49 protein-coding genes, 2 tRNA genes and 1 pseudogene (1 of these 52 running past the window's edge) are annotated in these 56819 nt (G+C 67.4%); 24 read left to right on the forward strand and 28 right to left on the reverse strand.

Translation table 11 applies throughout. The features are described from left to right. A pseudogene (locus AC07OD_RS27265) lies at positions 1-325 on the forward strand (methyl-accepting chemotaxis protein); the annotation flags it as partial. Between the two features lie 58 nt (positions 326-383). On the opposite strand, the gene AC07OD_RS27270 reads toward AC07OD_RS27265, so the two are convergent. Next, the gene (locus tag AC07OD_RS27270) at positions 384-1643 is read right to left on the reverse strand and encodes a GNAT family N-acetyltransferase (RefSeq protein ID WP_494598504.1); all 1260 of its coding nucleotides are present in this window, start codon (positions 1641-1643) and stop codon (positions 384-386) included. An 80-nt stretch (positions 1644-1723) separates the two neighbouring features. Here AC07OD_RS27270 and AC07OD_RS27275 point away from each other — a divergent pair, with 80 nt between their 5' ends. After that, positions 1724-3382 (forward strand): NAD+ synthase, encoded by a 1659-nt coding sequence (locus AC07OD_RS27275; RefSeq protein WP_494598505.1) that lies wholly within the window; start codon positions 1724-1726, stop codon positions 3380-3382. A 55-nt stretch (positions 3383-3437) separates the two neighbouring features. Next, positions 3438-3776, forward strand: a complete 339-nt coding sequence (locus AC07OD_RS27280) for a P-II family nitrogen regulator (RefSeq protein ID WP_218294490.1) — start codon at positions 3438-3440, stop codon at positions 3774-3776. Between the two features lie 178 nt (positions 3777-3954). Here the strand turns inward: AC07OD_RS27280 and AC07OD_RS27285 are convergent, their stop codons facing one another. Genes AC07OD_RS27285 through AC07OD_RS27310 form a run of 6 tightly spaced genes read right to left on the reverse strand, consistent with a single transcriptional unit; the run spans position 3955 to position 7550 of the window. Further along, positions 3955-4548: an LOG family protein gene (locus tag AC07OD_RS27285; protein WP_218294491.1), complete on the reverse strand. Its 594-nt coding sequence runs from the start codon at positions 4546-4548 to the stop codon at positions 3955-3957. Further along, positions 4541-4951 (reverse strand): diacylglycerol kinase, encoded by a 411-nt coding sequence (locus AC07OD_RS27290; protein WP_492245481.1) that lies wholly within the window; start codon positions 4949-4951, stop codon positions 4541-4543. Before AC07OD_RS27290 ends, AC07OD_RS27285 begins: the two co-directional genes overlap by 8 nt. 59 nt (positions 4952-5010) lie before the next feature. Beyond that, positions 5011-5562 carry an RDD family protein gene (locus tag AC07OD_RS27295; RefSeq protein WP_492245482.1) on the reverse strand — a complete coding sequence of 184 codons (552 nt, stop codon included), beginning with the start codon at positions 5560-5562 and terminating at the stop codon, positions 5011-5013. Between the two features lie 52 nt (positions 5563-5614). Further along, complete coding sequence (locus AC07OD_RS27300; RefSeq protein WP_494598506.1) at positions 5615-6505, reverse strand: DUF3106 domain-containing protein; 891 nt, start codon at positions 6503-6505, stop codon at positions 5615-5617. Positions 6506-6525: 20 nt separating this feature from the next. After that, entirely contained in the window at positions 6526-6984 is a 459-nt protein-coding gene (locus AC07OD_RS27305; RefSeq protein ID WP_218294495.1) for a DUF3619 family protein, read from the reverse strand. Further along, positions 6981-7550, reverse strand: a complete 570-nt coding sequence (locus AC07OD_RS27310) for an RNA polymerase sigma factor (protein WP_218294496.1) — start codon at positions 7548-7550, stop codon at positions 6981-6983. The genes AC07OD_RS27305 and AC07OD_RS27310 overlap by 4 nt, the downstream gene beginning before the upstream one ends. Positions 7551-7844: 294 nt before the next feature. Between AC07OD_RS27310 and AC07OD_RS27315 the strand changes: the two genes are divergently transcribed. The 6 genes from AC07OD_RS27315 (at position 7845) to pbpG (ending at position 15404) form a co-directional block, all read left to right on the forward strand. Further along, positions 7845-9638, forward strand: coding sequence for an acetolactate synthase 3 catalytic subunit (locus tag AC07OD_RS27315; protein WP_369642750.1), 1794 nt, complete (start codon positions 7845-7847; stop codon positions 9636-9638). Between the two features lie 143 nt (positions 9639-9781). Further along, positions 9782-10273: an acetolactate synthase small subunit gene (gene ilvN / locus AC07OD_RS27320; protein ID WP_015013659.1), complete on the forward strand. Its 492-nt coding sequence runs from the start codon at positions 9782-9784 to the stop codon at positions 10271-10273. A gap of 63 nt (positions 10274-10336) precedes the next feature. Next, complete coding sequence (gene ilvC, locus AC07OD_RS27325) at positions 10337-11353, forward strand: ketol-acid reductoisomerase (protein WP_494598507.1); 1017 nt, start codon at positions 10337-10339, stop codon at positions 11351-11353. A 273-nt stretch (positions 11354-11626) separates the two neighbouring features. Continuing rightward, on the forward strand, positions 11627-12460 hold the full coding sequence (pssA, locus tag AC07OD_RS27330; protein ID WP_218294500.1) for a CDP-diacylglycerol--serine O-phosphatidyltransferase: 834 nt from the start codon (positions 11627-11629) through the stop codon (positions 12458-12460). A gap of 209 nt (positions 12461-12669) precedes the next feature. Beyond that, positions 12670-14208, forward strand: a complete 1539-nt coding sequence (locus tag AC07OD_RS27335) for a 2-isopropylmalate synthase (RefSeq protein WP_218340965.1) — start codon at positions 12670-12672, stop codon at positions 14206-14208. A 116-nt stretch (positions 14209-14324) separates the two neighbouring features. Beyond that, positions 14325-15404 (forward strand): D-alanyl-D-alanine endopeptidase, encoded by a 1080-nt coding sequence (gene pbpG, locus AC07OD_RS27340; protein ID WP_218294502.1) that lies wholly within the window; start codon positions 14325-14327, stop codon positions 15402-15404. A gap of 154 nt (positions 15405-15558) precedes the next feature. On the opposite strand, the gene AC07OD_RS27345 is transcribed toward pbpG, so the two are convergent. The 6 genes from AC07OD_RS27345 to AC07OD_RS27370 all read right to left on the reverse strand — a co-directional run bounded on the left by AC07OD_RS27345 (position 15559) and on the right by AC07OD_RS27370 (position 18824). After that, a complete protein-coding gene (locus tag AC07OD_RS27345) occupies positions 15559-16389 on the reverse strand; it encodes an IclR family transcriptional regulator (RefSeq protein ID WP_218294503.1) in 831 nt (276 codons plus the stop codon). Positions 16390-16445: 56 nt separating this feature from the next. After that, complete coding sequence (locus AC07OD_RS27350; protein ID WP_369642749.1) at positions 16446-17192, reverse strand: arginyltransferase; 747 nt, start codon at positions 17190-17192, stop codon at positions 16446-16448. Then, entirely contained in the window at positions 17189-17944 is a 756-nt protein-coding gene (gene aat, locus AC07OD_RS27355; protein WP_494598508.1) for a leucyl/phenylalanyl-tRNA--protein transferase, read from the reverse strand. The genes AC07OD_RS27350 and aat overlap by 4 nt, the downstream gene beginning before the upstream one ends. 129 nt (positions 17945-18073) lie before the next feature. Next, a tRNA-Asn gene (locus tag AC07OD_RS27360) sits at positions 18074-18149 on the reverse strand. Positions 18150-18200: 51 nt separating this feature from the next. After that, positions 18201-18276, reverse strand: a tRNA-Asn gene (locus AC07OD_RS27365). Positions 18277-18401: 125 nt separating this feature from the next. Then, positions 18402-18824 carry a YbaN family protein gene (locus AC07OD_RS27370; RefSeq protein ID WP_494598509.1) on the reverse strand — a complete coding sequence of 141 codons (423 nt, stop codon included), beginning with the start codon at positions 18822-18824 and terminating at the stop codon, positions 18402-18404. A 101-nt stretch (positions 18825-18925) separates the two neighbouring features. Between AC07OD_RS27370 and def the strand changes: the two genes are divergently transcribed. Further along, positions 18926-19465, forward strand: a complete 540-nt coding sequence (def, locus tag AC07OD_RS27375; RefSeq protein WP_494598510.1) for a peptide deformylase — start codon at positions 18926-18928, stop codon at positions 19463-19465. 27 nt (positions 19466-19492) lie between these two features. Here the strand turns inward: def and AC07OD_RS27380 are convergent, their stop codons facing one another. The 3 genes from AC07OD_RS27380 to map all read right to left on the reverse strand — a co-directional run bounded on the left by AC07OD_RS27380 (position 19493) and on the right by map (position 23765). Continuing rightward, complete coding sequence (locus tag AC07OD_RS27380) at positions 19493-19930, reverse strand: universal stress protein (RefSeq protein WP_218294565.1); 438 nt, start codon at positions 19928-19930, stop codon at positions 19493-19495. 328 nt (positions 19931-20258) lie between these two features. Next, entirely contained in the window at positions 20259-22850 is a 2592-nt protein-coding gene (locus AC07OD_RS27385; protein ID WP_369642747.1) for a [protein-PII] uridylyltransferase, read from the reverse strand. A gap of 99 nt (positions 22851-22949) precedes the next feature. Next, positions 22950-23765 carry a type I methionyl aminopeptidase gene (gene map, locus AC07OD_RS27390; protein ID WP_218294567.1) on the reverse strand — a complete coding sequence of 272 codons (816 nt, stop codon included), beginning with the start codon at positions 23763-23765 and terminating at the stop codon, positions 22950-22952. A 159-nt stretch (positions 23766-23924) separates the two neighbouring features. Between map and purL the strand changes: the two genes are divergently transcribed. After that, entirely contained in the window at positions 23925-27932 is a 4008-nt protein-coding gene (purL, locus tag AC07OD_RS27395; protein ID WP_494598511.1) for a phosphoribosylformylglycinamidine synthase, read from the forward strand. Positions 27933-28136: 204 nt separating this feature from the next. Here purL and AC07OD_RS27400 read toward each other — a convergent pair whose 3' ends face one another. After that, entirely contained in the window at positions 28137-28826 is a 690-nt protein-coding gene (locus AC07OD_RS27400) for a class I SAM-dependent methyltransferase (RefSeq protein WP_218294569.1), read from the reverse strand. Between the two features lie 248 nt (positions 28827-29074). On the opposite strand from AC07OD_RS27400, the gene AC07OD_RS27405 reads away from it, so the two are divergent. Then, positions 29075-30064 (forward strand): DUF808 domain-containing protein, encoded by a 990-nt coding sequence (locus tag AC07OD_RS27405; protein WP_494598512.1) that lies wholly within the window; start codon positions 29075-29077, stop codon positions 30062-30064. A gap of 136 nt (positions 30065-30200) precedes the next feature. Beyond that, complete coding sequence (locus AC07OD_RS27410) at positions 30201-30791, forward strand: OmpW/AlkL family protein (protein ID WP_218294571.1); 591 nt, start codon at positions 30201-30203, stop codon at positions 30789-30791. Between the two features lie 102 nt (positions 30792-30893). On the opposite strand, the gene AC07OD_RS27415 is transcribed toward AC07OD_RS27410, so the two are convergent. Both AC07OD_RS27415 and AC07OD_RS27420 read right to left on the reverse strand, forming a co-directional pair. Continuing rightward, on the reverse strand, positions 30894-31526 hold the full coding sequence (locus tag AC07OD_RS27415; RefSeq protein ID WP_494598513.1) for a LysE family translocator: 633 nt from the start codon (positions 31524-31526) through the stop codon (positions 30894-30896). Continuing rightward, complete coding sequence (locus tag AC07OD_RS27420) at positions 31523-31771, reverse strand: DUF1272 domain-containing protein (RefSeq protein ID WP_218340971.1); 249 nt, start codon at positions 31769-31771, stop codon at positions 31523-31525. The genes AC07OD_RS27415 and AC07OD_RS27420 overlap by 4 nt, the downstream gene beginning before the upstream one ends. Before the next feature lie 328 nt (positions 31772-32099). Between AC07OD_RS27420 and egtD the strand changes: the two genes are divergently transcribed. Continuing rightward, on the forward strand, positions 32100-33020 hold the full coding sequence (gene egtD, locus AC07OD_RS27425; RefSeq protein ID WP_218340972.1) for an L-histidine N(alpha)-methyltransferase: 921 nt from the start codon (positions 32100-32102) through the stop codon (positions 33018-33020). Positions 33021-33028: 8 nt separating this feature from the next. Further along, on the forward strand, positions 33029-34264 hold the full coding sequence (gene egtB, locus AC07OD_RS27430) for an ergothioneine biosynthesis protein EgtB (RefSeq protein WP_494598514.1): 1236 nt from the start codon (positions 33029-33031) through the stop codon (positions 34262-34264). Positions 34265-34291: 27 nt separating this feature from the next. On the opposite strand, the gene AC07OD_RS27435 is transcribed toward egtB, so the two are convergent. The 4 genes from AC07OD_RS27435 to AC07OD_RS27450 form a co-directional block, all read right to left on the reverse strand. Then, positions 34292-34741 (reverse strand): energy transducer TonB, encoded by a 450-nt coding sequence (locus AC07OD_RS27435; protein ID WP_218294576.1) that lies wholly within the window; start codon positions 34739-34741, stop codon positions 34292-34294. An 85-nt stretch (positions 34742-34826) separates the two neighbouring features. After that, the gene (locus AC07OD_RS27440) at positions 34827-36110 is read right to left on the reverse strand and encodes an O-acetylhomoserine aminocarboxypropyltransferase/cysteine synthase family protein (RefSeq protein WP_494598515.1); all 1284 of its coding nucleotides are present in this window, start codon (positions 36108-36110) and stop codon (positions 34827-34829) included. A gap of 168 nt (positions 36111-36278) precedes the next feature. Further along, on the reverse strand, positions 36279-38972 hold the full coding sequence (locus AC07OD_RS27445) for a cation-translocating P-type ATPase (RefSeq protein ID WP_494598516.1): 2694 nt from the start codon (positions 38970-38972) through the stop codon (positions 36279-36281). Positions 38973-39027: 55 nt separating this feature from the next. Then, entirely contained in the window at positions 39028-41031 is a 2004-nt protein-coding gene (locus AC07OD_RS27450) for a peptidase U32 family protein (RefSeq protein ID WP_494598517.1), read from the reverse strand. Positions 41032-41237: 206 nt separating this feature from the next. Between AC07OD_RS27450 and AC07OD_RS27455 the strand changes: the two genes are divergently transcribed. The 5 genes from AC07OD_RS27455 to AC07OD_RS27475 all read left to right on the forward strand — a co-directional run bounded on the left by AC07OD_RS27455 (position 41238) and on the right by AC07OD_RS27475 (position 46240). Beyond that, positions 41238-41912, forward strand: coding sequence for a hypothetical protein (locus AC07OD_RS27455; protein WP_218294580.1), 675 nt, complete (start codon positions 41238-41240; stop codon positions 41910-41912). Between the two features lie 207 nt (positions 41913-42119). Next, the gene (locus AC07OD_RS27460; RefSeq protein ID WP_494598518.1) at positions 42120-43292 is read left to right on the forward strand and encodes a branched-chain amino acid ABC transporter substrate-binding protein; all 1173 of its coding nucleotides are present in this window, start codon (positions 42120-42122) and stop codon (positions 43290-43292) included. A gap of 161 nt (positions 43293-43453) precedes the next feature. Then, a complete protein-coding gene (locus AC07OD_RS27465) occupies positions 43454-43708 on the forward strand; it encodes a hypothetical protein (RefSeq protein WP_218294581.1) in 255 nt (84 codons plus the stop codon). A 59-nt stretch (positions 43709-43767) separates the two neighbouring features. Next, on the forward strand, positions 43768-45183 hold the full coding sequence (gene tadA, locus AC07OD_RS27470; RefSeq protein WP_494598519.1) for a tRNA adenosine(34) deaminase TadA: 1416 nt from the start codon (positions 43768-43770) through the stop codon (positions 45181-45183). A gap of 58 nt (positions 45184-45241) precedes the next feature. Further along, positions 45242-46240 carry an LD-carboxypeptidase gene (locus tag AC07OD_RS27475; protein ID WP_369642736.1) on the forward strand — a complete coding sequence of 333 codons (999 nt, stop codon included), beginning with the start codon at positions 45242-45244 and terminating at the stop codon, positions 46238-46240. A gap of 112 nt (positions 46241-46352) precedes the next feature. On the opposite strand, the gene AC07OD_RS27480 is transcribed toward AC07OD_RS27475, so the two are convergent. Next, a complete protein-coding gene (locus AC07OD_RS27480; RefSeq protein ID WP_369642735.1) occupies positions 46353-46721 on the reverse strand; it encodes a hypothetical protein in 369 nt (122 codons plus the stop codon). A gap of 347 nt (positions 46722-47068) precedes the next feature. Here AC07OD_RS27480 and AC07OD_RS27485 point away from each other — a divergent pair, with 347 nt between their 5' ends. From AC07OD_RS27485 to AC07OD_RS27495, 3 genes are all read left to right on the forward strand, one after another. Continuing rightward, positions 47069-47998: an adenylate/guanylate cyclase domain-containing protein gene (locus tag AC07OD_RS27485; protein WP_218294584.1), complete on the forward strand. Its 930-nt coding sequence runs from the start codon at positions 47069-47071 to the stop codon at positions 47996-47998. Positions 47999-48116: 118 nt separating this feature from the next. Then, positions 48117-50699 (forward strand): penicillin acylase family protein, encoded by a 2583-nt coding sequence (locus tag AC07OD_RS27490; protein ID WP_494598520.1) that lies wholly within the window; start codon positions 48117-48119, stop codon positions 50697-50699. Positions 50700-50722: 23 nt separating this feature from the next. Continuing rightward, complete coding sequence (locus tag AC07OD_RS27495; RefSeq protein WP_218340980.1) at positions 50723-51736, forward strand: asparaginase; 1014 nt, start codon at positions 50723-50725, stop codon at positions 51734-51736. A 76-nt stretch (positions 51737-51812) separates the two neighbouring features. Here the strand turns inward: AC07OD_RS27495 and AC07OD_RS27500 are convergent, their stop codons facing one another. Next, positions 51813-52454, reverse strand: a complete 642-nt coding sequence (locus AC07OD_RS27500) for a hypothetical protein (RefSeq protein WP_494598521.1) — start codon at positions 52452-52454, stop codon at positions 51813-51815. A 228-nt stretch (positions 52455-52682) separates the two neighbouring features. On the opposite strand from AC07OD_RS27500, the gene AC07OD_RS27505 reads away from it, so the two are divergent. After that, complete coding sequence (locus tag AC07OD_RS27505; protein ID WP_218340982.1) at positions 52683-53414, forward strand: hypothetical protein; 732 nt, start codon at positions 52683-52685, stop codon at positions 53412-53414. A 269-nt stretch (positions 53415-53683) separates the two neighbouring features. Here the strand turns inward: AC07OD_RS27505 and AC07OD_RS27510 are convergent, their stop codons facing one another. The 3 genes in view from AC07OD_RS27510 to AC07OD_RS27520 are tightly spaced (at most 33 nt apart) and all read right to left on the reverse strand, a layout consistent with a single transcriptional unit that may run on beyond the window. Then, positions 53684-54958 (reverse strand): acyl-CoA dehydrogenase family protein, encoded by a 1275-nt coding sequence (locus tag AC07OD_RS27510; RefSeq protein WP_218294589.1) that lies wholly within the window; start codon positions 54956-54958, stop codon positions 53684-53686. Positions 54959-54991: 33 nt separating this feature from the next. Next, the gene (locus AC07OD_RS27515; RefSeq protein WP_494598522.1) at positions 54992-56077 is read right to left on the reverse strand and encodes a phosphotransferase; all 1086 of its coding nucleotides are present in this window, start codon (positions 56075-56077) and stop codon (positions 54992-54994) included. Between the two features lie 23 nt (positions 56078-56100). Next, positions 56101-56819: the 3' portion of a Crp/Fnr family transcriptional regulator gene (locus AC07OD_RS27520; RefSeq protein WP_218294591.1), read on the reverse strand. 1 nt of this gene lie beyond the right edge of the window; the window shows 719 of its 720 coding nt (coding positions 2-720); the start codon is cut by the window's right edge — 2 of its three bases fall inside, at positions 56818-56819; the stop codon is at positions 56101-56103.

Here is a 56819-nt window from a genome sequence, read left to right on the forward strand (position 1 = left end):
CCAGGTGACGCAGCAGAACGCGGCCCTGGTGGAGGAAATGGCCGCGGCCGCCAGCAGCCTGAGCCAGCAGGCCCAGGCGCTGGTGGGCGCGGTGGCGGTGTTCAAGCTCTCGTCCGACCAGTCCCGGCCTGTGGCCGCCGCTGCCGCCGCCGCTGTCGCGGCACCGCCCCGGCCCGCCCTGCGGGCGGCGGGTGCCGCGATGCGCCCCGCCGGCGGCAAGGCGGCCCCCGCCGCGCGGCCACCTTCCATCGCCGCGGCCAGGCCGAAGGCCCCTGCACCGCAGCCCGTGGCGGCGGGCGCGGAGGATGACTGGGAGAGCTTCTGACAGGCGCCCGGGCTGGAAGGGGCCGGAAGGAGACGGGGCTGGGGCTGCGGCCTCTCCCTCAGCCCGTGCCGGCGCCGTGCGGAGCCAAGGCGGCCCTGGCCTCAGCCCCCGGCGGCGCCTGCCTGAACGGGCTGCGCTCCTGCAGTTCGTCCAGGTAGTGCTGGACGCCTTCGCTTTCGCGCGCCAGGAACCGCTCCACCGCTTCGGCGAAGGCCGGGTGCGCCAGCCAGTGGGCACTGGTGGCCTGCACCGGCAGCAGCGCGCGGGCCATCTTGTGCTCACCCTGGGCACCGCCTTCAAAGCGCCGCGCGCCGTGTTCGATGCACCACTGCAGGGGCTGGTAGTAGCAGGCCTCGAAATGCAGGCAGTCCACGCGCTCCAGCGCCCCCCAGTAGCGGCCATACGCCACGGGTTCATGGGCGTTTGGGCCGCTGGCGCTTGATGAATCCGCGCCGACAGCTATCAGACTGCTGGCAATGGGCCGCCCGTTGCGTTCGGCGATGAAAAGCAGCCAGGCGCCGGGCAGCTGCGCGGCCATGCGCGCGAAGAAGTCGCGCGTGAGGTAGGGCGGGTTGCCGTGCTCGAGGTAGGTGCGCTCGTAGCAGCGGTAGAAGAAATCCCAGTCCGCCTGCGGGATGTCCGTGCCGCGCGCCCACCGGAACGTAACGCCCGCATCGGCCACGCGGCGGCGTTCCTGGCGGATCTTCTTGCGTTTTTCCTGGGACAGGCTGGCGAGGAATTCCTCGAAGCTGCGGTAGCCGTCCCCGCCGCCGGGCGCGGGAGCCTGGTTCTTCCAGTGGAATTGCACGGTGTGCCGCAGCATCAGGTCGCGCCCCGCGCAGGTCCGCGCGTCGTCGTCGCTGGCAAACAGCACATGCACGGAAGAGACGTTTTCCTCCCCGCACCACTGGCACACGGCCTGCACCAGCAGCGCGCGCGCGGCCTCGTCGCGCGCCATCAGGCGCGTACCGGGCACGGGCGTGAAAGGCACGGCCACGACGGCCTTGGGGTAGTACGGCACGCCGTGCTGCTCATACGCGCTGGCCCACGCCCAGTCGAACACATACTCTCCGTACGAATGGCTCTTGAGGTACAGGGGGCAGGCCGCGATCAGCGTGCCGTCCTCCCACAGGGTCATGAACCGGGGGGCCCAGCCGGTGCGTGGCGTGGCGCTGCCGCTTTCGTGCAGGGCGGCCAGGTATTCGTGCCGCATGAAGGGCGTGGGGTGGCTTTGCCGGGCGAGCAGGGCGTTCCAGGCGTCGGCCCCGACGTCGAGCGGGGATGCGAGTACGCGGGCGATAATGGCGGCTTCAGCCATGCGATCCCCCGCTCCACCCCCGGTGCCGCGGGTCCGCAGTGGCGGTATTCAACCTGGCCGCAGGGGCCGATTCCAGTTCCATGACGCTCTCCATTTGCACTGCGCAGCTCAACTTTGTCGTGGGCGACATGCCCCAGAACGCGCAGAAGATCATTGCCGCGGCCCGCGAAGCCCATGCCCGGGGTGCCCGGCTGCTGCTCACGCCCGAACTCGCCATCTGTGGCTATGCCGCCGAAGACCTGTTCCTGCGCCCGGCCTTCATCGCGGCCTGCGATGATGCCGTGAAAACCGTGGCCCGCGAGACGGCAGGGTTGAAAGGCCTGGCCATCGTGCTGGGCCATCCGCAGGCGGTGTCGCCCGATGCGCCTGCGTTCAGCGCCTGCCTCAATGCCGCCAGCGTGCTGCGCGAGGGCCGCATCGAGCAGACCTACGCCAAGCGCGAGCTGCCCAACTACCAGGTGTTCGACGAGCGCCGCTACTTCGTGGCGGGCAGCGCGCCCTGCGTGTTCGAGGTGGAGGGCGTGCGGGTGGGCCTGCTGGTCTGCGAGGACGCCTGGTTCGCCGCGCCGGCGCACGATGCGGCGGCCGCGGGCGCGCAGCTGCTGGCGGTCATCAATGCATCGCCCTTCCACCTGGGAAAGAGCGCCGAACGCGAGCAGACCATGCGCGAACGCGTGGCCGAGACCGGCCTGCCGCTGGTGTACGCCCACCTGGTGGGCGGGCAGGACGAGGTGGTGTTCGAGGGCCGATCTTTCGCGCTCAACGCCGACGGCTCTGTGGCTGGGCGTGGTCCTGGGTTTGAAGAAAAACTGGTCTTTACGCAAGTCCAGCAAGCGCAGGATGCTATCAAATTTGAAGCAGACATCGCGCCGGAGAAAAGTCTGGAGGCGGACCTGTGGGACGCCCTGGTGCTGGGGGTGCGGGACTATGTGGGCAAGAACGGATTTCCAGGCGCGCTGCTGGGGCTCTCGGGCGGCATCGACTCCGCCCTGGTGCTGGCCATTGCCGTGGACGCGCTGGGCGCCGACAAGGTGCGCACGGTGATGATGCCGTCGCCCTACACGGCCGACATCAGCTGGATCGATGCGCGCGACATGGCTGCCCGCCTGGGCGTGCGCTACGACGAGATATCCATCAAGCTGCAGTTCGAAGCCTTCAAGGCCGCGCTGGCGAGCGACTTCGCGGGTCTGGCCGAGGACACCACCGAGGAAAACCTGCAGGCGCGCATCCGGGGCACGCTGCTCATGGCGCTGTCCAACAAGTTCGGCGCCATCGTGCTCACCACGGGCAACAAGAGCGAGATGTCCGCGGGCTACTGCACGCTGTATGGCGACATGGCGGGTGGCTTCGCGGTGATCAAGGACGTGGCCAAGACACGGGTGTTCGACCTGGCGCGCTGGCGCAACGCCAACGATCCGTATGGCACGGGCGCCAGTCCCATTCCCGAGCGCATCATCACCCGCCCGCCCAGCGCCGAGCTGCGCCCCGACCAGAAAGACCAGGACAGCCTGCCGCCCTACGAAGTGCTGGACGCCATCGTGGCGCGCTACATGGAGAACGATGAGCCCATCGAGTCCATCATCGCCAGCGGTTTTGCGCGCGCCGATGTGGAGCGTGTGACGCGCCTCATCAAGCTCAACGAGTACAAGCGCCGCCAGGCTCCCGTAGGGATTCGCGTCACGCGCCGCAGCTTCGGCAAGGACTGGCGTTACCCTATCACCAGCAAATTCAGGGCGTGACGCTTCCGCGCTGCGCTTTCAGCCCCCATTTTTTACACCCTCCAGGAGACCCGCCATGAAAATGATCACCGCCGTCATCAAGCCCTTCAAGCTCGAAGAAGTCCGCGAAGCCCTGGCTGAATGTGGCGTGACCGGCCTCACCGTGACTGAGGTGAAGGGCTTTGGCCGCCAGAAGGGTCACACCGAGCTGTACCGGGGCGCTGAATACGTGGTGGACTTCCTGCCCAAGGTGAAGGTCGAGGTCGTCGTGAAGAGCGAAGACGTGGACCGCTGCGTGGATGCCATCGTGAGCGTCGCGCGCACGGGCAAGATCGGCGACGGCAAGATCTTCGTCACCTCGGTGGAGCGCGTGGTGCGCATCCGCACCGGCGACCTGGACGACGCCGCGGTCTGAGGGGCCGCGCCCGCCTGGCCGGGGCCGCACGGGCTCCCACAAGGAAAAGGCACGCAAGACATACAAGGACAAGGCACAAAGCGAAAGGGGCGGAAAACCGCCCCTTTCGCTTTTGTTTTGTTGTGTGGCTGCCGGCAGCGCGATGCGGGGGTGACCCCGTACCCGCGCGGCCCGGCCGTCAGATCACGGCACGCAGCGGCACCGGCGCCTGACCAGGGCCGGCGGACTGTACCAGCGTGCGCAGCAGCGCATCGGCGTCGGCGGACGCATGCAGCAGTCCCATCTGCCATTCGCCCATGAAGCCGCTGGCCACGCTGTGGTCCAGGAAGCCCATCAGCGCGTCGTAGTAGCCCGCGACATTGAGCAGGCCCAGCGGCTTGTCGTGGTAGCCCAGCTGGCGCCAGGTCCACACCTCGAACAGCTCTTCGAAGGTGCCGATGCCGCCGGGCAGGGCCAGGAAGGCGTCGCTGCGCTCGGCCATCATCGCCTTGCGCTCGTGCATGGTCTGCACGATGTGAAGCTCGTCGCACAGGCGGTTGGCCAGCTCCTTGTCCACCAGCGCCTGCGGAATCACGCCCACCACGCGCCCGCCCGCCACGCGGGTGGCCTCGGCCACCGTGCCCATCAGCCCGCTGCGCCCACCGCCATACACCAGCTGCCCGCCACGTTGGCCGATCCACTGGCCCACGGCCTTGGCGGCCTGGGCGAAGGCCGGGTTCTCGCCAGGGCGCGAGCCGCAGTACACACACACTGAAAATGCCGGTTCAACCATGGAAGATCCTCTGAAAAACAGCCGCGCCCCAGATGCCCATGCACAGCAGCAGCGCCAGCAGCACGGCGGCGCTGCCCATGTCCTTGGCGCGTTTTGAAAGGTCGTGCCATTCGGGGCCGATGCGGTCGATGGCGGTCTCGATGCCAGTGTTGAGCAGCTCCACGATCATCACGATCACCACGGAGCCTGCCAGCAGCGCCACCTCCACCCAGCTGCGCCCCAGCCACAGCGACAGGGGCAGCAGCACCATGGCGGCAATGGCCTCCTGGCGGAACGCCTTTTCGTTCCAGCCCGCGCGCAGGCCTTCCAGCGAATAGCCGGCGGCGTGCCAGATGCGGTTCAGGCCCGAGCGGGCTTTCTGGGGGTTGGCGGGCGCGATGGGCTGCGGCGGAGATAGGGACATGGTCCGGGCATTGTCTCGCACCCGCGTGACAGCTGGCACGGCGAAGGGGTGGCGGGGGGCTACTTTTTTGGCAGCTCGAAGTGCACCAGGCGGGTGCCGGCCAGCGCGTCATGCCAGAACTGCCGCTGGGGATGAAACCGGCTCAGGATGGCCCAGATGGCGACCCAGCCGAACAGCAGCACCAGCACCTCGAGGGCGGGCACGCCGAACAGGTAGGCGGCCAGCGGCGGCAGGAACCAGACCCAGCTGAGCAGGTAGCGCAGCAGGGCGCGCGCCTGGGTGATGGGGCGCCCTGCGGTGTCCACCACGCGGATGAGCCAGGTCTTCTGGGCCAGGGTCTGGCCCTTGGCCCAGAACCAGGTGAAATAGATGCCAAACACCACGAACAGGAAGGCCTGCAGGGCATGCCGGTTGTCCAGCGCGTGGCGGGTCTGGCTCAGGGTGCCGAACAGGTAGCCTGCGATGAAGACCACCCCGAACATCAGCATGCCCTCGTACAGCCAGCACGCCATGCGGCGCCACAGGTTGGGCGTCGCGCCGATGCCGGCGGCTGAAGGCGCAGGGGAGGAGGGGGCGGCCGGCGGCGTGCGGGCGGGAGGGGAGGCGGTCATTCCAGGGGGCGAAAGCGAGGCAGGAGCAAGGCGGGAAAGGCCGGCCGGCGGTCTACTGAGGATACAGGCCGGAATTGTCGGGTGTGACGATGGGAGCCGGGGCGGCGGGCGCTTCCGCGGAGCCTGCGCCCAGCGGTGCCAGCGCCGCCGGAACCGCCACGGGCACCGAGATGGGCGCGGTCTCCACCACCGTGGAGGCCGGATTCTGCGTGGGCATGCCCGATGCGGGTGGCGCCGCGGGCGTCACCGGCGCTGCCACGCGCGGGAGGCTGTGGTCCAGCACGGGGGGAATCTTGGGCGCATTCGGACGGCTGGGGTTGGCCTGCGTGGCCGCTGGCACCTGGGCCAGTTTCTTGGGCGACACGGGCCGCAGCGCCGTGGCGGCGCCCTTGGGCTTGGGCGCCGCACGGGCCGCCAGGGCGCGTTTTTCTTCCTCGGACAGCGCCAGGTAGGCCTCCCACTGGGCGCGCTTGTCGTCGGGGGCGAGGCGATTGGTGACCGCGTAGTTCAACCGGGCCTGGTTGCGCTGCTGGGCACTCAGGCTGGCCCAGTCCGCCATGCGGTCGTGGAACTTGGCCTGTTCTTCCTCGGGGAGCGCGGAGAAATTGGCCGCCAGCGCGAGCCAGCGGCGTTTTTGCGCCTCGCTGATCAGCGCCCAACGCTCCGCGAGCGGGTACAGCGCCAGCTTCTGGGGCGTGGTCAAGGTCTCCCAGCCCGGACCGGTCTCGACCTGCGGCACCATCGAGGTGCCATGGCGCGTGGGCGAGCGCGCGTTGTTGGGGCTGGCCACGGCCGCTTCCGCGCCGGCGGGCAGCAGGGTGCCGGGTGCCATGCGCATCTGCACCAGCACCTGGCCACCCACCGCCGCGAGCACGCCCAAGAGCGCCAAAGCCAGCACGAAGGCTGGCAGGGCGGGGGAAGCGTCAGAAGGGCTTGGGTGCATGCAGTACGGTGTCGGGCAGCTCAGTTCGGCTGCGCGGAGGTCTTGAGAAATTGTACGAAGCCCGGGTCTGCGTAGGCTGCGGGTGGCAGATCATCGGTCAGCAGCGCGGCATCCACCTCGGCCACGTCATTGGCACTGCTTTCGTCCTGGGCAATGTTGATCACGACCAGGCCCACCACCAGGGCCATCAGGGGAACGGCGGAAACCAGCGCACTCCACCAGCCACCGCCTTCACTGCCGCCGCGGCCCAGCGTGGCGCTGCCGCCCGCGCCGTGGATGACGGCCGCAGGGGCCGCCAGGCGCACCGGCACGATGTCTTTCTTGCGCTTGGCCAGCGCCTGCACGCGCGAGGCGCGCAGCCGCTCGGAAATGTCATAAGGCAATTCGGCGGTGCCGCTGGACAACCGCGACGCGACGCGCAGCGCAAAGCGCTCTGCCGCAGCTTCTGCCTGTGTCGATGGGGTCTGTACAGTGTTCATGGCTCGATTCCTTTGGCCTTCAGTGCCTTGCTGAGGGTTTGTATGGCACGAAAACAGTGCGTCTTGACACTGCCTTCGGAGCAGCCCATGGCGGCCGCCGTTTCTGCAACATCCATTTCTTCCCAGTAACGCATGAGGAACGCTTCCCGTTGACGTGGCGGAAGCTCGGCGATTTCAGCCTCGATACCGTGGAAGATCTGCGCCCGGCGGGTCAGATCCTCGGCGCTCTCCGCCCGTTCTCCACCATCCGGTCCTGAATACGCCTCCAGCAGATCAAAATCCATGCCATCTTCGCCGGGGCCCTCGAAGTCGCTCATGCTCGAAAACAGTGCATTGCGGGTCTTCTGGCGCCGGAACCAGTCCAGGGTGCAGTTGGACAGGATCCGCTGGTACAGCATGGGCAGCTCCGCCGCCGGCTTGTCGCCGTAGTGCTCCGCCAGCTTGAGCATGCTGTCCTGCACGATGTCGAGCGCCGCTTCCTCATTGCGAACGTGGTAGACCGAACGCTTGAAAGCGCGCTTTTCTACACTTTTGAGGAAGTCGGAGAGTTCTTGTTCGGTTGCCAAGACGGGTCAGCCCGGGAGGGGATCGGTGCCGGTGAGAGCGCAAAAATGTGGCTATCCGGCACGTGGAGCCTTTGATTATCGCATCCGCCGGGGTTTTTTTAGGCTGCCTGCGGTTTTACATGTGTTGCAGTGCGATAATCGCTGCTGCAATTCAAAAGGCAAACGGGTCACGGTCCGGCGCGGCAATCATCCCGCCCATGTCCTTGGCCTCAAGTTCCAAGCTGGCTTCACAAGAGCGCGTGCGAGGGGCACCCAAGGTTTTTCGTCAGAGAAATTCACAAAGGTTGATCGATCATGGAAATCTCCAAGGCTGAACTCACTTCAGCTGCCGCTGCCACGCAGGGCAATGCTTCTCCCGCTTCCGGCTCGCAGGACCTCATGGGTTCCGAGATCCTCATTAAGTCGCTCCAGGCCGAGAACGTCCAGTACATCTGGGGCTATCCTGGCGGCGCCGTCCTCTATATCTACGACGCGCTCTACAAGCAAGACACCATCCAGCACGTGCTGGTGCGCCACGAACAGGCCGCCGTGCACGCCGCCGACGGCTATGCGCGCGCCACCGGCGAAGTCGGCGTGGCCCTGGTCACTTCGGGCCCCGGCCTGACCAATGCGGTCACCGGCATCGCCACCGCGTACATGGATTCGATCCCCATGGTGATCATCTCCGGCCAGGTGCCCACGCCCGCCATCGGGCTGGACGCCTTCCAGGAGTGCGACACGGTCGGTATCACCCGCCCCATCGTCAAGCACAACTTCCTCGTCAAGGACCCGCGCGATCTGGCCATGACGATGAAGAAGGCCTTCCACATCGCCCGCACCGGCCGCCCCGGCCCCGTGGTGGTGGACGTGCCCAAGGACGTTTCGTTCAAGAAGGTGCCCTACAGCGGCTACCCGCAGTCGGTGGAAATGCGCTCGTACAACCCCGTGCGCAAGGGCCACGGCGGCCAGATCCGCAAGGCGCTGCAGTTGCTGCTGGCTGCCAAGCGCCCCTACATCTACACCGGCGGCGGCGTGCTGCTGGGCAATGCCACCAATGAGCTGCGCACGCTGGTGGACATGCTGGGCTATCCGGTCACCAACACGCTGATGGGCCTGGGCGCCTATCCCGCGTCGGACCGCAAGTTCCTGGGCATGCTGGGCATGCACGGCACCATCGAGGCCAACAACGCGATGCAGAACTGCGACGTGCTGCTGGCCGTGGGCGCGCGCTTCGACGACCGCGTGATCGGCAACCCCAAGCATTTCGCGCAGAACGACCGCAAGATCATCCACGTGGACATCGACCCGTCGAGCATCTCCAAGCGCGTGAAGGTGGACATCCCGATCGTCGGCGACGTGAAGGACGTGCTCACCGAGCTGATCTCCATGATCCGCGAGAGCAGCACGCGCCCTGACGCAGGTGCTCTGGCCGCCTGGTGGGACACCATCGAAGGCTGGCGCAAGCGCGATTGCCTCAAGTACAGCATGGGCAGCAGCGACGTCATCAAGCCACAGTATGTGGTCGAGACGCTGTGGAACATGACCAAGGATGCGGACACCTACATCACGTCCGACGTGGGCCAGCACCAGATGTGGGCCGCGCAGTACTACCGTTTCGACGAGCCGCGCCGCTGGATCAACTCCGGCGGCCTGGGCACCATGGGCGTGGGCATTCCCTACGCCATGGGCATCAAGCTGGCCAAGCCGGACTCCGAGGTCTTCTGCATCACGGGCGAAGGCTCGGTGCAGATGAACATCCAGGAGCTGTCCACCTGCCTGCAGTACAACACGCCGATCAAGATCTGCTCGCTGAACAACCGCTACCTGGGCATGGTGCGCCAGTGGCAGGAGATCGAGTACTCCGGCCGCTACAGCCACAGCTACATGGACGCGCTGCCCAACTTCGTGAAGCTGGCCGAGGCCTACGGCCATGTGGGCATGCTCATCGAGCATCCCAAGGACGTGGAGCCCGCGCTGCGCGAAGCCCGCAAGCTCAAGGACCGCACGGTGTTCATGGACTTCCGCACCGACCCCACCGAGAACGTGTTCCCGATGGTGCAGGCCGGCAAGGGCATCACCGAAATGCTGCTGGGGTCGGAAGACCTTTAAGCAAAATCGGGCTCCAGCGCTTGATTGGCAAGCGCAAGCAGCTATCAATTTGATAGCTATCACTTTTTGACGAATCTATTGCCTGCCAAGCCCGTGCATTACCGTGCACGGGGGAGGGCAGCGAAAAGAGGAATCTCTTCATCATGAAACACATCATTGCCGTTCTGCTGGAAAACGAACCCGGCGCGCTCTCGCGCGTGGTGGGCCTGTTCTCCGCCCGTGGCTACAACATCGAGTCGCTCACCGTGGCGCCCACCGAGGATGCATCGCTGTCGCGCATGACCATCCAGACCACGGGCTCCGACGACGTGATCGAGCAGATCACCAAGCACCTGAACCGCCTCATCGAGGTGGTCAAGGTGGTCGACCTCACCGAAGGCGCCTACACCGAGCGCGAGCTGATGATGGTGAAGGTGCGCGCCGTGGGCAAGGAGCGCGAGGAGATGAAGCGCATGGCCGACATCTTCCGTGGCCGCATCATCGACGTGACCGAGAAGAGCTACACCATCGAGCTGACGGGCGACCAGTCTAAGAACGACGCCTTCCTGCAAGCCATCGACCGCACGGCCATCCTGGAAACCGTGCGCACGGGCGCCAGCGGCATCGGCCGGGGCGAGCGCATTTTGCGCGTGTAAGACAATCCACCCCGTTTTCCCCAAATTTCAACCCCCAACAACGCATTTCAACCGGAGCGACCCATGAAAGTTTTCTACGACAAAGACACCGACCTGAGCCTGATCAAGGGCAAGACCGTGGCCATCATCGGCTACGGCAGCCAAGGCCACGCCCACGCACAAAACCTGAACGACAGTGGCGTGAAGGTTGTGGTCGGCCTGCGCAAGGGCGGTGCATCGTGGGACAAGGTTGGCAAGGCTGGCCTGACGGTGATGGAAGTCAACGACGCCGTGAAGGCCGCTGACGTGGTCATGATCCTGCTGCCCGATGAAGACATCGCAGCCGTCTACAAGAACAACGTCGAACCCAACATCAAGCAAGGCGCCTCGCTGGCCTTCGCCCACGGCTTCAACGTGCACTACAACCAGGTCGTGCCCCGCGCTGACCTGGACGTGTGGATGGTGGCGCCCAAGGCCCCTGGTCACACCGTGCGCAACACCTACACCCAGGGCGGCGGCGTGCCCCACCTGGTCGCTGTGCACCAGGACAAGTCCGGCAAGGCCCGTGACCTGGCCCTGAGCTACGCTGCCGCCAACGGCGGCGGCAAGGCCGGCATCATCGAGACCAACTTCAAGGAAGAAACCGAGACCGACCTGTTCGGCGAGCAGGCCGTGCTGTGCGGCGGCGCCGTCGAGCTGATCAAGATGGGCTATGAAACCCTGGTCGAAGCCGGCTATGCCCCCGAGATGGCCTACTTCGAATGCCTGCACGAACTCAAGCTCATCGTGGACCTGATCTACGAAGGCGGGATCGCCAACATGAACTACTCGATCTCGAACAACGCCGAGTACGGCGAGTACGTGACCGGCCCCGAAGTGATCAACGAGCAGTCGCGCGCCGCCATGCGCAATGCCTTGAAGCGCATCCAGAACGGCGACTACGCCAAGATGTTCATCCAGGAAGGCCGCCTGAACTACCCGAGCATGACGGCCCGCCGCCGCAACACCGCCGACCACAGCATCGAAGTGGTGGGCGGCAAGCTGCGCGCCATGATGCCCTGGATCGCCAAGAACAAGCTGGTCGACCAGACCCGCAACTGATCTCCTGTGCGAAGCACGAAAAGGCCACTTCACAGTGGCCTTTTTTGTTGCCGGGCCAACCCCTGGCGCAAAGCCCGCCCGCTACTTGGGAGCGCGCTCACCTGTGCCGGGGGCTGGGGCGCTTCCTTTGGCGGGACGCCGTGTTGGCAGGCGCTACACTGCGGCCTTCGCCTTTTGCGCGTGCGGCGCGCCGCCTGTTCCGTGGGTCAGGGTTGAAAACTATAAATTTAATAGCAGCTTGCGCAATATAGGCAAGCGCTGGAGGTCTATTTGATGCATGACGGCAATGAATCCACCGACAACCCCGGTGTGATGGTGCGCAAGCGGCGCAAAGGCATCTACATCCTGCCCAACCTGTTCACGCTGGCGGCCCTGTTCGGTGGTTTCTATTCGATCGTGATGGCCATGAACGGCCGGTTCGACATGGCGGCGGTGGGCGTCTTCTGCGCCATGGTGCTGGACAGCCTGGACGGACGCGTTGCGCGCATGACCAATACGCAGAGCGCGTTTGGCGAGCAGATGGATTCGCTGTCCGACATGGTCTCGTTTGGAGCGGCGCCCGCGCTGATCGCCTATGAGTGGTCGCTCCAGGGCCTGGGCCGGTGGGGCTGGATCGCCGCGTTCGTGTACTGCGCCTGCGCGGCCTTGCGCCTTGCGCGCTTCAATGTGAATACCAGCGTGGTGGACAAGCGCTACTTCCAGGGGCTGCCTTCGCCAGCCGCCGCTGCCCTGGTGGCCGGCTTCATCTGGCTCATGACGGAGCTGGGGGTGCATCCGGGAGAAGACCTGTGGCTGACCTGGACGCAGACCACCTGGGTCATGTTCGCCTTCACGCTGTATGCGGGACTCACCATGGTGACCAACGTGCCGTTCTACAGCTTCAAGGACGTGCAGATGAAGAAGAGCGTGCCCTTTGCCGCCATCGTGCTGATAGCGCTGGGCATCGCGGTCATCAACATCCATCCCCCCATCGTGCTTTTCGGCGTGTTCGTCTGCTATGGGCTGAGCGGCTACGGCGTCTATGCCTGGCGCAAGGCCAAGGGCCAGCACAGCAGCGTGATCAGCACGTCGACCGATGAACCCGATGAGCGCGGACTCCACAAGTGACCACGGCGGCGGGTCGTGACTTGTGCTACATTGCATCGCATGAACACGTTTGCACTGGCCCTACTGCTACCTCCCCACGGGCGGAGACAGTAAGCGCACGCGCACACTTTTTCCACACAGGCCCGTATGCACCCGCAGCGGGCCTTTTGTTTTGGGCGCCAGATTTTTGACGTTGCGGGAACCCCACCCACCGATACCAGGAGAACAACATGGCTGACAAACTGATCATTTTCGACACCACCTTGCGCGATGGCGAGCAATCCCCCGGCGCCTCGATGACCAAGGACGAGAAGCTGCGCATCGCGCGCCAGCTCGAGCGCCTGAAGGTGGACGTGATCGAAGCCGGTTTCGCGGCCAGCTCCAACGGCGACTTCGAAGCCGTGCAGGCCATCGCCAATGCGATCAGGGAATCGACCATCTGCTCGCTGTCGCGCGCCAACGACCGCGACATCGCGCGCGCGGCGGAGGCCCTGGCGGGCGCCAACAGCGCGCGCATCCATACCTTCATCGCCACGAGCCCGCTGCACATGGAGAAGAAGCTGCGCATGACGCCCGAGCAGGTGCTGGAGCAGGCCAAGCAGTCGGTGCGTTTCGCCCGCAACCTGGTGGCCGACATCGAGTTCAGCCCCGAGGATGGCTACCGCAGCGATCCCGATTTCCTGTGCCGCGTGCTGGAGGCAGTGATCGCGGAGGGCGCCACCACCATCAACGTGCCCGACACCGTGGGCTACGCCATCCCCGAGCTCTATGGCAACTTCATCAAGACGCTGCGCGAGCGCATCCCCAACAGCGACAAGGCCGTTTGGTCCGTGCACTGCCACAACGACCTGGGCATGGCGGTGGCCAACTCGCTCGCTGGCGTGAAGATCGGCGGTGCGCGCCAGGTGGAGTGCACGATCAACGGCCTGGGCGAGCGCGCGGGCAACTGCTCGCTCGAAGAGGTGGTGATGGCGGTCAAGACCCGCCGGGACTATTTCAACCTCGACCTCAACATCGACACGCAGCACATCGTGGCCGCCAGCCGCATGGTTAGCCAGACCACCGGTTTCGTGGTGCAGCCCAACAAGGCCGTGGTGGGCGCCAACGCGTTCGCACATGCCTCGGGCATCCACCAGGATGGCGTGCTCAAGGCGCGCGACACCTACGAGATCATGCGCGCCGAGGACGTGGGCTGGAGCGCCAACAAGATCGTGCTGGGCAAGCTGAGCGGCCGCAATGCCTTCAAGCAGCGCTTGCAGGAACTGGGCGTGAGCCTGGAGAGCGAAACCGAGGTCAATACGGCGTTCACCCGCTTCAAGGAGTTGGCGGACCGCAAGAGCGAAATCTTCGATGAGGACATCCTGGCGCTGGTCAGCGACGAGAGCGTGACCAGCGAGAAGGAGCAGTACGGCTTTGTCTCCCTTTTTCAGCAGAGCGAAACGGGTGAGCACCCGCGCGCGCGCATCGTCTTCACGGTCGACGGCCATGAAGTGCGCGGCGAATCCGAAGGCAACGGCCCCGTGGACGCCTCGCTCAAGGCCATTGAATCGCACGTCAAGAGCGGGGCGGAGATGGTGCTGTACTCGGTCAATGCCATCAGCGGCTCGACCGAGAGCCAGGGCGAGGTCACGGTGCGCCTGCAAAACAGCGGCCGCGTGGTCAATGGCGTGGGCGCGGATCCGGACATCGTGGTGGCTTCGGCCAAGGCATACCTCAGCGCGCTGAACAAGTTACAAAGTAAAGCTGACCGGGTGGCTGCACAAGGTTGAATGAACAATTTATAATTTCATTCACTTTCTCGGAAAGTCGCGCAAGGCATTGATCTTGCGCGACTTTTTTTGATTCTGTACACTGCTCAACACCTATTACCGTTTGGAGCACTTTGATGCACCATCGCCACCGCGCCGCAGTGAGCCGTTTCTTTCAAATTTTGAGCGTTGTCGCCGTGAGCGCCGTCCTGGCTGCCCCGGCCGCGCACGCAGGCGAGCGCAAGAAAGCCTCGGACAAAAAACAGCAGATCAGCACGGCCACTGCCAAACGGGGCGTTGCGCCCCGCAAGGTGGCTGCTGCCTCCACCAGGGCCGTGCGCGTGACGGCCAAGACCTCCAAGGCAGCCACCCGCGTGGCGTTCGTGCCGGCCAAGCAGTCCTTCGGGCAGATGGCGGGCCTGCACGAGGTCAACGATCCATTGGATCTGAAGTCGAGTGTGGCCCTGGTCATCGACCAGGACACGCACGAGGTCCTGCTGAGCAAGAATGACCATGCGGTGCTGCCCATCGCGTCCCTGACCAAGCTCATGACCGGGATGCTCATTTCCCAGGCCAAGCTGCCGATGGATGAACCGATCACCATCACGCAGGACGACGTCGATACGGAAAAGGGCAGCCGCTCGCGCCTGACGGTGGGTTCCACGCTGACCCGGGGCGAGATGCTGCATCTGGCCCTCATGTCCAGCGAGAACCGGGCTGCGCATGCGCTGGGCCGTACCTACCCTGGTGGCCTGGAGGCTTTCGTGGCGCAGATGAACGCCAAGGCCCGTTTGCTGGGCATGACCGACACCCGCTATGTGGAGCCCACGGGGCTGTCCAGCCGCAACCAGTCCAGCGCCCGGGACTTGGCCACCTTGGTGAATGTGGCGCACAGCGATCCCTTGCTGCGCGAGCTGTCCACGTCTCCGGGCTATGAGGTGGCCGTGGGCCCGAGAACGCTGCAGTACAACAATACCAACGGGCTGGTAAAGAACCCCACCTGGGATATCGGACTGCAAAAGACGGGCTATATCTCCGAGGCGGGCCGCTGCCTTGTGATGCAGACGCAGATCGCCGGGCGCAAGCTCATCATGGTGTTTCTGGATTCCGCGGGCAAGTTCAGCCGGCTGGGGGATGCGGAGCGCGTGCGCCACTGGGTGGAGTCGATGCCATCCCTGGCGACCCCGTTGCAGGCCCGGGCCGGAAGCAATGGCTAGCCGATAGCGGCAGCTAGCTTCCCGCGCCAGCGGCCCCGCCGGGGCCGTGGTGCCATCGAAGCGCATTGATCATCCATGGGCCGACCAGGCATTACCCGCCTGTGTCGGCTTTTTCATTTCATGCGTGGTGGCTTCTGGGGTCGTGGTGCGCCGCTCAGCGAAGGCCTGCACGCAAGCCGGCTTCGCTGGATGCCGATGCCTCGGTGCTGGTGGGTACGTGGCCCAGCGCGAGCGAGATCTCGTTGGCCGTGGCTTGCAATTTGGGCAGCCACCCTTCGTCCAGCCGGTCCGCCGGGGCCGATATCGACAGACCCGCCACCAGCTTGCCCTGGTCGTCATAGACGCCGGCGGCCATGCAGCGCACGCCCAGCTCCAGTTCCTCGTTGTCGCGGGCAATCCCGTACTGCCGTGCCTTGGCGAGTTCGCGCTCAAGGTTGGGCAGCTGGGTGATGCTGTTGCGCGTGTGTCCCGCCAGCCCGGTGCGCGTGGCGTAGGCCCGCACGCGCTGGGGATCGTCCAGGGCCAGGAAGAGCTTGCCCGTCGATGTCAGGTGCAGGGGGGCGCGCCCGCCGATGGCGCGTACCACCTGCATGCCCGAGCGCTCGCTGTAGGCGCGCTCCACGTAGACAATCTCATCCCCCTGCCGCATGCTCAGATTGACCGGTTGCTGGATCAGCTTGTGCAGGTTGCGCATGGGGGTCAGGGCGGCATCGCGCACGCTCAGGCGCGCCTTGACGAGGTTGCCCAGTTCCAGCAGGCGCATGCCCAGCCGGTAGCTGCCGGATTCCGGCCGGTCCACGAAGCGGCCGATCGTGAGGTCGTTCAGGATGCGGTGCGTGGTGGAGGGGTGCAGCCCCGTCTTCTCGCTGATTTCCTTGAGGGAGATCGCCTCCTCGCGCGACGCCAGCACATCGATCAGCGTAAACATGCGTTCAAGCACCTGAACGCTGGGTTTGGCAGGAATGCTGGGATCGATTTTTTTCATGGGCGGCGATGCAATGAGGGCCGCAGCATTTTATCTTGTGAAATTCAATCCTGCATTCAGGCGCCTTGTTCGGCGCGGTGCCACGCGCCATCGGTGCGGACTTCGTGGGGGTGAAAGCGGGCCTTGTAGTTCATCTTGGGGCTGGCTTCGATCCAGTAGCCCAGATAGACATGGGGGAGCCCCAGGGAGCGCGCCTGCGCGATCTGCCACATCACGTTGTAGGTGCCGTAGCTGCAGTGGGGCTCGGGCTCGTAGAAGGTGTAGACCGCGGAAAGCCCGTCGTCGAGCACATCCAGGATGGATACCATCTTGAGCGCGCCGGGCTCGCCGCTGGCATCCGTTTCGCGGAACTCCACGAGGCGCGAATTCACCCGGCTTTGCAGCAGGAACTGGGTGTACTGGTCGATGCTGTCATGGTCCATGCCGCCGCCCGCATGGCGGCCATTCTGGTAGCGCAGGTAGAGCTGGTAGTGCTCGGGCACGAAACACAGGCGCAGCACGCGCGCCTGCAGGCCGCCATGTCGAACGGTCGCTCGCCGCTGGCTTCGATCGGGTTGGAACTCATTCACGAGCACGCGCAGCGGAGTGCAGGCCTGGCAGCCATCGCAGTAGGGACGGTAGGTGAACATGCCGCTGCGCCGGAACCCCTTGGCGACGAGGTCGGAATACACGTCGCTCTGAATCAGGTGGCTGGGCGTGGCCACCTGCGACCGAGCCTGTCTGTCCGGCAGGTAGCTGCAGGGGTAGGGGGCTGTCGCATAGAACTGCAGGGTTTGCAGTGGAAGGTCGTTGAGTTGCGTCATGCCGTGGACACGGTGGAGGGCAGCAGCCCGTTCCAGTATACGGGGTCGAAGACCCAGGGCGGTGGCGGAAGGTGCTGGGTCTTCTGGATCTCGGCCAGGAACTGCGCGCGGGGAATCTCCCGGGCTCCCAGGGAGGCGAGGTGGCGCGTGTTCTGCTGGCAGTCGATCATCGCAACGCCGTGGTGGCGGCACAGGCCCACCAGGGCCGCGAGCGCGATCTTCGATGCGTCCGTGGCGTGGGCGAACATCGATTCGCCGAACACTGCCTGGCCGAGGGCCACGCAGTACAGGCCGCCCACCAGCCGTCCTTCAACCCAGGTCTCGACGCTGTGGGCATACCCTGCCGCATGGAGGCGGATGTAGGCTTCGATCATCTCGGGCACGATCCAGGTGCCCACTTGGCCATCGCGTTCCTTGGTGGCGCAGGCCGTGATGACTTCCCGGAAAGCATGGTCCACGCGGATCTGGCAGGCTGCATCGGTGCGGAATGCCTGCAGCGTCCTGCGCAGGGAGCGGTGCAGCCTGAACTCCGCGGTGGGCAGCACCATGCGGGGATCGGGGGCCCACCACAGGATGGGCTGCCCCGGGCCGTACCAGGGAAAGGTGCCCTGGGCGTATGCCGCCCGCAACTGCGCCACCGCCAGCGCGCCACCTGCCGCCAGGAGCCCGGGTGCGGGGTCCTGCGGTCCCCATGCGGTCGCGGGATGCGGCAGACGGTCTTCGGGTTCCAGCCAGGGCAATTGCGGGGGCATGGGATGGTGCGCGGGTAAACAACAACGACAAGGAGACTGGCTTATTGTCCGGCAACCCGGGCGTGCGCGGCGCGGATGAAGCCGGCGACAAAAAAGCCCACCATGCGTGGGCATGGTGGGCTTTCTGAGTGGCTCCTCGACCTGGGCTCGAACCAGGGACCTACGGATTAACAGTCCGGCGCTCTACCGACTGAGCTATCGAGGAATGATCGGTATGTAAAAGGCCCCGCGTACACATGCAGGGCCTGCAAATTCTTGGCTCCTCGACCTGGGCTCGAACCAGGGACCTACGGATTAACAGTCCGGCGCTCTACCGACTGAGCTATCGAGGAACAAGACTTAGATTATATACATAAAAAATGGGCTCCAGCCGCTTCGCGGATGTGCCCGACGATTTGCACGGTGCCCCGGCCGGGAGTGCGGGGCGCATGCCTGGCTTTCGATGCTGCCCATTCGCTCACTGCGGCTCGGGCCTGCGCCACAGCCAGGCCAGCACGCACGCCATGCAGGTGATGGCGAGCACGGCGATCCAGGTGCGCGTGCCCGTCGCAAACAGCACGATCCCACTCAGCGCCATGAGGCACGTGGCGCTCCATTTGGCGCGCCGGCTCACGCAGCCTCCCTGGGCCCAGTTGCGCAAGAGCGGGCCGAACAGGCGGTGGTTCCAGAGCCAGCGGTACAGCCGGGGCGAACTGCGGGCCGCAGCCCATGCCGCCATGAGAATGAACACCGTGGTGGGCAGCCCGGGAACGATGACGCCGATGATGCCCATCACCAGGCACGCCACGGCAAAGACCAGCAGCAGCCAGCGGGCGGGCCATGGCAAGGGGCGCAGGGGCGGGGCCGTGTCGGTGGAGGCCGGGTCTGGAGGAGAGTCCATGCCGGTATTGTGAATGGGCGCGCCGCTGCGCGGCGCGCCGACACGCGCTATGCTGCCGCAGGCTGGCGCGCGCCAGCCGCTTTCGCAGAAATTTCACACCGATGACCATCCACACCATCCTGAAGATGGGCGATCCGCGCCTGCTGCGCGTTGCCCAGCCCGTGACTGCATTCGATACAGACGATCTTCATCTTCTGGTGCGGGACATGTTCGACACCATGCGCTCCGTCAATGGGGCGGGGCTTGCCGCGCCGCAGATTGGCGTGGATCTGCAACTCGTGATCTTTGGCTCCGGCGAACGCAATCCGCGCTACCCCGAGCGTCCGGTGATTCTTCCTACCGTCCTGCTCAATCCCGTCATCACGCCGCTGGGCGATGAAGAAGAGGAGGACTGGGAAGGCTGCCTTTCCGTGCCGGGGCTGCGCGGCAAGGTCCCCCGGTGGGCGCGCATCCGCTACACGGGGTTCGATCCTTACGGCGACCGCATAGACCGCACGGTGGACGGCTTTCATGCCCGTGTGGTGCAGCACGAGTGCGACCACCTCGTTGGCAAGCTGTACCCGATGCGGGTGCGCGATTTCACGCAGTTCGGCTTCACGGAAGTGCTCTTCCCCGACATTAGCGCCGCCGAGGACGACTGACGGGCGGAACCAGCGCCCGCTTTGGGGTCAACGGTGCACGAGCACCGGGATCTTGCTGTGCGTGAGGACCTTGAGGGTCTCGCTTCCCAGCAGGATGCCCTGGAGGCCGCGGCGGCCATGCGAGGCCATCAGGATCAGGTCGCAGCCCTGCGCGTGCGCGGCGTCGATGATGGCTTCGTAAGGATGGTCGCTGATGCTGGTCAGGGTGTCGCAGGGCACGCTGTACTGTGCCGCGGTCTCCCGGATGTAGTTCAGGACCTCCTCGGCCCTCGCCCGGGCCTGGTCTTCCTGGCTCTTGCGCGTGTGTTCGAGCATGGCGGTGTGGTACGCAAGTGCATGGAATTCGGGCAGGGCATAAAAGCCGGTGACCTTGGCGTGGGCTTCGCGGGCAAAGCGCATGCCGCGCAGGATGGCCGCTTCCGACAGCGCCGTACCGTCGGAGGGCATCAGGATGTGCTTGTACATGCTGGCTCCTTGGGGGCTGCGTGGGCAGTCCCGGCAGGGCGCCGGGTCGCCTGCCCGGGTGCGGTGGCGCAACGCGGCTGGCAGGCACCGTGGGCGCCATGAACGCGCCACATGCATGTGGCTGTTATAGGCTCAAGATGGGCACAAGGCAAGCGCCAGCCCTGGCGCGCTTCAGCATTCGACAACAGGGGGAAATGCGCCCTGGCGCTTTATTGGCATGCGATGGGTGCTATCAATGGAATAGCATCTTGGCGCGCAGCCTTCTCGTGAGGATCCACCGCCTGACCGGAGGCCGGAGACGGGATGCGGTAGGCCGCTAGTCAGTCAGTCAGTCAGCCAGCTCGCGCAGCAGTTCGGTCTCGATCTCGATCTGGCGTGCATTGTTCTGCAGTTCGGGGCCCTGGACCAGGAAGGTGTCTTCGACACGTTCGCCCAGGGTGCTGACCTTGGCCAACTGCACGCTCAGGTGGTGCTGCGCCAGGATGCGCGCCACCAGGTACAGCAGGCCCGCACGGTCGCTGGCGGAGATGGCCAGCAGCCAGCGCTGCGCCTTTTCGTCGGGGCGCAGCGTGACGCGCGGGGCGACCGGAAAGCTCTTCACGCGGCGCGACACCCGCCGGCGCGCGGGTTCGGGCAGCGGCCCGCCCGCCTCGATCACGCGCACCAGGTCGCTTTCGACCATATGGGTCAGTTCGCGGTAGTGCCCCGCCTGCGACGAGGCCACCACCTGGAAGGTGTCGAGCGCATAGCCATTGTTCGCGGTGTGCACGCGCGCATCCAGGATGCTGAAGCCCGCGCGGTCGAAATAGCCGCAGATGCGCGCGAACAGGTCCGCCTGGTCGGCGGCATACACCATCACCTGCAGACCATCGCCCGCCAGCGACTGGCGCGCGCGCACCACGGGCCTGGCCGTGCCCACATGGCGCGACAGGTGGCGCGTGTGCCAGGCGATGTCCGCCGCTTCGTGGCGCATGAAGTAGCTCACATCCAGCGTGGCCCACAGGGCCTTGTGGGCCTCGAAGGGCAGGGCGCTCAGGGCCAGCAGCACCAGCGCCTCGCGCTTGCGCGCCTCGATCTCGGCGGCGGCATCCGGCGCCCGGCCACCCAGGGTGCGCAGCGTGGCGCGGTACAGGTCTTCGAGGAGCTTGCCTTTCCAGGCGTTCCAGACCTTGGGGCTGGTGCCACGGATATCGGCCACCGTGAGCAGGTACAGCGCGGTCAGGTAGCGTTCGTTGCCCACGCGCTGGGCGAATGCCGCGATCACGTCCGGGTCGGAGAGGTCTTCCTTTTGGGCGATCCGGCTCATCGACAGGTGTTCGCTGACCAGGAACTCGATGAGCCTGGCGTCTTCGCGGTCCACGCCATGCTGGCGGCAGAAGCGCCGCACCTCGACGGCGCCGATCTGCGAATGGTCGCCGCCGCGGCCCTTGCCGATGTCGTGGAACAGCGCCGCGACGTACAGGATCCACGGCTTGTCCCACCCGCCCGCGAGCTGCGAGCAGAACGGGTATTCGTGCGCGTGCTCGGCCATGAAGAAACGGCGCACGTTGCGCAGCACCATGAGGATGTGCTGGTCGACCGTGTACACATGGAACAGGTCGTGCTGCATCTGCCCCACGATGCCCCGGAAGACCCACAGGTAGCGCCCGAGCACCGAGGTCTGGTTCATGAGGCGCATGGCATGCGTGATGCCCGAGGGCTGCTGCAGGATGCGCATGAAGTTGGCGCGATTGACCGGGTCGCGGCGGAACGCGCCGTCCATCACCCCGCGTGCGTTGTACAGCGCGCGCAGGGTGCGCGCCGACAGGTCCTTGAGCCCCACGGTGGTCTGGTAGAGCAGGAAGGTTTCCAGGATGGCGTGCGGGTCGCGCTCGTACAGGTCGTCGCTGGCCACCTCGATCAGGCCGGCCTTCTCGAAGAAGCGCTCGTTGATGGGGCGCGGCTCGTGGGTCGAGGGGTTCAGGCGTTCCTCGATGTTCAGCAGCAGGATCTGGCTGAGCTGCGACACGGCCTTGGCCGCCCAGTAGTAGCGCCGCATCAGGCTTTCGCTGGCGCGCATGGGCAGGCGCGAGCCGTCGGGCGCCTGCGAGCGGTAGCCGAAGGACTCGGCCACGGCGGTCTGCAGGTCGAACACCAGGCGGTCCTCATGCCGCCCGGCGGCTGCATGCAGGCGCGCGCGGATGAGGCAGAGCACGGCCTCGTTGCGCTCGATCTGGCGCACCTCGAAGGCGGTGGCCATGCCGCTGGCGGCCAGTTCCTTCCAGTTGCGGCCCAGGCCCGCGGCCTGCGCCACCCACAGGATCATCTGCAGGTCGCGCAGCCCGCCGGGCGACTCCTTGCAGTTGGGCTCCAGCGAGTAGGGCGTGTTCTCGTACTTGTTGTGGCGCTGGCGCATCTCCAGCGTCTTGGCCACCAGGAAGGCCTGCGGGTTCATCTGCAGGCGGTACTGGCGCTGGAATTCGGCGAACAGCGCCGCGTTGCCGCACACCAGGCGCGATTCGAGCAACGAGGTCTGCACGGTGACATCGCCCGCGCTTTCGGCCAGGCATTCGGCCACGGTGCGTACGCTGGAGCCGATCTCCAGGCCCGCATCCCAGCAGCTGCCGATGAAGCCCTCCAGCCGCGTGCGCAGCTCGCTGCCGGCCTCGGGGGCGCTTCCATCGGGCATCAGCAGCAGGACGTCGACATCCGAATAGGGGAAAAGCTGGTCGCGCCCGAAGCCGCCCACGGCCACCAGCGCCATGTCCGCTGGGAGCTGCGCCCGCTGCCACAGCGTGTGCAGCAGGGCGCCGGCCAGCGTGGAGAGCTTGCGCAGCAGCACGCGGATGCCACGCGTGGAGGCGCCCGTGGCCTGCAGGGCGGCGAGCAGGGCGGCTTTGTCGCTGCGGTAGGCGTCCCGCAGGGCATGGAGTTCGGTCATGGTCGTGGTGCGCGCGGATAAGGTGCCATGAAAAAAGCCATGCAAGAGTTGTGCGAGCCAGTGTGAATGCCGGTCACGCAGGCGTTGCCGGGCCGGCCGTCAGGTGGCCGTGGCCGTCACGAAGGCGGGCAGCGCGGGCGAGCCGGCCGACAGGGTCATCACCTCATAGCCTGTCTCGGTCACCAGCACGGTGTGTTCCCACTGCGCCGACAGGCTGTGGTCCTTGGTCACGATGGTCCAGCCGTCGTTGCCGAACTCCTTCACCTCGCGGCGGCCGGCGTTGATCATGGGCTCGATCGTGAAGACCATGCCGGGCACCAGTTCTTCCAGCGTGCCGGGGCGGCCGTAGTGCAGCACCTGGGGTTCTTCGTGGAACTTCTGGCCGATGCCGTGGCCGCAGAACTCGCGCACGATGGAGAAACCCTGGCCTTCGGCGAATTTCTGGATGGCGTGGCCCACGTCGCCCAGGTGGGCGCCAGGCTTCACCTGCAGGATGCCGTGCCACATGGCGTCGAAGGTGATCGCGCACAGGCGTTTGGCGGCAATGGAGCACTCGCCGATCTGGTACATGCGGCTGTTGTCGCCGTACCAGCCGTCCTTGGTGATCACGGTCACGTCCACGTTGACGATGTCGCCCTTCTTGAGCGGCTTGTCGTTGGGGATGCCGTGGCACACCACATGGTTGACCGAGGTGCACAGCGAGGCGGGGTAGGGCGGGTAGCCGGGCGGCTGGTAGCCCACGGTGGCCGAGATGGTGCCCTGCTGGGCCATGCATTCGGCACCCAGGCGGTCGATTTCCTTGGTGGTGATGCCGGGCTTGATGTGGGGGGCGATGTAGTCCAGCACTTCGGAGGCCAGGCGGCACGCGAGGCGCATGCCGGCAATGTCTTCTGCGCTTTTGATGGTGATGCTCATGGCGTAATTATCCCATCGCCCCCCGCCGGCTGCTTGGAGGCGGGCGGCGGCCCTGGTCCGCCCGGTAAAATGCCGGGCTGTCCACCCACATGCCCAGGCCAGAGCCCGGGCCCGGGTCGGCGCCTCGACCGTACCCCTCACACCCAACAGGCCGCTACCGTGACCTTGCACATGACCACGCTGGCGGGCGGCAACGCCCTCAGCACCTTCCGCGCCCAGCAACTCCAACCCGCCCTGGAGGCCATCCACCCCAAGATCAGCGGCATTGCAGCGCGCTTCGTGCACCTTGTCGCCACCGACGCGCCCCCCACGCCCGCCGACCATGAGCGCCTGGCCGCCCTGCTGACCTATGGCGACCCCTATGCGGGCCCCGCCGAGGGCACCGCCATCATCGTCACCCCCCGCCTGGGCACGCTGTCGCCCTGGGCGTCCAAGGCGACCGACATCGCCCGCAACTGCGGCATCGCCATCCGCCGCGTGGAGCGCATCACCGAATACCGCATCAGCCTCAAGGCCGGCCTGCTGGGCAAGGCGCCCGAGCTGACGGCCGAGCAACTGGCCCAGGTGGCCGCCCTGCTGCACGACCGCATGACCGAGTCCGTGGTGGCCGACCGCGCCGCCGCCGCCGCGCTGTTCACCGAACTGCAGCCCGCGCCCATGGAGCACGTCAACGTGCTCGGCGGCGGCCGCGCCGCGCTGGAGGCGGCCAACACCCGTTTCGGCCTGGCCCTGGCCGACGACGAGATCGACTACCTGGTCAACGCCTTCACGGGCCTGGCGCGCAACCCCACCGACGTGGAGCTGATGATGTTCGCCCAGGCCAACAGCGAACACTGCCGCCACAAGATCTTCAACGCCCAGTTCACCATCGACGGCGTGGCGCAGGACAAATCGCTGTTCGGCATGATCCGCAACACCCACCAGCTGGCGCCCCAGCACACGGTGATCGCGTATTCGGACAACGCCTCGGTCATGGAAGGCGGCGAGGTCGAGCGGTTCGTGGCCAAAATGGCCTCTACCGCTGATTCAGCGGGCGCTACCAGCTATCAAAAAAGTAGCGCCACCCAGCACGTGCTGATGAAGGTGGAAACGCACAACCACCCCACCGCCATCTCTCCCTTCCCGGGCGCATCCACCGGCGCGGGCGGCGAGATCCGCGACGAAGGCGCCACCGGGCGGGGCTCCAAGCCCAAGGCCGGCCTCACGGGGTTCACCGTGTCCAAGCTCTGGGGCAGCACGGTCGGCAAGCCCGAGCACATCGCCAGCCCGCTGCAGATCATGGTGGAAGGGCCCCTGGGTGGCGCGGCGTTCAACAACGAATTCGGCCGTCCCAACCTGGCGGGCTACTTCCGCGAGTACGAGCAGGAAGTCGCTGGCGTGCAGCGCGGCTACCACAAGCCCATCATGATCGCCGGCGGCGTGGGCGTGATCGACGCGGGCCTGACGACAAAGATCGAGTTCCCCGCTGGCTCGCTGCTCATCCAGCTGGGCGGCCCCGGCATGCGCATCGGCATGGGCGGCAGCGCCGCCAGCTCCATGGCCAGTGGCGCCAACGCCGCCGAACTGGACTTCGACTCCGTGCAGCGCGGCAACCCCGAGATCGAGCGCCGCGCCCAGGAGGTCATCAACCACTGCTGGGCGCAGGGCGCCGCCAACCCCATCCTCGCCATCCACGACGTGGGTGCCGGCGGCCTCTCGAACGCCTTCCCCGAGCTCACGAACGACGCCGGCCGTGGCGCTCGCTTCGACCTGCGCGCCGTGCCGCTCGAAGAATCGGGCATGGCGCCCAAGGAAATCTGGAGCAACGAAAGCCAGGAGCGCTACGTGCTGGCCATCGCGCCCGAGTCGCTGCCGCTGTTCAAGGCGTTCTGCGAGCGCGAGCGCTGCCCCTTCGCCGTGATCGGCACGGCCACCGAGGAACGCCAGCTGGTGCTGCAGGACACCGCCGTGGAGGCGGGCGACCAGAAGCTGCCGGTAGACATGCCCATGAACGTGCTGCTGGGCAAGCCGCCCAAGATGCACCGCGACGTGGCCACCGTGCAGCGCCAGTTCGCGCCCATGGACCTGACCGGCGTGCCGCTGCAAAAGGCCGTGATCGACGTGCTGGCCCACCCCACGGTGGCGTCCAAGCGTTTCCTCATCACCATCGGCGACCGCACCGTGGGCGGCCTGTCGCACCGCGACCAGATGGTCGGCCCCTGGCAGGTGCCGGTGGCGGACTGCGCGGTGACGCTGGCCGACTACAAGGGCTTTGCGGGCGAGGCGATGAGCATGGGCGAGCGCACGCCGCTGGCCGCCATCAACGCACCCGCATCGGGCCGCATGGCCGTGGCCGAGGCCATCACCAACCTGCTGGCGGCGCCTATCGAGCTGCCGCGTGTGAAGCTGTCCGCCAACTGGATGGCCGCGTGTGGCGAGCCCGGCGAAGATGCTGCCTTGTACGAGACCGTGAAGGCCGTGGGCATGGAGCTGTGCCCGGCGCTGGGCGTCTCCATCCCCGTGGGCAAGGACAGCCTGTCGATGCGCACGCAGTGGAACGACGGCAGCGACAAGAAAAAGGTCACGTCCCCCGTGAGCCTGATCGTGAGCGCGTTCGCGTCGCTCTCCGACGTGCGCGGCACGCTCACGCCCCAGCTCGATGCCACCGAGGATGACACCACCCTGGTGCTGATCGATCTGGGCAAGGGCCAGAACCGCATGGGCGGCAGCATCCTGGGCCAGACGCTGGAACAAAGCGGCGACGTGGTGCCCGACGTGGACGATCCGCAGGACCTGGTGAACCTGGTCAACGCCGTGAACGCGCTGCGCGCCAAGGGCCATGTCCTGGCCTACCACGACCGCAGCGACGGCGGCCTGCTGGCGGCGGCGGCCGAGATGGCCTTTGCGGGCCACGTGGGCGTGGCGCTCAATGTGGACATGCTCGTGACCGAAGGCGACGGCATCAGCGACAGCCGCATGGAGACCGGGGATGCCAAGAACTGGGCGCAGCAGGTCAGCGCGCGCCGCGAGGAGCTCACGCTCAAGGCCCTGTTCAACGAAGAACTGGGCGTGCTGCTGCAGGTGCGCACCGCAGAGCGCAACGATGTGATGCAGGTGCTGCGCGAGCACGGCCTGTCCAGATTCAGTCACTTTGTCGGCAAGACGCGTCCGCAATCGTCGGGCATCGACGCCGGCAAGGGCGAGCTGCAGGTCTGGCGCGATGCCAAGGCCGTGTTCAGCGCCAAGCTCACCGACCTGCACCAGGTGTGGGATGCCGTGAGCTGGAAAATCTGCCAGCAGCGCGACAACCCCGCGACCGCGGACTCCGAGCACGCCGCCGCGGGCGCGGCCGCCGACCCCGGGATGCACGTGCACCTCACGTTCGACGCGGCCGACAACGTGGCGGCGCCGTTCCTGAACCTGGCCAAACCCCGGGTCGCGATCCTGCGCGAGCAGGGCGTCAATTCGCACATCGAGATGGCCTACACCTTCACCGAGGCCGGCTTCGAGGCCTACGACGTGCACATGACCGACCTGCAGACCGGCCGCGTCAAGCTCGAAGACTTCAAGGGCGTGGTCGCCTGCGGCGGCTTCAGCTACGGCGACACGCTGGGGGCCGGCATCGGCTGGGCGCGCAGCATCACCTTCAACCCCGTGCTGGCCGAGCAGTTCCAGGGCTTCTTCGGCCGCACCGACACCTTTGGCCTCGGGGTGTGCAACGGATGCCAGATGTTTGCCGAGCTGGCGGACATCATCCCGGGCGCGCAGGACTGGCCACGCTTCACCACCAACCAGAGCGAGCGCTTCGAGGCCCGCCTGTCGATGGTGGAGGTGCTGGAGTCTCCCAGCCTGTTCTTCGCGGGCATGGCGGGCAGCCGCCTGCCGATCGCCGTGGCGCACGGCGAGGGCTATGCCAACTTCAAGTACCGCGGCAACGCCGGCGCGGCCATCGCCGCGATGCGTTTCGTGGACAACCACGGCGCGCCCACCGAGCAATACCCGTTCAACCCGAACGGCAGCACGGGTGGCATGACCGGCGTGACCACGGCGGACGGCCGTTTCACGGCCATCATGCCGCACCCCGAGCGCGTGTTCCGCAACGTGCAGATGAGCTGGACCTCGGGCGACCGCAGCGAACTCAGTCCCTGGATGCGCATCTGGCGCAATGCCCGCAAGTGGGTGGGGTGACGTAGCACATCCTGCTGAGTCGCTTCGCGCCTTCCCCCTTCTCTCAATGGCTTGCCCTGCGGGAAGGGGCGCAGCCGGTGCACGCCCGCAAAGCGCCGCATACGCAGCTTGGCGGCCCTTGCACGGCTGCACGGGCGTTTGGGCTGCGCGGGCCCGGCGGGCTGCTGGCGGCGCTGTCGCGCCGGGCTGCCCGGCAAGTCCTGCTCAGGCCACTGCAGGGGCGCGCTGATACACCAGCAGCCGCCCTTTGTACGCCGGAACATCGGCCAGCGCGGGGTGGTCCAGGCGCTCTTCCACCACGTCAAAACGCAGCGCGGCCATCTGCTTGCTGAAGGCGGAGCGGTTGCCGCGGTTGGGGTCCACGATCCAGATCTGCGCGCTTTCGGCCGCATGGCGGTCGAGGAAGTTGGCCAGGCTGCCTCGTGCGTCGCGCTCGTACAGGACGTCGCTGCCCATGATGAGGTCGAACCGGCCTTGCACATCGGCGCAGGTGTCGGTCAAGTCGGCTCCCCATTGCCCGGTGCGGTACTTGAGCGGCGACATGCCGTTGAGCCGCACGTTCTCCAGCAGGAAGGCCGATGCCAGGGGGTGGCAGTCGCTGGCGGTCACGTCCACGCCGCGCCGGTGGCACACCAGGCTGGCCAGGGCCAGGCCGCAGCCGATCTCCAGCACGCGCTCGCCGCTTCGCAGGGGGCGGCTGGCCATGCGGTGCGCCAGCTGGGCCCCCGATGGCCACAGCAGGCCGAACAGCGGCCAGGCGGCGGAAGAGATGCCCAGCGCTTCGGCGGCACCCTCCGGGTCGGAAAACTGCTGCTTGTCCAGGAGCGAGCGGATGATCAGGTCTGCCGCGCCGGTGATGGCGATGTCTTCTTGCTTGGTCAGGTAGCCGGGCATGGCATGGGCGTGAAGCCCGTGCAGGGGGACAAGCCCCGGGGACCCCAAAGTGGTGGGTGAGGGCGCGAGTATGCGCCTTGCGCGCCGCAGCCCCCATGGCGGGCTGGGAGGAGGGCACGGCGACGGCCTGCGCTAAAGGCTCCCGGGGCCGGGGGGCGGGCGCAAACGAAGACCGTGCGTTGCTATAGTCCAGCCCACGCGCGGCGGCACGCATGCCGCCTTTTCCATTGCTATCTCAAGGACTTCCCATGGCCTCTGGCAGCCTGCTTGCCCTGTTGGACGACATCGCCACCATCCTCGACGACGTGGCCCTGATGACCAAGGTGGCCGCCAAGAAGAGCGCGGCCATGGCGGACGACGTCTCGGTCATGACGAAGGTGGCCGCCCAGAAGACGGCCGGCGTGTTGGGCGACGACCTGGCCCTCAATGCCCAGCAGGTCACGGGGGTGCGCGCCGAGCGCGAGATTCCGGTGGTGTGGGCCGTGGCCAAGGGGTCGTTCATCAACAAGGTGATCCTGGTGCCCGCGGCCTTGCTGATCAGCGCGTTCGCGCCCTGGGCCGTGACGCCGCTGCTCATGATTGGCGGTGCCTTCCTGTGCTTTGAAGGCTTTGAAAAAGTCGCCCACAAGCTGCTGCACGCCCCCCACGAAGACGCCGCCGAGCATGAAAGCCATGTGCTGGCCAATGCCAACCCCGCGGTGGACCTGGTGGCGTTCGAGAAGGACAAGATCAAGGGCGCGGTGCGCACCGACTTCATCCTGTCGGCAGAGATCATCGCCATCACGCTGGGGACCGTGGCGTCGGCGCCGTTTGTGCAGCAGGTCACCGTGCTGTCGGGCATCGCGGTCATCATGACCATCGGCGTATATGGCCTGGTGGCCGGCATCGTCAAGCTCGACGACCTGGGCCTGTGGCTGAACGGCAAGGCCAGCGCCGTGGCCAGGGCGGTGGGCTCGGGCATCCTGCGGGCCGCGCCGTGGCTCATGAAGGGCCTGTCCGTGGCGGGCACCGCCGCCATGTTCCTCGTGGGCGGCGGCATCCTGGTGCATGGCCTGCCCGCGCTGCACCATGCGGTGGATGCCGCTGGCGAGGCCGCCGCGCAATGGCCCGTGGGCGCCCTCTGGCATGTGCTGGTGCCCAACCTGCTCAACGCGGTGGTCGGCATCGTGGCGGGAGGTCTGGTGCTGGCAGCCGTCACGCTGGTGCAGCGCCTGCGCGGGAAATCCACCGCGCATTGACAAGGGCAGGCCGTTTTTCTTGATGTATGTCTAAGGGTTAATACGAGGGGCTTGAGATAGGGCAAGGCCGGTGGAGGGGCATGGCGGTTCAATGGATGCACGGGGGTCGTCCCCGTCCAACCGATGTGAAATCACCATGAAAAAGAACCTGCTGGCAGTAGCCGCCCTCTGCGCCCTGGCTTCCGGCGCCGCCCTGGCGCAACAGGCTGAAGGACCCTGGATGGTCCGCGCGCGCGCCGTGCACCTGGACAGTGCCAACAAGGACAGCACGCCCCTGGGCCTGACCATCAACGACAAGACCATCCCCGAAGTCGATGTCACGTACTTCTTCAACAAGAACATTGCGGCCGAACTGATCCTGACCGTGCCGCAAAAGCACACGCTGAGCGCCTCCGGCACGGCCATCGGCTCGCTCAAGCACCTGCCGCCCACGCTGCTGCTGCAATACCACTTCGATGCACCCGGCTTCAAGCCCTATGTGGGCGCGGGCCTGAACTACACGCGCTTTTCCGGCGTGAAGCTGCCCGCCGGCGTGGACATTGACCGCAACAGCTTCGGCCCCGCGCTGCAGGTGGGCGTGGACATTCCGCTGCAGAAGAATCTGTACCTCAACTTCGACCTGAAGAAGGTCTTCATCAAGACCGACGTGACGGCAGGCGGCGCCAAGCTGGGCACCTTCAAGGCAGACCCCGTGCTGGTGGGCGTGGGCCTGGGCTGGAGGTTCTAGCCAGGCTCCCCCTGAGGGGGACGCCTGCGGTGGACCGGCAAAGCCGGATCCACGGTGGCGCTCGCGTTGACGGTGCGCCAGTTTTCATCGGCTATGACGGATCTAAGTCCGTCGGTAGAAGGCCAGCGATCCGGCCAGGGCCAGCAGCGCGCCGCCGCAGCAGCGGTCCAGCCACAGCACCGCGCGGCGGTGCAGCAGCTTGACGGCGCGCGCCCCGATGGCGGCGTAGGCCAGCATCACGGCGAAGTCCAGGCCCGCGAACACGGCTGCAATGGCGGCGTACTGCGGCCATTGTGGTGCGCTGGCATCGATGAATTGCGGCATCAGCGCCGAGCAGAACAGGTATCCCTTGGGGTTGGTCGCCGCGACCAGGAATGAGCGCGTGAAGATGCCGCGCGGCGTGGCCGCAGGCCCGGCGGCCGCGCCGTCCGCTGCGGCCAGGTCCAGCCCCCCCTGCGAGCGCAGCAGCCGCAAACCCAGCCAGGCCAGGTAGGCCGCGCCCAGCCACTTCACCACCGAAAACCAGAACTCGGACGCCGCCAGCAGCGCGCCCAGGCCCAGCGCCACGGCACCGACCAGCACAAAATCCGACGCCACGGCGCCCAGCATGCCGGGCAGCGACCGGCGCACGCCATAGCGCGATCCGTTGGCCAGCGCCAGCAGCACCGTGGGGCCGGGCGTGGCGATGGCCACCAGGGCCACCAGCGAGAAGACCAGCAGGGTGGCGAGCGTCATGCCATCACCCCGCAGCCCTGGGGCTTGAGCACCCGCTCGGTGGATGCGGGGTATTTCGCCAGCCTGGAGGCGGGCCGGCGCGGGCGCTGCACGAGGTCGCCCCCGCAGTTGGGGCACACGTGGCCCAGCCGGGCGCCGGCGCAGTCGCTGCAGAACGTGCACTCGAAGGTGCAGATGCGCGCGTTGGTGGCATCGGGCGGCAGGTCCTTGTCGCAGCATTCGCAGTTGGGGCGCATCTGAAGCATGGCAGGGTCCTTGTGAGAAGTCCGTGGGAAGGGCGAGCGTATGCCGGGCGCGCGCCGTTCACAAGGTACAGATGGACCCGTGCCGGGCAGTACACCCGCGTCCGCGGCGGCCCCTGGCGGCTGCGCCGCCGGCTTCCGCACCCGAAGGCCCGCCCGCGCCATGGGGATTTGGCCTACACACGGCGCCATCGGCTCGGCTCACAATGGCGGATGCGGTGGGGCTTCGCGCCCTTGCCTGGGTACGTGGCAGCCTGGCGGGCATTGGGCTCCCGGGACGGCCCCGTCGGACAGAACCAGCGGCATTGCCGCGCAAGACGTTTCAAGACCCATGCCTTTGCCCAGCCCCAACGACGACATCACGCGTGGCCTGAACCAGCGGCCCGCGAGCATTTCCCCCAAGTATTTCTACGACCAGCACGGCTCGCAGCTGTTCGAGGAAATCACCCGCCTGCCCGAGTACTACCCCACGCGCACCGAAACCGCCCTCATGCAGCAGCATGCGGCCGACATCGCGCAGGCCGTGGGCACGGGGCGCACGCTGGTGGAGCTGGGGGCTGGCAACTGCCAGAAGGCGCGCACGCTGTGCCGGCTGGTGCAGCCCGCGTGCTTCGTCGGCGTGGATATCTCGGCGGACTTCCTGCAGGCGGCGGTGCGGGGCCTGCGCGACGATTTTCCGGGGCTGGACGCGCGGGCCGTGGGCGGCGACATGACCCAGGGCGTGGCCCTGCCCGAGGACATTCCGCGCACGGGACGGCTGGTGTTCTACCCGGGCTCGTCCATCGGCAACTTCGACCCGCCGCACGCGCTGGATTTGCTGGCCCACATGCGCGAGCTGATCGACGATGACGGCGGCCTGCTCATCGGCATCGACCTGCCCAAGGACGTGGAGGTGCTGGAAGCGGCCTACGACGACGCCGCCGGCGTGACCGCCGCCTTCAACCGCAATGTGCTGCGGCATGTGAATCGATTGATCGGCAGCGATTTCGATGTGGACCAGTGGCGGCACCGGGCGTTCTTCAACCCGGGCGAGTCGCGCATCGAGATGCACCTGGAAGCGATGGCTGACTCCGAGGTGCGCTGGCCCGGTGGCGGGCGCAGGTTCGACCAGGGCGAACGCATCCACACCGAAAACAGCTACAAGTACCCGCTGCACGTGTTCACCGACATGCTGGCGCGCGCAGGCTTCTCGCAGGCCCAGGCGTGGACGGACGACCGTGGCTGGTTTGCCGTGGTGCACGCCAGACCCTGAGGGCCTGTATGACCAATATGGATTTTTGCTCCCCGCTCGCCGTGCTGCTGTCGCGCTACGGGGCCGTGCGGGATCACACCGTGGCCTTGGTGGCGCCGCTGTCGGCCGAGGACTGCGGCGCGCAGTCCATGCCCGATGCCAGCCCGGCCAAATGGCACCTGGCGCACACCACCTGGTTCTTCGAGACCTTTGTGCTCGAGCCGAACGAGCCGGGCTTCGCGCCCTTCGAGCCCGCGTTCCGCGTGCTGTTCAATTCCTACTACAACGGCGTGGGCGCCAAGCACCCGCGCCCGCAGCGGGGGCTGCTGACGCGCCCGCCGCTGGACGAGGTGCTGGCCTACCGCGCCGATGTGGACCGGCGGATGGCGCGCCTGGTGCCCGCCGTGCTGCAGAACGCCGCGCTGTGTGCGCTGATCGAGCTGGGCCTGCAGCACGAGCAGCAGCACCAGGAACTGCTGGTGACGGACATCAAGCACCTGCTGTCGTGCAACCCTGTGCATCCCGCCTATGGCGCCGCCGTGGTGCCCGTCGGCGACCAGGCGCTCGTACCGGCGGCCAGGCCCCTGGGCTGGCGGCATCTGGAAGGCGGGCTGGTGGAGGTGGGCCATGGCGGAGACGGCTTCGCCTTCGACAACGAAAGCCCTCGCCACCGCGCCTACCTGGCGCCGTACGCACTGGCCTCGCGGCTGGTGACCAACGCGGAATGGATGGCCTTCGTGGAAGGTGGGGGCTACGACAACCCCGCCCACTGGCTGGCCGAAGGCTGGGACTGGCGCGTGGCCCAGGGGCTTCGGCACCCCTTGTACTGGCACCGGCGGGACGACGGCGCCTGGCACGAGTTCACCCTGGCGGGCCTGCGGCCCGTGCAGAGCGCGATGCCGGTTGTGCACCTGTCGTACTACGAAGCGGACGCCTATGCGCGCTGGGTGGGCGCACGCCTGCCCACGGAAGCCGAATGGGAGCATGCCGCGCAGACCGCAGGGACAACTGACGCGCATGGCCTGGAGCAGCTGTTCGGCGCGGCCTGGCAATGGACGCAGTCGAGCTACGCCGCCTACCCAGGCTTTCGCACGGTCGATGGCGCCGTGGGCGAGTACAACGGCAAGTTCATGGTCAACCAGTACGTGCTGCGCGGCAGCTCCTGCGCCACGCCGCCCGGGCATGCGCGCAGCACCTACCGCAACTTCTTCCCGGCCACGGCCCGCTGGCAGTACACGGGTGTGCGGCTGGCTCGTGACGCATGAGCGGCTTTGCGGCGGTATCTGGCGCGCTCAGGGTTCCATGCGGAAGGTGTGCTGCAGCACCAGGCGGGCGGGCTCCCCATTGCGCAGCAGCGGCGCAAATTTCCAGCGGCGCACCGCATCGATCGCCGGCTTGTGCAGCGCATCCTCCCCCGTTCCTGACAGCACGCGCGCGGTGCCGACCAGCCCGCTGGGCATGATCTCGAACGACACCGTCACATCGCCGCGCGCTTTGAGCGAGGTGTCATTCAGGAGGAAGGACGGGTAGCGCGGCAGCGGTGCCTCCAGCAGCGTCAAAGGCGCATCCAGCGGAGGCGAAACCTGCTTTTGCAGCAGTTGCTCGTCCTCCTTCTGGCGGAAGCTGGTGACGTGGGATTCGGTCACATCCACTCCGCGCGGCGGGATGGATGATGTGGAGCTGCAGCCGGCCAGAATCAGCAGGCCGAGAGTGACCGGGGCAAGAGGGGATAGGCGGGACATGGCGATCTTGAATCAGGGAGCGCCCCGCGATTCGCGGGGCAGGTCCTCCAGTATCCCGCAACTGGCGCCGGCTGTTGCCGTACGCTCAGACAGCCTCGAGTGCCTGCACCAGGTCGGCCTGCAGATCATCGACGTGCTCGATGCCCACCGACAGCCGCACCATGCTCTCGCTCACCCCCGCCTTGGCCAGCTCTTCGGGGTTGAGCTGGCGGTGCGTGGTCGATGCGGGGTGCGTGGCCAGCGATTTCGCGTCGCCGATGTTCACCAGGCGTGTGAAGAGCTGCAGCGCGTCGAGGAAGCGTGCACCCGCAGCGCGCGGGTCCGCATCGGTGCTCTTGAGCCCGAAGCTCAGGATGCCGGATGCCTTGCCGCCGGATTGCCGCTGCACCAGCGCGTGGTCCGGGTGGTCGGGCAGGCCCGCGTAGCGCACCCATTCCACCTTGGGGTGGCCCTGCAGGTACTTCGCCAGCGCCAGCGTGTTGTCGCAGATGCGGTCCATGCGCAGGGCCAGGGTCTCGATGCCTTGCAGGATCAGGAAGGCGCTTTGCGGCGACAGCGCCGCGCCCGTGTTGCGCAGCGGCACCACACGCGCGCGGCCGATGAAGGCGGCGGGGCCCAGCGCCTCGGTGTAGACCACGCCGTGGTAGCTCACATCGGGCTCGTTCAGGCGCGGGAAGCGGGCCTTGTGCTCGGCCCACGGGAACTTGCCGCTGTCCACGATGGCGCCGCCCACGCTGTTGCCGTGGCCGCCCAGGTACTTGGTGAGCGAATGCACCACGATGTCGGCGCCGTGCTCGATGGGGCGCAGCAGGTAGGGGCTGGGCACGGTGTTGTCCACGATCAGCGGCACGCCGTGGTCATGCGCCACCTTGGCGATGGCTGCGATGTCGGTCACGTTGCCCAGCGGGTTGCCGATGGACTCGATGAAGATCGCCTTGGTGCGCGCGTCGATGTGCTGCGCGAAGCTGGCCGGGTCGCGCGGGTCGGCAAAGCGGGTGGTGATGCCCTGCTGCGGCAGGGTGTGGGCAAACAGGTTGTAGGTGCCGCCATACAGCGTGCTGGCCGACACAATGTTGTCGCCTGTCTCGGCAATGGTCTGGATGGCATAGGTGATGGCCGCCATGCCCGAGGCCACGGCCAGCGCGGCGATGCCGCCTTCGAGCGCCGCGACGCGCTTTTCGAGCACGTCGGTGGTGGGGTTCATGATGCGGGTGTAGATGTTGCCCGGCACCTTCAAATCGAACAGGTCGGCGCCATGCTGGGCGCTGTCAAACGCGTAGGCCACCGTCTGGTAGATGGGCACGGCCACGGCCTTGGTGGTGGGGTCGGGGCTGTAGCCAGCGTGTACGGCCAGGGTCTCGATTCTCATGAAGGCTGTCTCTTTCGTTGAAGGGAAGGGAGTGGCACCACCGGGCTCCACGCATGGCTGGGCGTTGCCGATGTGCCGATGGCGCGGGCCATTCTGGCACTGCTGGCCCGTGGCGTCATCGAATCGTTGGCTATGTGCTTATGACGTTCTTGTGCGCCGTGGGCTCTTTCAGTCAGAAGGCTCGTCCATGGCGCTGTCCATGGGCTCTGGGGTGGTGCGCCGCGCCTGCTGGCTGCGGCGCCAGGCCTTCTCGATTTCCACCACTACCAGCACCACCAGCGCGGCGCCAATGCACAGCGCCAGCTCGCCCAGGCTCAGCGGCTCGGTGCGGAAGATGGGGTTGAGCCAGGGCACGTAGATGGTGGCCATCTGCAGCGCAAAGGTGAGCAGCACGGCGTAGAGCAGCGGGCGGTTGCTCAGCAGGCCCAGGCGCCAGATGGGTTCGGATTCGGAGCGGATGGCGATGACATGCGCCATCTGCGCGAGCGTGAGCACCGTGAACACCATGGTCTGCCAGTGCGCGTGGCCGGTGTGCAGGGCCCAGGCCTGCAACGCCAGGCACAGCCCGCCGATGAGCAGGCCCACGCCCAATATGTGCTGCCACATGCCATGGGCAAACAGGCTTTCGCGCGGCGCGCGGGGCGGGCGCTGCATGATGCCGCGCTCGGCCGGTTCGGCCGCCAGCGCCAGGCCGGGCAGGCCGTCTGTGACCAGGTTGACCCACAGGATGTGGATGGGCAGCAGCGGAATGGGCAGCAGCAACAGCGGCGCGAGGAAGATGGTCCAGATCTCGCCCGAGTTGCCCGTCATCGCGTAGCGCACGAACTTGCGGATGTTGTCGTAGATGCGGCGGCCCTCGCGCACGGCCGCGACGATGGTGGCGAAGTTGTCGTCCAGCAGTACCAGGCTCGAGGCCTCGCGCGCCACGTCGGTGCCGCCCTGGCCCATGGCCACGCCGATGTCGGCGCGCTTGAGCGCCGGGGCATCGTTCACGCCATCGCCCGTCATGGCGACGAAGTGGCCCTGGGCCTGCAGCGCCTCGACGATGCGGATCTTCTGCGCCGGGTCCACGCGGGCGTACACCTGCACCTGCTCCACCTTCGCCCGCAGCGCGGCGTCGTCGAGCGTGGCCAGGTCGGCGCCGGTAAGCACCGGGGCATCGCTACGCTTCACAATGCCCAGGCGGTGCGCAATGGCGCGCGCAGTGGCGGGGTGGTCGCCTGTGATCATCACCGGCGTGATGCCCGCGCTGATGCAGTCGCGGACCGCGGCCTGGGCCTCGGCGCGCGGCGGGTCGATGAGGGCGATCAGGCCCAGCAGCTCCAGCTGGTTTTCCACCGCGTCGATGTCGTTGGTGTCGGGCAGGCGGGCGTGGCTGCGGCGCGCCAGGGCCAGCACCCGCAGGCCCTGTGCGGCAAGCTGCTGGGCGGCGGCGAGGACCTTGGCGGTGTCCAGTGCGGCAGCGCCGTCGGGCGTCCAGTGGGCGGTGCACCGGGGCAAGACCGACTCCGGCGCACCCTTGGTGTAGGCCACGTAGCCGTCCGCCACGCGGTGGAAGGTGGTCATGCGCTTGCGGTCGGAGTCGAACGGCTGCTCCTGCACGCGAGGGAACTCGATGTCGAGCAGGGCCTTGTCCATCCCGCCGGAGCGGGCTGCCAGCACCAGTGCGGTTTCGGTGGGGTCGCCCTGCCAGTGGATGCCCGACGGGCCTTCTTCGTTGTGTACCTGCAGCGTGGCGTCGTTGCACAACGCGGCGGCGCGCAGGGCCTCGGCATGGGCGGGGCCGGGCAGAGGGTCGCCGGGCACCCAGCGCACGCCGTGGGCCACCATCAGTTCGGCATGCATGCGGTTCTGCGTGAGCGTGCCGGTCTTGTCCGAGCAAATGGTGGTGACGGAGCCCAGCGTTTCCACCGACGGCAGGCGCCGCACCAGCGCATGCACGGCCACCATGCGGCGCGCGCCCAGTGCCAGCAGCACGGTGACCACCGCAGGCAGGGCCTCGGGGATGGCGGCCACGGCCAGGCTGATGGCAGTGAGGGCCATCAGCAACGGTGCCTCACCGCGCAAAACACCCACCACAAAGATCACCGCGCAGATGCCCAGCACCGCAATCGCCAGGCGCTTGCCAAAGGCCGCCAGGCGCAACTGCAGCGGGGTGCTGCGGTCGCCCGCGTCGAGCAGCGTGGCCACCTTGCCCAGCTCGGTGTGCATGCCGGTAGCCACCACCAGGCCGCGTGCCCGGCCATGCGTGGCGGTGGTGCCCTTGAAGGCCATGTTGGTGCGGTCGCCCAAGGCGCCCACGTCCTCGGCCGCCAGGGCTTCGGTCTGCTTGGCCACGGTGACGGACTCGCCCGTGAGGGCCGATTCATCCACCTGCAGCTGCGCGATCTCGATCAGCCGCAGATCGGCCGGGATCTGGTTGCCAGCCTCCAGCAGCACGATGTCACCCGGCACCAGCGCCCTGGCGGGCACCACCTGCACGGCTCCGCTGCGCAGCACCGTGGCGTGCGCCGCCGCCAGCTGGCGCAGCGCGGCCATGGCCTGGTCGGCGCGCCAGGCCTGCACAAAGCCGATGACGGCGTTGAGCACCACGATGACGAGGATGACCAGCGTGTCGGTGACCTCGCCCACCAGGCCCGAGATGACGGCCGCACCCAGCAGCACCAGCACCATGAAGTCCTTGAACTGGTCGGCCAGCAGGCGCCACCAGGGGCGGTCTTGCCCTGCCGCCAGTTCGTTGGCTCCGTGGATGGCGCTGCGGCGCAGGGCTTCGTCGGCGTGCAGGCCTGCGTCAGGGTTGACGCCATGGGCCTGGGCCACGGCCTCGGTGGGGTGCAGGTGCGGGGCGGTGGATGGGGACATGCGGCGATCGGTGAGACGGGCCGCACGCCCGCGCAAGGACTTCTTCGGCCTTGCCTTAGTGCGCGACTTGCGGCCGGGCTTTGTAGAACTGGAGCGGGGCTTCCGGCACCTGGTTCAGCACCTGGCGCTTGATCTTGCCCACCACGTGCATTTCACAGGGCTTGCAGTCAAAGCGCAAGGTCAGCTTTTCCTTGCCGTTGATCAACATCAAGGGTTCGGCCTTGATGGTGCCCTGCACACCCGTCACGCCCTTGGCCTGCTTGGGGCAGAGGCTCATGCTGAAGCGCACGCAGTGCTTGGTGATCATGAGGCTGACTTCGCCTTCTTCCTCGTGCGCCTCGTAGGCCGCATCGATCACCTTGACGCCGTGGCGCACGTAAAAATCGTGCGCCTTGTGGTTGAACACGTTGCCCAGAAAGCTCAGCGTGTCCTCGGGGTAGGGCGCTGGCGGCTCGATGGGCGTGGCGCGCTGCAGGCGCTCGAAGTTGCGCGCGCGGTTTGCTTCCAGGTCGGCCAGCGCATCGCGGCGCAGCGCGTTGAGCACCGAGGCGGGCACGAACCAGGGCTCAGTCAGTTGCAGCGCAATGTCGTGAACCGCGAAGATGGTGGCGCCGAAGCGGCCCAGTTGCTCGCGCAGGCTGGCTTCGGCCTTGGCGGCATCGGTGGCAGGCTGGTGCGGCTGCTGCACATCAGTACAGCCCACGTTGCCATCCTCGTCGGTCAGCATCAGGCTGAAGCCGCAAGGCGTTTCGCTCAGGTGCGCCCACAGGCCGATGCGGCGGTCGCTGGACTTTTTCTCCAGCGTGCGCACCCAGTCCATGTCGCGGTTGCGGTTGACCTCGGTGCCCTTGCGCAGGTCCTTGAAGCCTTCCATCGGGTCCTTGGGGTACACGCGCCACTGGCCCACGCTGCGCGCGGACACGGGCTCGGCCACGTTGATGGCCATGCCCACCAGCTCCTTGTGCAGGTCGTAGTAGCACAGGCCGTCGCCGTTGTGCAGCACGGTGGCGGGGTCGCTCACCTCCAGTTCCACGAAGTCGGGGCCTACCTTGGTCACCCAGCCGATGGCCTGGCCCGGGTTCTTGGGGGTGTCGAACGCGCCGATGTCTTCCTTGCGGCCGGTCACGAAGTAGTCGGTGAACTCGCGGTTGAAGTTCTGCAGCGGGTCGGGCGTGAAGGTGAAGGTGGTCCGCCCGCTCGATGACCGGCCCAGTGGCCGACCTTGCGCCTCGCGCTCTTCCAGGATCTCGTCGATCAGCGTGCGGTAGTGGGCGGTGATGTTCTTCACATAGCCCATGTCCTTGTAGCGCCCTTCGATCTTGAAGCTGCGCACGCCGGCGTCGATGAGCGCGCGCAGGTTGTCGCTCTGGTTGTTGTCCTTCATGGAGAGCACGTGCTTGTCGTGCGCGATGAAGCGGCCCTGCGCGTCGGTCACTTGGTAGGGCAGGCGGCAGGCCTGGCTGCAGTCGCCCCGGTTGGCGCTGCGGCCGGTCTGCGCATGGCTGATGTTGCACTGGCCGCTGTAGGCCACGCACAGCGCGCCGTGGATGAAGAACTCGATGTTGGCGCGGCCTGGGGCATCCACCGGCCCCAGCGCCTTGTGCACGGCGGCGATCTGCTGCACCGTGAGCTCGCGCGCCAGCACGATCTGCGAGAGGCCCGCGTCCTGCAGAAAGCGCGCCTTTTCGGGCGTGCGGATGTCGGTCTGGGTGCTGGCGTGCAGCTGGATGGGCGGCAGGTCGATTTCGAGCAGGCCCATGTCCTGGATGATGAGTGCATCGGCCCCGGCCTCGTACACCTGCCAGGCCATTTTGCGCGCGGCCTCCAGTTCGTCGTCGCGCAGGATGGTGTTGAGCGTGATGAAGATGCGGCTGTTGAAGCGGTGCGCGTGTTTCACCAGGCGCTCGATGTCGCGGATGTCGTTGCCCGCGCTGGCGCGTGCGCCAAAGGCCGGGCCGCCGATGTAGACGGCGTCGGCGCCGTGGTTGACGGCTTCGATGCCGATGTCGGCATCGCGCGCGGGCGAGAGCAGTTCGAGCTGGTGGGGCAGGAGGGACATGGGGCGTGATTATTTCAGTTTCGCCATGCCGTGGAGCATCCCTCGGGTATCGAGCACGGGGGCACGGACCTGCGTGACCGGGCGTTGTAGCGCTTCGGTCTGGTACAAAGGGCGCGGCGGGCTGCACTTGCGCCGCGCCTGTGTCCGCTGACCCACTTCCCTCCAATCCCGCCGGCGCAGCCGGTCAACGAGTGAAAAGGACTGTGATGAGTACCTCCCGCAAGAAGAAGCCCACCCAGCTGAAACTGTCTATCAACGACCTCGACTTCTACTACCTGCCGACGCGGATCAGCCTGCCTGGCGTGCGACACAGCGACCTGCACTGCACCATCGATTGCTCGTGGTTCTTCTCGAATGGCGGCGCCCACATGGGATTTGTACTGGACTGCGAAGGCGGGCAAGGCAGCTACAACCCCCATTGCGGCCCGATTTACCGCCATGGCGAGAACCTTTGGTCGGAAGGCAGAGGATTCATCTTTTTCTCGGACGGCACCATCATGGCCGAGCGATGGAACGGCACAGCCATGCCGGGATTGGTGACGGTGGCGAACACATCGGGCGCTACGTACAACCCGGTCACGCATCCGGTGATCACGGTCCACATTCAGGCGGGATACAGGGTCGGTGCATTTGCAGACAGGATGCGCATGGTGATCCACCAGGGCATCACGGTCGACGGCCCAGTCCTTTTTGAGGGAGAAGTGTCAGGAGCCGGATGGGGCTGGGACTGGACGGGGACGCACAAGGCAGCCATCGCTGGCATCGGCCCCCACTTCGTTACCCCCAACGACACGGGCTGCGTGGAGGAGCGTGTCCCGCGCGATGCGCCCAATGCCGCTCTTCCATTCACGAACTTCAAGTTGCGACTGGCGCCCGGCTGAGCGCCCGCCCCTGGCTGGAGGCGGAGCGGGTCCGGTCTGCCAGGAGGTGGCGCTGGTCGCGGCATTAGCCGATTTAATGCCCCACCAAATTGCTATGTCTGCATAGCAATTGCCTGAAAAAGGGAGTGAGGGTGGCTAGGATGCGGTCCAGGCCGCCCCAAAATGGTGCGTCCGATCTCGCCCCTGCCACTCCTGGAGACTTTTACCGTGCTTCGTGCTTCCCGTCTGCGTCGTCCCCTCTCTTTCCCCCTGTCCCTGGTGCAGTTTGCCGCTGTGTCCGCGTGTGTCGCCGCTGCCGGCGCCGCCGCAGCGCAGGACATGCAAACCGTCAAGATCGCCCACGCGGGCCCGGTGTCGGGCGGCATCGCCCACATCGGCAAGGACACCGAGAACGGCGTGCGCCTGGCGGTGGACGACCTGAACGCCCAGAACCTGGTCATCGGCGGCAAGAAGATCAAGTTCGAGCTGGCGGCCGAAGACGATGCCGGCGACCCGCGCCAGGCCACGGCCGTGGCGCAAAAGCTGTGCGACCAGAAGGTGGCGGGCGTGGTCGGCCATCTGCAGTCGGGCACGTCCATTCCTGCGGCGGCCGTCTATGACAAGTGCGGCGTGCCCCACATCACCGCCGCCGCCACCAACCCGGACCTGACCAAGCCCGGCTACAAGACCACCTACCGCCTGATCGCCAACGACAACGCGTTGGGCGCGGCGCTGGCACTGTTCTCGGCCGACCACTTGAAGCTCAAGAGCGTGGCCATCATCGACGACCGCACCGCGTATGGCCAGGGCGTGGCCTCGGTGTTCAAGGCCACCGCCCTGCAAAAGGGCCTGAAGGTGGTGGGCGAGGAATTCACCAACGACAAGGCCACCGACTTCATGGCCATCCTCACGGCCATCAAGAACAAGAAGCCCGATGCGATCTTCTACGGCGGCCTGGACGCGCAGGCCGGCCCCATGCTGCGCCAGATGGAGCAGCTGGGCCTGGGCAACGTGAAGTTCTTCGGCGGCGATGCGCTGTGCACCGAGAAGCTGCCCGAGCTGTCGGGCAAGAGCCCTGCGCTCAAGAACGTGACCTGCGCCACGGGCGGCGCCTCGGTCGACAAGATGCAGGGCGGGGCGGACTGGAAGAAGCGCTACGACGCCAAGTTCCCCGGCCAGTTCCAGATCTACAGCCCGTACGCCTACGACGCGGCCATGGTGCTGGCCGATGCGATGAAGCGCGCCAACTCGGTGGACCCCAAGGTGTACATCCCCTTCATCGGCAAGACCGAGTACAAGGGCGTGACCGCCAACATCGCCTTCACGGCCAAGGGCGAGCTGACCACGCCCGCCGTGACGCTGTACACCTACAAGGACGGCAACCGCGTGGCGCTCAACTGAGCACCGCGGGCACGGCCCGCCACCGCAACGGCCGCCCCGCGCGGCCGTTTTTCATGGGGGTGCCCACGACGGTTTGCCATTACAGTCGGGCCGGTAGCAAGCCGGGCAGGGCGGTCCCGCCGGCTGTGGTCCGGGCACCCCGCCCGCCAAGGAGTCTTTTCATGCGTGCTGTAGTAGGTCTGGCCGGGCTGGTGGTGGCGCTGGCCGTGGTGGGTGTCCTTGCCAGAAAGCAGCTGTCCGCCGTCCGCACGCCCGTGCCGTCGCTGCAGACAGCAGCGCCGGCCGGCGGTGCCCCGGCTTCGGCGGCGCAGCCGGCCACGGTGCGCGACCAGAGCCAGCAGATCCAGCAGCAGGTCAAGCAGCAGATGGAAGGCCTGATGCAGCAGGCGCGGCCCATCCCGGACGATGAGAAATAGGATGAAATGGGCCTCTAGCGCTTATCCTTCAAGCGCTGGTAGCTATTATTTGTATAGCAATGACTCCTGACCAAGACGCGCACTGGATGCGCCTGGCCCTGGCCGAGGCGCAAGTCGCCGCGCGCGCCGGCGAGGTGCCCGTGGGGGCCATCGTGGTCAAGGATGGCCAGATGATCGCCACCGGCCGCAACGCGCCGGTCGAGGGGCACGACCCCACGGCCCACGCCGAGATCGTGGCCCTGCGCGCGGCGGCGCGGCGGCTGGGCAACTACCGGTTGGACGGCTGCAGCCTGTATGTCACGCTGGAGCCGTGTGCCATGTGCAGCGGTGCCATGCTGCATGCGCGCCTGGCGCGCGTGGTGTACGGCGCCGCAGATCCCAAGACGGGTGCGGCGGGCTCGGTGCTGAACCTGTTTGGCCATGCCGAGCTGAACCACCAGACCCAGGTGCGGGGCGGGGTGCTGGCCGACGAGTGCGGCGGCCTGCTCAGCGGCTTCTTCCGGCAGCGCCGCCATCAACAACGCACCGAGGCACTGGCCCGCCATCCGCTGCGCGACGACGCCCTGCGCACGCCCGATGCCGCCTTCGCGGATCTGCCCGGCTACCCCTGGGCGCCGCGCTACCTGAGCGACCTGCCCAGCCTGGCCGGCTTGCGTTTGCACTACCTGGACGAAGGCCCGCAGGACGCGCCGCGCACCTGGCTGTGCCTGCACGGCAACCCGGCCTGGAGCTATCTGTACCGGCGCATGCTGCCCGTGTTCCTCTCGGCCGGGGACCGCGTGGTCGCGCCCGACCTGATCGGCTTTGGCAAGAGCGACAAGCCCAAGAAAGAGTCGGCGCACCAGTTCGAATGGCACCGCCAGGTGCTGCTGGAACTCATCGGGCGGCTGGACCTGCGCAACGTGGTGCTGGTGGTGCAGGACTGGGGCGGCATCCTGGGCCTGACGCTGCCCATGGCCTGCCCCGAGCGGTTTGCGGGCCTGCTGGTGATGAACACCGTGCTGGCCACGGGTGATGCGCCGCTGCCCGCCGGATTCCTCGATTGGCGTGCGATGTGCCGCGACAAGCCGCTGTATGGCGTGGGGCGCCTGCTGGCGCGCGGCAACCCGCACCTGGCCGGGGCGGAGTGTGCCGCCTACGACGCGCCGTTCCCCGACAAGGGCTACCGCGCCGCGCTGCGCGCCTTTCCTGAACGCGTGCCGGCATCGGAGGATGCGCCGGGGGCCGCGCTGTCGCGCCAGGCGCGTGATTTCTGGCAGCAGCGGTGGCAGGGCCGGAGCCTGATGTTCATTGGCGCCAAGGACCCGGTGCTCGGGCCCGCCACCATGCGCGATCTGCACCGCCACATTCGCGGCTGCCCCGCGCCCACCGTGCTGGCCGACGCCGGGCACTTCGTGCAGGAGCATGGCGAGCCGATCGCGCGGCAGGCTGTGGAATACTTCTCGTTTCCCGGCGCCGGCCGTGCCACCGGCTGACATGGCGCCGGACGGACTCTCTTTTTGACGGAGCAGGCCCCTTCATGGCCTGAGCGCTTTGCAAGACCATTCACACGATCATCCCGGTCACGACCATTCCCAGTGCAGCCACGACCACGGCCCCAAGCACATCTACATCTATTCGCCGTCGAGCGCCGTGCAGGACAAGGCCGCCTTCAAGCGCGGCCTCGCCCGGCTGAAGGCCCTGGGCCATGAGGTCGAGGTGGATGCGGACGCCCTGGCCGTGCACACCCGCTTCGCGGGCGACGACGCCACCCGCCTGGCCGCCATCCACCGTGCCGCAGCCAGCGGCGCCGATGTGGCGCTGATCTCGCGCGGCGGCTACGGGCTGTCGCGCATCCTGCCGGGCATCCGCTACAAGGCGGTGGCCAAGGCGATCGCGGGCGGCACGCGCTTCGTGGGCGTGAGCGACTTCACCGCCTTCCAGACCGCGCTGCTGGCCAAGACGGGCGCCACGTCATGGGCCGGCCCTTCGCTGGGCGCCGACTTTGGCGTGGCCGGCGAGCCCGACGACATCATGGAGGCCTGCTTCGACGATTTGCTGACCGGCCATGGCGAAGGCACGGGCTGGCGCATGAACAATGAAAAGCCCGACGCCGCCACGGGCAAGCCGGCCGTCCCCAATGTCTACGTGAAAAGCGCCACGCTGTGGGGTGGCAACCTGGCGGTGCTGGCTTCGCTGGTGGGCACGCCGTACCTGCCGGCCATCAAGGGTGGCGTGCTGTTCCTGGAAGACGTGCACGAGCACCCCTACCGCATCGAGCGCATGCTCACCCAGCTGCTGCACGCCGGCGTGCTGGCCCAGCAGAAGGCCGTGGTGCTGGGGCAGTTCACCAACTTCAAGCTCGCGCCGCACGACAAGGGCTACAAGCTGCAGTCGGTGGTGGACTGGCTGCGCACGCAGATCAAGGCGCCCGTGCTCACGAACCTGCCCTTCGGCCATGTGGCGACCAAGGTGCTGCTGCCCGTGGGGAGCACGGTATCGCTGTCGGTGGAAGGGCGGGATGCGCTGATCTACTGGGGACACCAGCACTGATTCGGTGCTGCCTTCAATCGCCCGCTTCTGGATTCCTGCCCGCTGGGCCCAGGGGATGCCGGGCGGCATGGCACCTGCCAGCGGCGGGTGTCCGCCTGGGCTGGGGCTCGGGTCAGGCGTTGCCGGGAGGGGGCTGGGCCGGGCGCAGTGCACGTGGCAACTGGCCCTGGAACAGGGGGGTGACCTGGTCGATCACGCCCCGCGCTCCGGTTTCGCCGCGCAAGGGCACGAGTGTGCTGAAGAGATCGGTGCGCAGGTACCACAACGCTTCGATGTCGCCGGCGTAGCGCAGGCGCATGTTCATGCGCGCCACCTCGCAACCGCTCATGCCCGCCAGGCTTTGCAGCATGGCCCGGCGTACCTCCTCCAGCCCGTGGTCGCGCACCCAGGCCGTCGATGACGGCTTGTCACGGCCCAGAAGGTCGTGAAGGTTGTTGCGGAGATTGGGCTTGTTCCAGCGCATGGAGGGAGGCGGACGCATTTTTTGTAACAGGGTCGGCCAAATTAAGCGGGAGCGAGGCGCCACGCAAGGGGCGCGCTACTGTTTTTGCGTAAAGACAACAGACGCACCTTGTTTGTTGCGAACTTTTACGTGTTTGTTGATTTTTTTGGGATGGGCGGCAAATCGCGGGTGGCAACCGCCGCCATGTGCCGCCGGGCCCACGAAATTCACTTTGCCTGGGGCACCCCCGCGGCGCCGTCAGGTCCCGGGTGGCGCCATCGGACGCCTGGCGGCGCCAGGCAACGATTCTTGACGCTTTCCTGGGTGCGCCGCCAGGGCGCTTGCACTAAACTGATTCACATGATGTTACCAATAGGCCGGTGTCCATGAGCGTGCTGTCGACGATGGTCTTTGCGGACATCTCGGGCAGCACCGCCTTGTATGAAGCGCTGGGTAATGAGCGCGCCACCGAGGCGGTGACCCAGGTCACGCAATGGATCAGCGACACCATACAGACGCACGGGGGGCGGGTGGTCAAGAAGCTGGGCGACGGGGTGCTGGGCGTTTTTGGCGATGCCGCCAGCGCCGTATCCGCCATGGCGGCCATGCTGCGCGAGCACAAGGCCCGCCAGGAGCGCTGGCCCCAGCCCTTGCGCATGGAGGTGCGCGTTGGCGTGGCCAGCGGCGAAGTGGTGGACGTGGATGGCGACTGCTATGGCGATGCCGTCAACGTCGCCTCCCGGCTGTGCGAGCGGGCCGGCCCGGCCGAGATCTGGGCCACCGAGACCACCGTGCTGCTGGCGGGGGCCGCGCCGGATGTCTGGTACCGCAAGCTGGGCATGATGGACATTCGCGGCAAGGCCGAGCTGCTGATGCTCTACCACGTGGAGTGGCGCGAGGACGAGGCGCCCGACTCCCTCACCATGCAGGCTTCCCTTGTCAGCAACTTTGCGCCGGCAGACTCGATCCTGGGGCACATCCAGTTCTCGTGGCACGGCGTGGACCGCACCTTCACCTCGTCCGACGCCCCCGTCCTGGTGGGGCGGGCGCTGCACGCCCAGCTGTGCGTCGACGATCCGCGCGTCTCGCGCCTGCATGCGCGCATCGACTGGCGCAACAGCGGCTTCGTCCTGACGGACATGAGCAGCTTTGGAACCTGGGTGCGGTTCGAGGGCAGCGATTCGCCCGTGCGGCTGCGGCGCGATGCCTGCATCCTGCATGGCACCGGGCACATCGCGCTGGGCGTTTCCTTCACGGAGCCCAGTGCGCCGACCATGAGCTTCCACGTGGCCGGAGGCAGCGTGCGCCTGCGCTGACGGGCTGCGCGAGGGACTTCCGCCATGGGGCTGCCCGGGCGCCGGGCACCTCCTTCGGGCCGGTCGCGGCCCGGGCGATACGGACACACGACACACCCAACAACAGGAGACAACAAAGATGGCATGGATGAAGCGGACGGCCCTGGGGCTGGTGGCGGCGGCGCTGCTGGCAGGCGCGGGCGCGGCGGTGTATGTGCAGCGGAGCTTTGCGAAACTCGACGGCGAACTGGGCGTGGCGGGGCTGGGCAGCGCGGTGCAGGTGCGGCGCGATGGGGCCGACGTGGCCCACATCCAGGCGCGCACGCCACAGGACGCCTGGTTCGCGATGGGGTATGTGCACGCGCAGGAGCGCACCTGGCAGCTGGAGTTCAACCGCCGGGTCATGCATGGCCAGCTGTCGGAGGTCTTCGGCCCCGCGACGCTCGAAACCGACAAGCTGATGCGCGCTCTGGACATCATGGGCGCGGCCCGGCGCCAGTACGCAGGCCTGCCGCCCTATGCCAAGGAGGCCTTGCAGGCCTACAGCAAGGGCATCCACGCGTTCCACCTGAAACGGCCCCAGGCCCTGCCCCCCGAATTCCATGTGCTCGGCGTCCAGCCCGGCGGCGCGGCGGGCGCGGTGTGGGAGCCCGAGGACAGCGTGGGCTGGGCGCTGATGATGGCGCTGGACCTGGGCGGCAACTGGGGAACGGAATTCGCGCGCCTGTCGGTCGCGCGGACGCTGGACACCGACCGCCTGTGGCAATTGATGCCACCCTATCCGGGCGAGAAGCCGGCCGCATCGGCCGACCTCGCCGCGCTGTACCGGCAGCTTGGGGTGTACCGCGCGGCTGGCGCGGGCTCCACGGCGGCCGGGCCGGGCGGTGCCGACGGGCTGGCGGCGGCCAGCGGGGCAGCCCGCCGCAAGGACGAAGGCCTGCTGTCGCGGCAGATCAGCGCCGGCATGCTGGCCTGGGCCGATGAGTTGACGCGCAACGCGGGCACCAATGAAGGCAAGGGCAGCAACAACTGGGTGCTGGCGGGAACCCGCACCGTCAGCGGCAAGCCGCTGCTGGCCAACGACCCGCACCTGGGGCTGTCGGCCCCGGCCATCTGGTACTTCGCCGGCATGCAGGCGCCCGCCGGCACCGCGTCGGACGGCACGCCCATCGCCGCCATCGATGCCGTGGGGGCCACCTTGCCCGGCCTGCCATTCGTGGTGCTGGGGCGCACCGACCGCGTGGCCTGGGGCTTCACCAACACGGGGCCGGACGTGCAGGACCTGTACCTGGAGCAGATCAACCCGGCCGATGCGGCGCAGTACCGCACGCCAGAAGGCTGGGCGCCCTTCACGGTGCGCAGCGAAACCATCCGCGTCAAGGGCGGGGCCGACGTGCAGCTGGCGCTGCGCAGCACCCGCCATGGGCCGGTGCTGAGCGACGTGCAGAAGTCGCACGCCGAGGTGCTGGACCTGGGCAAGTACGTGCTCGCGCTGCGCTGGAGCGCGCTGGACGCTGACAACCAGACCGTGCTGGCGGGCTTGAAGACCAACCAGGCCAAGAGCGTGGACGAACTCTTCGAGGGGCTGGCGCACTACCACTCGCCCATGCAGAGCGTGGTGGCCGCCGACGACCAGGGCCACATCCGCTTCAAGGCGGCGGGGCGCGTGCCGCTGCGCGATGCCGCCAACGACATCCGCGGCGTGGCCCCGTCCCCCGGCTGGGAGGCGCGCTACGACTGGAAGGGCTGGCTGCCCTACGAACAAACCCCGCAGGACGATGGCAAAGGCAGCGCAGATGGCGCCCAAGGCGCCAGGGGCTGGATCGCCACGGCCAACCAGCGCGTGACGGCGCCGGACTACCCGCACTTCCTCACGCAGGACTGGGCCTTGCCCTACCGCTACGAGCGCATCGCGCAGCTCATCGAGGCCACCGAAAAACACGACGCGGCCAGCATGCAGGCCATCCACCGCGATGTGACCTCGCTGGCCACGCGCCGCCTGCTGCCCCACCTGCAACAGGCGCAGTTCGCACACGCGCTGGCGGCCGCCGCCCAGAAAGAGCTGCAAGGCTTTGACGGCGTGATGGACGCGGGCAAGGCCGCGCCGCTGATCTTCGTGGCCTGGACGGACGAACTCGCGCGCGGCCTCATCATTCCGCGCATCGGTGAAGACCGCTTCACCGCGACCTATGGCAAGCGCGACTACCGCGCGGCGCTCGAAGGCATCCTGGAGCGCAACGACACCTGGTGGTGCCAGCCCGCATCGTGTGCCGGGCAATCTGCCGCTGCCCTGGGCCGAGCGCTCGACCGCCTGCAGGCAGCCTATGGGGCGGACCCGGCCCGGTGGCGCTGGGGCACGGCGCACCCCGCGCTCAGCGTGCACCGGCCCTTTGGCAACGTGCCCGCGCTGGCGCGTTTCTTCGATGTGAGCGTGCCTTCGCATGGCGATGCGTACACCGTGAACGTGGGGCAGTACAACGCGGGCGAGGCCACGGGCCCGTATGTGAACCGCCATGCGGCCTCGCTGCGCGCGGTGTATGACCTGGCCGACCTGGAGCAGTCGCGCTTCATCTACCAGACGGGCCAGAGCGGCCTCGTGTTCTCGCCGCGCTACCGCGACATGAGCACCACGTGGGCCGAGACCGGCTACCGCGCGCTGCAGCGCCAGCCCGCGCGCTGGGTGCACGCGCTGACGCTGACCCCCGCAACCCCCGCGCAGTGACGCGCGCCGCGAGGAGCCACGCCATGGGTTTTGTTCCGTTGATCGAAGTCACCCGGGGCGGCCTGGCCGAGTGCCAGCACTGGGGCGCCGTGGCCGTGGCCCACCGCGAAGGCCGGGTGCTGGCGCGGGTGGGCGACCCGTACACGGTCACCTTCACGCGCTCCACCATCAAGGCGTTCCAGGCGCTGCCCTTCATGCAGGCGGGTGGCGCACGGGCGCTTGGCTGGGGGCCGGGCGAGCTGGCGCTGCTGTGCGCCAGCCACAACGGCGAACCCATGCATGTGGAGCAGGTGGACCGCATGCTGGGCAGCGTGGACCAGGACTACCGCGCGCTGCGCTGCGGCTGCCACCGGCCTCTGTTTGCCGAGCTGGGGCTCGGTTCGTTGCCCGAAGGCTTTGTGCCCGACGAGCGCCACAACAACTGCAGCGGCAAACACGCCGGTTTTGTCGCGCACTGCGTGCGGCAGGGGTTGCCGCTGGACGGCCACCTGGACCCGGCCCATCCGCTGCAGGTGGCGATCCGGGAGCATGTCGCGAAGGCAGTGGGGCTCGCACCCCATCAGCTGGCCATGGGCATCGACGGCTGCTCCGCCCCCAACTACGCCATGCCCCTGGCACACCTGGCGCGGGGTTATGCGCGGCTGGCGGGCGGCGCGCCGGATACCGACCTGCACGAGAGCCTGACCGCGCTGGCCGATGCCATGGTCGCGCGGCCCGAGCTGGGCTCGGGCACCGGACGGCACGACCTGGACTTCATGCGCGCAGGGCAGGGCGACTGGGTGTCCAAGACCGGGGCCGACGGCGTGCAGGTGGTGGGCAGCCGCAGCCGGGGCGAAGCCTTCGCGCTCAAGGTCATGGACGGCAACATGGTGGCGCAGGTGGCGGCGGCGGTGGAGGTGATGGACCAGCTCGGCTGGCTCGACACCCGCCAGCGCGAAGCGCTGGCCCCGCGCCGGTCCGCGCGCATCGCCAACGCCAAGGGGCTGCAGGTGGGCGAGCGGAAGGCGGTGTTCAGGCTGGAGCCGGCCGGCGGCTGAAGACCGGGCACGGGGCAAAGCCGGGCCCCGCGCGGCGCCTGTTCAACGGAATTTGATAAAAAATGCCTTCAGTGCACTACTGGTAAGCGCTGGCAGCTGCAAAAATAGTAGCAAACGGCTCCGTATCCGGCAGCACATAGATCACGCCGCGCGACTGGCCGAAAAGCGGCGCGATGAACTGGTTGTAGAACGCCTCGGGCGCATTCACGCAGCCGTAGCTGATGCGCTTGTCCTGCGCGCCCTGGCTGGCCAGGCGCTGGTGACGGCGCTCGGCGGCGCTCACGCTGCGCACCCGGTGCAGCGACACGGCGGCGTCGTAGTCGATCCAGACGATGTCGTCGCCCTTGAGGTTGCGCCCGGGCTCGGTGACGAAGCGGCCCGCGGGCGTGGTGCGCTCTTCGGGGCGGATCTGCGACAGCGGCCGCTGGCCGATGTCGGGGGCGGACCGGTCGCCCAGCGCCGCACCCAGCAGCACTGGCGCGCTGCCCAGCCATTGCCCCCGGGCCGAGAACACATGGATGCGGGCGGCGGGCTTGTCGATCACGGCAAAAGGCAGGCCCTGGTGGTCGGCGGTGTCGGTGGCCCAGCGCACCAACCGGCGCGCCGTGGGCGAGGCATCCTTGGGCAATTCCGCAGCGCCGACGGGCAGGGTGGCCAGCACACAAGAAGCAGCCAGGGCGGTCAGCGCGAACCGGCGGTTCGCAGTCACAAAAAACATGTCTTCATCCAAAAAAGCGTGCTCATACGCACCGCCGCCGGCACTGGCGCGCTGGAGGCCCGTGCACCCGTGGATCTGGCTTCGCCAGTCCACCGGGTGCGTCCCCGTCGGGGGAAGGCGCCATCGGGCGGCTCAGGGTGCTTCCGCCAGGGGGCTTCCTTCCCCCGCCAATGCCCTCAATAATGCCTGCACCCGCGACTCTTGCGAAGCTCCTGCTTCGTCCCTGCAATGTTCGACCGCCTCCGCAAAGCATTCAGCGCATCCGGCAGTTCCGCGTCCACCCCGGGCCGGCCGGTGACCAACCGCGACGTATCCCGCTGGGCGGCCGGCCAGCGGCTGGCGATCGTGGCGCATGCGACCGACGGGCATTTCGACCTGGGCGGCGATATCCACGGCCACCCCTGGCGGCTGGAATGCGGCGCGCCCACGCGCGACTATGTGCAGGGCCTGGAGCTGCGCGGCCGCGCCGACGTGGGCGCCGACCCGGATGCCGCGGTGATGGTGATCAACCGGCCCTTGCAGGAGGTGCTGGAGGGCACCGTCTACGACGCCATCACGGACACATTGCAGACCGCCGTGAGCAGCAGCCTGCCCGAGGAAATGCGCTGGCTTTCGATGTACGAGGAAATGTCCTGGCCCGGCCTGCCCGCGTCGTTCCGCGAGCATTTCACCGTGGTGTCCGAGCGCATCGAGCTGGCCCAGCGCTGGATCCATGCGCCCGTGGTCTCGCAGCTGCTCAACGCGGTGGAAGGCGAGGGCGGCGCCGAGCGGGCGAAATCGCCGCTGGTGCTGATGCTGGCGCGGGGTCGCGTCTATCTGCGCATGGAGCACACGCAGCGCAGCCTGGCCGAGATCGCGCATGCCAAGCAGCTGCTGCTGGTGGCGGGGCAGGCCGCGCTGCAGAACCTGCCGCCCATGTCGGTGGCAGGGCCGGACGACGAGCCGGGCATTGCCGGGTAGCGTTGCAAGCGCCCGCCAAACGAAAACGGGGCCAGTGGCCCCGTTGTTCATGGTGCGGCATGCACCCACCCCGCAAAACTGGCGCGCTCCAGGCGAGTGCACCGTGGAACTGGTGTCGCCAGGCCACCGGGTGTGTCCCCCTCCCGCGTGCTACGCGAGCGAGGGGCTGAGTGCCGCGGCTCCCCGCATGCCTGCGCACGCTGGGACGGCAGCAAAGAGCTGTCGCCTCTGGCGAGCGCACCGAGGCCCGAAGGGCCTCGGGCGGAGCTTCATCCTCCGCGCGTGATGGGCACGCCCGCGTCGCGGCCGTAGGTGCCGTACTTGCCCAGCTCCCACTTGGCGATCGCGTTGCGGTGCACCTCGTCGGGGCCGTCGGCAAAGCGCAGCGTGCGCGCATTGGCATAGGCATAGGCCAGCGGGAAGTCATCGCACATGCCGCCACCGCCGTGCACCTGCATGGCCCAGTCGATCACCTGGCAGGCCATGCTGGGCGCCACCACCTTGATCATCGCGATCTCGGTCTTGGCGACCTTGTTGCCGGCCACGTCCATGAGCCAGGCGGCCTTGAGCGTGAGCAGGCGCGCCATGTCGATCTTGCAGCGGGCCTCGGCGATGCGCTCCTGCGTCACGGTCTGCTGGGCCACGGTCTTGCCGAAGGCCGTGCGCGACGAGGCGCGCTTGCACATCAACTCCAGCGCACGCTCGGCCAGCCCGATGAGGCGCATGCAGTGGTGGATGCGCCCGGGGCCCAGGCGGCCCTGGGCGATCTCGAAGCCACGGCCCTCGCCCAGCAGGATGTTGGAGACGGGCACACGCACGTTCTCGAAGGTCATCTCGACGTGGCCATGGGGCGCGTCGTCGTAGCCAAACACATTGAGCGGGCGAATGACGGTGATGCCCTTGGCGTCCGCCGGCACGAGCACCATGCTCTGCTGCGAATGGCGGGGGGCATCGGGGTCGGTCTTGCCCATGGTGACGAACACCGCGCAGCGTGGATCGGCCGCGCCGGAGATCCACCACTTGCGGCCGTTGATGACGTATTCGTCGCCCTGGCGCTCGATGCGCGTTTCGATGTTGGTGGCGTCGCTGGATGCCACGGCCGGCTCGGTCATGGCAAAGGCCGAGCGGATCTTGCCCTCGAGCAGCGGCTTGAGCCAGCGGGCCTTGTTGGCGTCATCGCCGTAGCGCGCGATGGTCTCCATGTTGCCGGTGTCGGGCGCCGAGCAGTTGAACACCTCGCTGGCCCATGGCACGCGGCCCATGATCTCGGCCAGCGGGGCGTATTCCTGGTTGGTCAGGCCCGCGCCGTCGTATCCGGAGGCCGCCGCGCTGTCCACCGGCAGGAACAGGTTCCACAGGCCTGCCGCCTGGGCCTTGGGCTTGAGGTCCTCGATGGTCTTGAGCGCGCTCCAGCGCTTGCCCGCCGCCGTGTTGGCCGCCAGCTCGGCGGAGTAGGTGGCTTCGTTCGGATAGACGTGGTCATCCATGAACTGGAGCAGCCTGGCCTGCAGTTCCTTGGTTTTGGGCGAGTAGTCAAAGTCCATGGGTTTCTTCTCCGTTGGTAATCGTGGGGCGCCTCATCCCCGCTGCGCGAACGACCAGGCCAGCTCGGCCATCGGCCGTGCCGTGTCGCCCGAGGCCTTGGCCTGCGCGCTGGAGGCGGTGCCCGCCTCCACCCGCTTGGCGATGCCCTGCAGGATGGCGGCGATGCGGAACATGTTGTAGGCGAGGTAGAAGTTCCAGTCGGCGCGCAGCGCCTCGGGCGTGGCGATGCCGGTGCGCTCGCAGTAGCGGCGGATGTAGCTGTCTTCGCCGGGAATGCCCAGGGCCGCGAGGTCCTGTCCCGCGATGCCCCGGCCCATGGCGGCGGGGATGTGCCAGCTCATGCAGTGGTAGCTGAAGTCGGCCAGCGGGTGGCCCAGGGTGGACAGCTCCCAGTCGAGCACGGCGATCACGCGGGGCTCGGTGGGGTGGAACATGAGGTTGTCCAGCCGGTAGTCGCCGTGCACGATGGACACGTGGCCTTCATCGCGCGCGCTCGCCGGCATGTGGGCGGGCAGCCATTCCATGAGCCGGTCCATCTCGGGGATGGGCTGGGTGATGGAGGCCACGTACTGCTTGCTCCAGCGGCCGATCTGGCGGTCGAAATAGTTGCCCGGCTTGCCATAGCCGGCCAAGCCCCGGTCGGCGAACTTCACGGTGTGCAGCGCGGCGATCACGCGGTTCATCTCGTCGTAGATGGCGCCGCGCTCAGCGGGCGACATGCCGGGCAGCGACTGGTCCCACAGCACGCGGCCCTGCATGCACTCCATCACGTAGAAGGCGCGGCCGATGACCGACTCGTCCTCGCACAGCACGTGCATGCGGGGCACGGGCACGTCGGTGCCATGCAGGCCGCTCATCACCGCGAATTCGCGCTCGATGGCGTGGGCCGATGGCAGCAGCCTGGCCACGGGGCCGGGCTTGGAGCGCATCACGTAGTGGGCGCCGGGGGTGATGAGCTTGTAGGTGGGGTTGGACTGCCCACCCTTGAACATCTCCACCGTCAGGGGGCCGGCAAAGCCTTCCATGTTCTGCGTGAGCCAGGCTGTCAGCGCGCCGATGTCGAACGCGTGCTGGTCGGAGACGGGACGGGTGCCAACGAAATGGTCAAAGTTGCTCATGGACGGGGCGAGGGTTCGGTCAGTCAGTTGTCGGTTTCAGCAATGCGCATGAGGGCGTCGCGATCGCGCACCACCAGGCCGCCCGGCTCGATGCGGATGGCGTCCTCGCGCTCCATGGCCTTGAGCTCCTGGTTCACCCGCTGGCGCGATGCGCCCAGCAGCTGCGCCAGTTCTTCCTGCGCCAGCTGCAGGCCGATACGCATCTCGCTGCCGTCCGACAGGCTGGGAATGCCGTAGCTGCGCACCAGGTGCACGAGCTGCTTGGCCAGCCGCGCGCGCAGCGGCAGGGTGTTGAGGTCTTCCACCAGGCCGTAGAGCTGGCGGATGCGTCGCGCATGCAGGCGCAGCATGGCTTCGTAGAACTCGGTATGCGCCGCGAGGATCTTCCTGAAGTCGGCCTTGGCCACGCACAGGATCGTGGTGTCGCCGTGCGCATAGGCATCGTGCGTGCGCCGGTCCCCGTCGAAGATCGCCACGTCGCCGAACCAGATGCCCGGCTCCACATAGGTCAGCGTGATCTGCTTGCCCGAGATGGAGGTGGAGCTCACCCGCACCGCGCCGCGCGCGCACGCAATCCACTCCTCGGGCGGGTCGCCGCGCGCGGCGATGAGGCCGCCGTCCTTGAAGCGTTTGACGTATGCACATCGCAGGATGTCGTGGCGTAGTGAAGGTGAGAGGGAAGAAAACCAGCGACCTGAGTTGATCGCTTCACGTTCTTCGATAGTAAGAATCGGGTCGTCCA

Source organism: Acidovorax sp. GW821-FHT10E03 (assembly GCF_059415205.1).

Bases quoted from the DNA above. Each gene is read 5' to 3' on its own strand.
- AC07OD_RS27445 (WP_494598516.1), bottom strand. From the start codon at position 38,972: ATGTCCCCATCCACCGCCCCGCACCTGCACCCCACCGAGGCCGTGGCC.
- pssA (WP_218294500.1), top strand. From the start codon at position 11,627: ATGCATGACGGCAATGAATCCACCGACAACCCCGGTGTGATGGTGCGC.
- AC07OD_RS27500 (WP_494598521.1), bottom strand. From the start codon at position 52,454: ATGTTTTTTGTGACTGCGAACCGCCGGTTCGCGCTGACCGCCCTGGCT.
- pbpG (WP_218294502.1), top strand. From the start codon at position 14,325: ATGCACCATCGCCACCGCGCCGCAGTGAGCCGTTTCTTTCAAATTTTG.
- AC07OD_RS27280 (WP_218294490.1), top strand. From the start codon at position 3,438: ATGAAAATGATCACCGCCGTCATCAAGCCCTTCAAGCTCGAAGAAGTC.
- AC07OD_RS27300 (WP_494598506.1), bottom strand. From the start codon at position 6,505: ATGCACCCAAGCCCTTCTGACGCTTCCCCCGCCCTGCCAGCCTTCGTG.
- AC07OD_RS27385 (WP_369642747.1), bottom strand. From the start codon at position 22,850: ATGACCGAACTCCATGCCCTGCGGGACGCCTACCGCAGCGACAAAGCC.
- AC07OD_RS27315 (WP_369642750.1), top strand. From the start codon at position 7,845: ATGGAAATCTCCAAGGCTGAACTCACTTCAGCTGCCGCTGCCACGCAG.
- AC07OD_RS27295 (WP_492245482.1), bottom strand. From the start codon at position 5,562: ATGACCGCCTCCCCTCCCGCCCGCACGCCGCCGGCCGCCCCCTCCTCC.
- AC07OD_RS27380 (WP_218294565.1), bottom strand. From the start codon at position 19,930: ATGTACAAGCACATCCTGATGCCCTCCGACGGTACGGCGCTGTCGGAA.
- AC07OD_RS27455 (WP_218294580.1), top strand. From the start codon at position 41,238: ATGAGTACCTCCCGCAAGAAGAAGCCCACCCAGCTGAAACTGTCTATC.
- map (WP_218294567.1), bottom strand. From the start codon at position 23,765: ATGAGCATCACCATCAAAAGCGCAGAAGACATTGCCGGCATGCGCCTC.
- egtD (WP_218340972.1), top strand. From the start codon at position 32,100: ATGCCTTTGCCCAGCCCCAACGACGACATCACGCGTGGCCTGAACCAG.
- AC07OD_RS27305 (WP_218294495.1), bottom strand. From the start codon at position 6,984: ATGAACACTGTACAGACCCCATCGACACAGGCAGAAGCTGCGGCAGAG.
- AC07OD_RS27290 (WP_492245481.1), bottom strand. From the start codon at position 4,951: ATGTCCCTATCTCCGCCGCAGCCCATCGCGCCCGCCAACCCCCAGAAA.
- AC07OD_RS27515 (WP_494598522.1), bottom strand. From the start codon at position 56,077: ATGAGCAACTTTGACCATTTCGTTGGCACCCGTCCCGTCTCCGACCAG.
- AC07OD_RS27465 (WP_218294581.1), top strand. From the start codon at position 43,454: ATGCGTGCTGTAGTAGGTCTGGCCGGGCTGGTGGTGGCGCTGGCCGTG.
- AC07OD_RS27350 (WP_369642749.1), bottom strand. From the start codon at position 17,192: ATGACGCAACTCAACGACCTTCCACTGCAAACCCTGCAGTTCTATGCG.
- AC07OD_RS27480 (WP_369642735.1), bottom strand. From the start codon at position 46,721: ATGCGTCCGCCTCCCTCCATGCGCTGGAACAAGCCCAATCTCCGCAAC.
- AC07OD_RS27415 (WP_494598513.1), bottom strand. From the start codon at position 31,526: ATGACGCTCGCCACCCTGCTGGTCTTCTCGCTGGTGGCCCTGGTGGCC.
- def (WP_494598510.1), top strand. From the start codon at position 18,926: ATGACCATCCACACCATCCTGAAGATGGGCGATCCGCGCCTGCTGCGC.
- AC07OD_RS27485 (WP_218294584.1), top strand. From the start codon at position 47,069: ATGAGCGTGCTGTCGACGATGGTCTTTGCGGACATCTCGGGCAGCACC.
- AC07OD_RS27440 (WP_494598515.1), bottom strand. From the start codon at position 36,110: ATGAGAATCGAGACCCTGGCCGTACACGCTGGCTACAGCCCCGACCCC.
- AC07OD_RS27450 (WP_494598517.1), bottom strand. From the start codon at position 41,031: ATGTCCCTCCTGCCCCACCAGCTCGAACTGCTCTCGCCCGCGCGCGAT.
- AC07OD_RS27345 (WP_218294503.1), bottom strand. From the start codon at position 16,389: ATGAAAAAAATCGATCCCAGCATTCCTGCCAAACCCAGCGTTCAGGTG.
- AC07OD_RS27405 (WP_494598512.1), top strand. From the start codon at position 29,075: ATGGCCTCTGGCAGCCTGCTTGCCCTGTTGGACGACATCGCCACCATC.
- AC07OD_RS27435 (WP_218294576.1), bottom strand. From the start codon at position 34,741: ATGTCCCGCCTATCCCCTCTTGCCCCGGTCACTCTCGGCCTGCTGATT.
- AC07OD_RS27420 (WP_218340971.1), bottom strand. From the start codon at position 31,771: ATGCTTCAGATGCGCCCCAACTGCGAATGCTGCGACAAGGACCTGCCG.
- AC07OD_RS27270 (WP_494598504.1), bottom strand. From the start codon at position 1,643: ATGGCTGAAGCCGCCATTATCGCCCGCGTACTCGCATCCCCGCTCGAC.
- aat (WP_494598508.1), bottom strand. From the start codon at position 17,944: ATGCCCCCGCAATTGCCCTGGCTGGAACCCGAAGACCGTCTGCCGCAT.
- ilvN (WP_015013659.1), top strand. From the start codon at position 9,782: ATGAAACACATCATTGCCGTTCTGCTGGAAAACGAACCCGGCGCGCTC.
- AC07OD_RS27495 (WP_218340980.1), top strand. From the start codon at position 50,723: ATGGGTTTTGTTCCGTTGATCGAAGTCACCCGGGGCGGCCTGGCCGAG.
- AC07OD_RS27505 (WP_218340982.1), top strand. From the start codon at position 52,683: ATGTTCGACCGCCTCCGCAAAGCATTCAGCGCATCCGGCAGTTCCGCG.
- AC07OD_RS27510 (WP_218294589.1), bottom strand. From the start codon at position 54,958: ATGGACTTTGACTACTCGCCCAAAACCAAGGAACTGCAGGCCAGGCTG.
- AC07OD_RS27335 (WP_218340965.1), top strand. From the start codon at position 12,670: ATGGCTGACAAACTGATCATTTTCGACACCACCTTGCGCGATGGCGAG.
- tadA (WP_494598519.1), top strand. From the start codon at position 43,768: ATGACTCCTGACCAAGACGCGCACTGGATGCGCCTGGCCCTGGCCGAG.
- AC07OD_RS27490 (WP_494598520.1), top strand. From the start codon at position 48,117: ATGGCATGGATGAAGCGGACGGCCCTGGGGCTGGTGGCGGCGGCGCTG.
- AC07OD_RS27410 (WP_218294571.1), top strand. From the start codon at position 30,201: ATGAAAAAGAACCTGCTGGCAGTAGCCGCCCTCTGCGCCCTGGCTTCC.
- egtB (WP_494598514.1), top strand. From the start codon at position 33,029: ATGACCAATATGGATTTTTGCTCCCCGCTCGCCGTGCTGCTGTCGCGC.
- AC07OD_RS27285 (WP_218294491.1), bottom strand. From the start codon at position 4,548: ATGGTTGAACCGGCATTTTCAGTGTGTGTGTACTGCGGCTCGCGCCCT.
- AC07OD_RS27275 (WP_494598505.1), top strand. From the start codon at position 1,724: ATGACGCTCTCCATTTGCACTGCGCAGCTCAACTTTGTCGTGGGCGAC.
- ilvC (WP_494598507.1), top strand. From the start codon at position 10,337: ATGAAAGTTTTCTACGACAAAGACACCGACCTGAGCCTGATCAAGGGC.
- AC07OD_RS27370 (WP_494598509.1), bottom strand. From the start codon at position 18,824: ATGGACTCTCCTCCAGACCCGGCCTCCACCGACACGGCCCCGCCCCTG.
- AC07OD_RS27400 (WP_218294569.1), bottom strand. From the start codon at position 28,826: ATGCCCGGCTACCTGACCAAGCAAGAAGACATCGCCATCACCGGCGCG.